This is a genomic window from Bradyrhizobium sp. CCBAU 11386 (assembly GCF_028128955.1).
In the GTDB taxonomy this organism is placed as follows: Bacteria; Pseudomonadota; Alphaproteobacteria; order Rhizobiales; family Xanthobacteraceae; genus Bradyrhizobium.
Genome location: NZ_LBKA01000217.1, coordinates 1 through 48,817 on the forward strand (window position 1 = coordinate 1; position 48,817 = coordinate 48,817).

At 63.0% G+C, this 48,817-nt stretch carries 67 protein-coding genes and 2 tRNA genes; 29 read left to right on the forward strand and 40 right to left on the reverse strand.

Annotated features, from left to right (window positions below; translation table 11 throughout):
• On the forward strand, nucleotides 1–570 hold a 570-nt coding region (locus XI09_RS17965; RefSeq protein WP_271568014.1), incomplete at its 5' end, for a hypothetical protein.
• Nucleotides 571–573: 3 nt separating this feature from the next.
• Here XI09_RS17965 and XI09_RS17970 read toward each other — a convergent pair.
• From XI09_RS17970 to XI09_RS17990, 5 genes are all read right to left on the reverse strand, one after another.
• The gene (locus XI09_RS17970) at nucleotides 574–858 is read right to left on the reverse strand and encodes a hypothetical protein (RefSeq protein WP_271568015.1); all 285 of its coding nucleotides are present in this window, start codon (nucleotides 856–858) and stop codon (nucleotides 574–576) included.
• Nucleotides 859–877: 19 nt separating this feature from the next.
• Nucleotides 878–1,024 (reverse strand): hypothetical protein, encoded by a 147-nt coding sequence (locus XI09_RS17975; RefSeq protein ID WP_271568016.1) that lies wholly within the window; start codon nucleotides 1,022–1,024, stop codon nucleotides 878–880.
• Between the two features lie 171 nt (nucleotides 1,025–1,195).
• On the reverse strand, nucleotides 1,196–1,672 hold the full coding sequence (locus XI09_RS17980) for a hypothetical protein (RefSeq protein WP_271568017.1): 477 nt from the start codon (nucleotides 1,670–1,672) through the stop codon (nucleotides 1,196–1,198).
• Between the two features lie 319 nt (nucleotides 1,673–1,991).
• Entirely contained in the window at nucleotides 1,992–2,240 is a 249-nt protein-coding gene (locus XI09_RS17985; protein ID WP_271568018.1) for a hypothetical protein, read from the reverse strand.
• 1 nt (nucleotide 2,241) lies between these two features.
• On the reverse strand, nucleotides 2,242–2,730 hold the full coding sequence (locus tag XI09_RS17990) for a ribbon-helix-helix domain-containing protein (protein WP_333939110.1): 489 nt from the start codon (nucleotides 2,728–2,730) through the stop codon (nucleotides 2,242–2,244).
• Between XI09_RS17990 and XI09_RS17995 the strand changes: the two genes are divergently transcribed.
• Together XI09_RS17995 and XI09_RS18000 are read left to right on the forward strand one after the other, a co-directional pair.
• The gene (locus XI09_RS17995) at nucleotides 2,707–3,237 is read left to right on the forward strand and encodes a hypothetical protein (protein ID WP_271568019.1); all 531 of its coding nucleotides are present in this window, start codon (nucleotides 2,707–2,709) and stop codon (nucleotides 3,235–3,237) included. The genes XI09_RS17990 and XI09_RS17995 overlap by 24 nt on opposite strands.
• Nucleotides 3,234–3,512, forward strand: a complete 279-nt coding sequence (locus tag XI09_RS18000; protein WP_271568020.1) for a hypothetical protein — start codon at nucleotides 3,234–3,236, stop codon at nucleotides 3,510–3,512. The genes XI09_RS17995 and XI09_RS18000 overlap by 4 nt, the downstream gene beginning before the upstream one ends.
• Before the next feature lie 179 nt (nucleotides 3,513–3,691).
• Here XI09_RS18000 and XI09_RS18005 read toward each other — a convergent pair whose 3' ends face one another.
• The 6 genes from XI09_RS18005 to XI09_RS18030 all read right to left on the reverse strand — a co-directional run bounded on the left by XI09_RS18005 (nucleotide 3,692) and on the right by XI09_RS18030 (nucleotide 7,549).
• Entirely contained in the window at nucleotides 3,692–3,901 is a 210-nt protein-coding gene (locus tag XI09_RS18005) for a hypothetical protein (RefSeq protein ID WP_271568021.1), read from the reverse strand.
• Nucleotides 3,902–4,304: 403 nt separating this feature from the next.
• Complete coding sequence (locus XI09_RS18010; protein ID WP_271568022.1) at nucleotides 4,305–5,051, reverse strand: hypothetical protein; 747 nt, start codon at nucleotides 5,049–5,051, stop codon at nucleotides 4,305–4,307.
• A gap of 99 nt (nucleotides 5,052–5,150) precedes the next feature.
• Nucleotides 5,151–5,227 (reverse strand) — tRNA-Pro (locus XI09_RS18015).
• 94 nt (nucleotides 5,228–5,321) lie between these two features.
• Complete coding sequence (locus XI09_RS18020; RefSeq protein WP_271568023.1) at nucleotides 5,322–5,807, reverse strand: DUF192 domain-containing protein; 486 nt, start codon at nucleotides 5,805–5,807, stop codon at nucleotides 5,322–5,324.
• A gap of 124 nt (nucleotides 5,808–5,931) precedes the next feature.
• Nucleotides 5,932–6,591: a cold-shock protein gene (locus tag XI09_RS18025; protein ID WP_027542689.1), complete on the reverse strand. Its 660-nt coding sequence runs from the start codon at nucleotides 6,589–6,591 to the stop codon at nucleotides 5,932–5,934.
• Between the two features lie 199 nt (nucleotides 6,592–6,790).
• Nucleotides 6,791–7,549 carry an SIR2 family NAD-dependent protein deacylase gene (locus tag XI09_RS18030; RefSeq protein ID WP_271568024.1) on the reverse strand — a complete coding sequence of 253 codons (759 nt, stop codon included), beginning with the start codon at nucleotides 7,547–7,549 and terminating at the stop codon, nucleotides 6,791–6,793.
• Nucleotides 7,550–7,850: 301 nt separating this feature from the next.
• On the opposite strand from XI09_RS18030, the gene XI09_RS18035 reads away from it, so the two are divergent.
• Nucleotides 7,851–8,015, forward strand: a complete 165-nt coding sequence (locus XI09_RS18035) for a hypothetical protein (RefSeq protein ID WP_164933808.1) — start codon at nucleotides 7,851–7,853, stop codon at nucleotides 8,013–8,015.
• Between the two features lie 68 nt (nucleotides 8,016–8,083).
• Here the strand turns inward: XI09_RS18035 and XI09_RS18040 are convergent, their stop codons facing one another.
• Entirely contained in the window at nucleotides 8,084–8,365 is a 282-nt protein-coding gene (locus XI09_RS18040; RefSeq protein WP_271568025.1) for a hypothetical protein, read from the reverse strand.
• A 293-nt stretch (nucleotides 8,366–8,658) separates the two neighbouring features.
• Here XI09_RS18040 and XI09_RS18045 point away from each other — a divergent pair, with 293 nt between their 5' ends.
• Entirely contained in the window at nucleotides 8,659–8,874 is a 216-nt protein-coding gene (locus tag XI09_RS18045) for a hypothetical protein (protein ID WP_271568026.1), read from the forward strand.
• Between the two features lie 102 nt (nucleotides 8,875–8,976).
• The gene (locus XI09_RS18050; protein ID WP_271568027.1) at nucleotides 8,977–9,102 is read left to right on the forward strand and encodes a hypothetical protein; all 126 of its coding nucleotides are present in this window, start codon (nucleotides 8,977–8,979) and stop codon (nucleotides 9,100–9,102) included.
• Here the strand turns inward: XI09_RS18050 and XI09_RS18055 are convergent.
• The gene (locus XI09_RS18055; RefSeq protein ID WP_271568028.1) at nucleotides 9,099–9,311 is read right to left on the reverse strand and encodes a hypothetical protein; all 213 of its coding nucleotides are present in this window, start codon (nucleotides 9,309–9,311) and stop codon (nucleotides 9,099–9,101) included. The genes XI09_RS18050 and XI09_RS18055 overlap by 4 nt on opposite strands.
• A 524-nt stretch (nucleotides 9,312–9,835) precedes the next feature.
• On the opposite strand from XI09_RS18055, the gene XI09_RS18060 reads away from it, so the two are divergent.
• Complete coding sequence (locus XI09_RS18060) at nucleotides 9,836–10,318, forward strand: hypothetical protein (RefSeq protein ID WP_271568071.1); 483 nt, start codon at nucleotides 9,836–9,838, stop codon at nucleotides 10,316–10,318.
• Nucleotides 10,319–10,843: 525 nt separating this feature from the next.
• Here XI09_RS18060 and XI09_RS18065 read toward each other — a convergent pair.
• A complete protein-coding gene (locus tag XI09_RS18065) occupies nucleotides 10,844–11,140 on the reverse strand; it encodes an HU family DNA-binding protein (RefSeq protein ID WP_027542683.1) in 297 nt (98 codons plus the stop codon).
• Nucleotides 11,141–11,414: 274 nt separating this feature from the next.
• Nucleotides 11,415–11,588: a hypothetical protein gene (locus XI09_RS18070; protein WP_271568029.1), complete on the reverse strand. Its 174-nt coding sequence runs from the start codon at nucleotides 11,586–11,588 to the stop codon at nucleotides 11,415–11,417.
• A gap of 80 nt (nucleotides 11,589–11,668) precedes the next feature.
• Here XI09_RS18070 and XI09_RS18075 point away from each other — a divergent pair, with 80 nt between their 5' ends.
• The 3 genes from XI09_RS18075 (at nucleotide 11,669) to XI09_RS18085 (ending at nucleotide 13,071) form a co-directional block, all read left to right on the forward strand.
• Complete coding sequence (locus tag XI09_RS18075) at nucleotides 11,669–11,854, forward strand: hypothetical protein (protein ID WP_027542681.1); 186 nt, start codon at nucleotides 11,669–11,671, stop codon at nucleotides 11,852–11,854.
• Between the two features lie 159 nt (nucleotides 11,855–12,013).
• Nucleotides 12,014–12,316 carry a hypothetical protein gene (locus XI09_RS18080; protein ID WP_271568030.1) on the forward strand — a complete coding sequence of 101 codons (303 nt, stop codon included), beginning with the start codon at nucleotides 12,014–12,016 and terminating at the stop codon, nucleotides 12,314–12,316.
• 260 nt (nucleotides 12,317–12,576) lie between these two features.
• The gene (locus tag XI09_RS18085) at nucleotides 12,577–13,071 is read left to right on the forward strand and encodes a hypothetical protein (RefSeq protein ID WP_271568031.1); all 495 of its coding nucleotides are present in this window, start codon (nucleotides 12,577–12,579) and stop codon (nucleotides 13,069–13,071) included.
• Between the two features lie 68 nt (nucleotides 13,072–13,139).
• On the opposite strand, the gene XI09_RS18090 is transcribed toward XI09_RS18085, so the two are convergent.
• From XI09_RS18090 to XI09_RS18110, 5 genes are all read right to left on the reverse strand, one after another.
• Nucleotides 13,140–13,409 carry a hypothetical protein gene (locus XI09_RS18090; RefSeq protein WP_271568032.1) on the reverse strand — a complete coding sequence of 90 codons (270 nt, stop codon included), beginning with the start codon at nucleotides 13,407–13,409 and terminating at the stop codon, nucleotides 13,140–13,142.
• Complete coding sequence (locus XI09_RS18095) at nucleotides 13,409–13,609, reverse strand: hypothetical protein (RefSeq protein ID WP_271568033.1); 201 nt, start codon at nucleotides 13,607–13,609, stop codon at nucleotides 13,409–13,411. Before XI09_RS18095 ends, XI09_RS18090 begins: the two co-directional genes overlap by 1 nt.
• A gap of 119 nt (nucleotides 13,610–13,728) precedes the next feature.
• The gene (locus XI09_RS18100; RefSeq protein WP_271568034.1) at nucleotides 13,729–14,703 is read right to left on the reverse strand and encodes a Bug family tripartite tricarboxylate transporter substrate binding protein; all 975 of its coding nucleotides are present in this window, start codon (nucleotides 14,701–14,703) and stop codon (nucleotides 13,729–13,731) included.
• Between the two features lie 194 nt (nucleotides 14,704–14,897).
• On the reverse strand, nucleotides 14,898–15,098 hold the full coding sequence (locus XI09_RS18105; protein WP_271568035.1) for a hypothetical protein: 201 nt from the start codon (nucleotides 15,096–15,098) through the stop codon (nucleotides 14,898–14,900).
• Nucleotides 15,099–15,190: 92 nt separating this feature from the next.
• Complete coding sequence (locus XI09_RS18110; protein WP_271568036.1) at nucleotides 15,191–15,691, reverse strand: transposase; 501 nt, start codon at nucleotides 15,689–15,691, stop codon at nucleotides 15,191–15,193.
• 364 nt (nucleotides 15,692–16,055) lie between these two features.
• Between XI09_RS18110 and XI09_RS18115 the strand changes: the two genes are divergently transcribed.
• Nucleotides 16,056–16,424: a hypothetical protein gene (locus XI09_RS18115; protein ID WP_271568037.1), complete on the forward strand. Its 369-nt coding sequence runs from the start codon at nucleotides 16,056–16,058 to the stop codon at nucleotides 16,422–16,424.
• A gap of 209 nt (nucleotides 16,425–16,633) precedes the next feature.
• Here XI09_RS18115 and XI09_RS18120 read toward each other — a convergent pair whose 3' ends face one another.
• Entirely contained in the window at nucleotides 16,634–17,629 is a 996-nt protein-coding gene (locus XI09_RS18120; RefSeq protein WP_271568038.1) for a DUF2971 domain-containing protein, read from the reverse strand.
• Between the two features lie 691 nt (nucleotides 17,630–18,320).
• On the opposite strand from XI09_RS18120, the gene XI09_RS18125 reads away from it, so the two are divergent.
• Nucleotides 18,321–18,773: a VOC family protein gene (locus tag XI09_RS18125; RefSeq protein ID WP_027542672.1), complete on the forward strand. Its 453-nt coding sequence runs from the start codon at nucleotides 18,321–18,323 to the stop codon at nucleotides 18,771–18,773.
• Between the two features lie 37 nt (nucleotides 18,774–18,810).
• Here the strand turns inward: XI09_RS18125 and XI09_RS18130 are convergent, their stop codons facing one another.
• A complete protein-coding gene (locus XI09_RS18130) occupies nucleotides 18,811–19,065 on the reverse strand; it encodes a hypothetical protein (protein WP_271568039.1) in 255 nt (84 codons plus the stop codon).
• On the opposite strand from XI09_RS18130, the gene XI09_RS18135 reads away from it, so the two are divergent.
• The gene (locus tag XI09_RS18135) at nucleotides 19,064–19,702 is read left to right on the forward strand and encodes a glutathione S-transferase family protein (protein ID WP_271568040.1); all 639 of its coding nucleotides are present in this window, start codon (nucleotides 19,064–19,066) and stop codon (nucleotides 19,700–19,702) included. The two genes, XI09_RS18130 and XI09_RS18135, sit on opposite strands and share 2 nt — an antisense overlap.
• Before the next feature lie 135 nt (nucleotides 19,703–19,837).
• On the opposite strand, the gene XI09_RS18140 is transcribed toward XI09_RS18135, so the two are convergent.
• From XI09_RS18140 to XI09_RS18150, 3 genes are read right to left on the reverse strand one after another with little or no spacing between them, the layout of a single operon-like run.
• Complete coding sequence (locus tag XI09_RS18140) at nucleotides 19,838–20,005, reverse strand: hypothetical protein (RefSeq protein WP_271568041.1); 168 nt, start codon at nucleotides 20,003–20,005, stop codon at nucleotides 19,838–19,840.
• 5 nt (nucleotides 20,006–20,010) lie between these two features.
• Nucleotides 20,011–20,256 (reverse strand): hypothetical protein, encoded by a 246-nt coding sequence (locus XI09_RS18145; RefSeq protein WP_271568042.1) that lies wholly within the window; start codon nucleotides 20,254–20,256, stop codon nucleotides 20,011–20,013.
• Between the two features lie 57 nt (nucleotides 20,257–20,313).
• Complete coding sequence (locus XI09_RS18150) at nucleotides 20,314–20,568, reverse strand: PilZ domain-containing protein (protein ID WP_271568043.1); 255 nt, start codon at nucleotides 20,566–20,568, stop codon at nucleotides 20,314–20,316.
• Between the two features lie 224 nt (nucleotides 20,569–20,792).
• Between XI09_RS18150 and XI09_RS18155 the strand changes: the two genes are divergently transcribed.
• From XI09_RS18155 to XI09_RS18195, 9 genes are all read left to right on the forward strand, one after another.
• A tRNA-Glu gene (locus XI09_RS18155) sits at nucleotides 20,793–20,867 on the forward strand.
• Between the two features lie 105 nt (nucleotides 20,868–20,972).
• Complete coding sequence (locus XI09_RS18160; RefSeq protein WP_271568044.1) at nucleotides 20,973–21,632, forward strand: hypothetical protein; 660 nt, start codon at nucleotides 20,973–20,975, stop codon at nucleotides 21,630–21,632.
• Nucleotides 21,633–21,837: 205 nt separating this feature from the next.
• Nucleotides 21,838–22,464 (forward strand): PilZ domain-containing protein, encoded by a 627-nt coding sequence (locus XI09_RS18165; protein ID WP_271568045.1) that lies wholly within the window; start codon nucleotides 21,838–21,840, stop codon nucleotides 22,462–22,464.
• 121 nt (nucleotides 22,465–22,585) lie between these two features.
• Nucleotides 22,586–23,599: an acyl-CoA desaturase gene (locus XI09_RS18170; RefSeq protein ID WP_271568046.1), complete on the forward strand. Its 1,014-nt coding sequence runs from the start codon at nucleotides 22,586–22,588 to the stop codon at nucleotides 23,597–23,599.
• A gap of 166 nt (nucleotides 23,600–23,765) precedes the next feature.
• Nucleotides 23,766–24,023 (forward strand): hypothetical protein, encoded by a 258-nt coding sequence (locus XI09_RS18175; RefSeq protein ID WP_442869605.1) that lies wholly within the window; start codon nucleotides 23,766–23,768, stop codon nucleotides 24,021–24,023.
• Nucleotides 24,024–24,162: 139 nt separating this feature from the next.
• A complete protein-coding gene (locus XI09_RS18180) occupies nucleotides 24,163–24,318 on the forward strand; it encodes a hypothetical protein (RefSeq protein WP_271568048.1) in 156 nt (51 codons plus the stop codon).
• A 320-nt stretch (nucleotides 24,319–24,638) separates the two neighbouring features.
• Entirely contained in the window at nucleotides 24,639–25,679 is a 1,041-nt protein-coding gene (locus XI09_RS18185; RefSeq protein ID WP_271568049.1) for a PrsW family glutamic-type intramembrane protease, read from the forward strand.
• 69 nt (nucleotides 25,680–25,748) lie between these two features.
• On the forward strand, nucleotides 25,749–26,327 hold the full coding sequence (locus XI09_RS18190) for an HdeD family acid-resistance protein (RefSeq protein WP_271568050.1): 579 nt from the start codon (nucleotides 25,749–25,751) through the stop codon (nucleotides 26,325–26,327).
• Between the two features lie 233 nt (nucleotides 26,328–26,560).
• Complete coding sequence (locus tag XI09_RS18195; protein WP_271568051.1) at nucleotides 26,561–27,646, forward strand: 3-deoxy-7-phosphoheptulonate synthase; 1,086 nt, start codon at nucleotides 26,561–26,563, stop codon at nucleotides 27,644–27,646.
• A gap of 55 nt (nucleotides 27,647–27,701) precedes the next feature.
• Here the strand turns inward: XI09_RS18195 and XI09_RS18200 are convergent, their stop codons facing one another.
• From XI09_RS18200 to epmA, 3 genes are read right to left on the reverse strand one after another with little or no spacing between them, the layout of a single operon-like run.
• Nucleotides 27,702–27,956, reverse strand: coding sequence for a hypothetical protein (locus tag XI09_RS18200; RefSeq protein ID WP_271568052.1), 255 nt, complete (start codon nucleotides 27,954–27,956; stop codon nucleotides 27,702–27,704).
• Between the two features lie 43 nt (nucleotides 27,957–27,999).
• Entirely contained in the window at nucleotides 28,000–29,094 is a 1,095-nt protein-coding gene (locus XI09_RS18205; protein ID WP_271568053.1) for a lysine-2,3-aminomutase-like protein, read from the reverse strand.
• Nucleotides 29,091–30,155 (reverse strand): EF-P lysine aminoacylase EpmA, encoded by a 1,065-nt coding sequence (gene epmA, locus XI09_RS18210; protein ID WP_271568054.1) that lies wholly within the window; start codon nucleotides 30,153–30,155, stop codon nucleotides 29,091–29,093. The genes XI09_RS18205 and epmA overlap by 4 nt, the downstream gene beginning before the upstream one ends.
• 162 nt (nucleotides 30,156–30,317) lie before the next feature.
• Here epmA and efp point away from each other — a divergent pair, with 162 nt between their 5' ends.
• The 3 genes from efp (at nucleotide 30,318) to XI09_RS18225 (ending at nucleotide 33,608) form a co-directional block, all read left to right on the forward strand.
• Entirely contained in the window at nucleotides 30,318–30,884 is a 567-nt protein-coding gene (efp, locus tag XI09_RS18215; RefSeq protein ID WP_271568055.1) for an elongation factor P, read from the forward strand.
• Between the two features lie 44 nt (nucleotides 30,885–30,928).
• A complete protein-coding gene (locus XI09_RS18220) occupies nucleotides 30,929–32,530 on the forward strand; it encodes a M23 family peptidase (protein ID WP_271568056.1) in 1,602 nt (533 codons plus the stop codon).
• Nucleotides 32,531–32,699: 169 nt separating this feature from the next.
• On the forward strand, nucleotides 32,700–33,608 hold the full coding sequence (locus tag XI09_RS18225) for an amino acid ABC transporter substrate-binding protein (protein ID WP_271568057.1): 909 nt from the start codon (nucleotides 32,700–32,702) through the stop codon (nucleotides 33,606–33,608).
• Between the two features lie 105 nt (nucleotides 33,609–33,713).
• Here XI09_RS18225 and XI09_RS18230 read toward each other — a convergent pair whose 3' ends face one another.
• Both XI09_RS18230 and XI09_RS18235 read right to left on the reverse strand, forming a co-directional pair.
• Nucleotides 33,714–34,217 carry a cupin domain-containing protein gene (locus XI09_RS18230; RefSeq protein ID WP_271568058.1) on the reverse strand — a complete coding sequence of 168 codons (504 nt, stop codon included), beginning with the start codon at nucleotides 34,215–34,217 and terminating at the stop codon, nucleotides 33,714–33,716.
• A 29-nt stretch (nucleotides 34,218–34,246) separates the two neighbouring features.
• Nucleotides 34,247–34,726, reverse strand: a complete 480-nt coding sequence (locus tag XI09_RS18235) for a carboxymuconolactone decarboxylase family protein (protein ID WP_271568059.1) — start codon at nucleotides 34,724–34,726, stop codon at nucleotides 34,247–34,249.
• Nucleotides 34,727–34,780: 54 nt separating this feature from the next.
• Between XI09_RS18235 and XI09_RS18240 the strand changes: the two genes are divergently transcribed.
• Nucleotides 34,781–35,311: a MarR family winged helix-turn-helix transcriptional regulator gene (locus XI09_RS18240; RefSeq protein WP_271568060.1), complete on the forward strand. Its 531-nt coding sequence runs from the start codon at nucleotides 34,781–34,783 to the stop codon at nucleotides 35,309–35,311.
• Nucleotides 35,312–35,329: 18 nt separating this feature from the next.
• Here XI09_RS18240 and XI09_RS18245 read toward each other — a convergent pair whose 3' ends face one another.
• Nucleotides 35,330–35,593, reverse strand: a complete 264-nt coding sequence (locus XI09_RS18245; protein WP_271568072.1) for a hypothetical protein — start codon at nucleotides 35,591–35,593, stop codon at nucleotides 35,330–35,332.
• Nucleotides 35,586–35,837, reverse strand: a complete 252-nt coding sequence (locus tag XI09_RS18250) for a hypothetical protein (RefSeq protein WP_271568061.1) — start codon at nucleotides 35,835–35,837, stop codon at nucleotides 35,586–35,588. Before XI09_RS18250 ends, XI09_RS18245 begins: the two co-directional genes overlap by 8 nt.
• Before the next feature lie 202 nt (nucleotides 35,838–36,039).
• Between XI09_RS18250 and XI09_RS18255 the strand changes: the two genes are divergently transcribed.
• Nucleotides 36,040–37,269 (forward strand): lytic murein transglycosylase, encoded by a 1,230-nt coding sequence (locus tag XI09_RS18255; protein WP_271568062.1) that lies wholly within the window; start codon nucleotides 36,040–36,042, stop codon nucleotides 37,267–37,269.
• A 133-nt stretch (nucleotides 37,270–37,402) separates the two neighbouring features.
• On the opposite strand, the gene XI09_RS18260 is transcribed toward XI09_RS18255, so the two are convergent.
• The 3 genes from XI09_RS18260 to recJ form a co-directional block, all read right to left on the reverse strand.
• Nucleotides 37,403–38,200: an aldolase gene (locus tag XI09_RS18260; protein WP_027542653.1), complete on the reverse strand. Its 798-nt coding sequence runs from the start codon at nucleotides 38,198–38,200 to the stop codon at nucleotides 37,403–37,405.
• Between the two features lie 108 nt (nucleotides 38,201–38,308).
• Nucleotides 38,309–39,118, reverse strand: coding sequence for an SDR family NAD(P)-dependent oxidoreductase (locus XI09_RS18265; RefSeq protein WP_271568063.1), 810 nt, complete (start codon nucleotides 39,116–39,118; stop codon nucleotides 38,309–38,311).
• Nucleotides 39,119–39,148: 30 nt separating this feature from the next.
• Nucleotides 39,149–40,990 carry a single-stranded-DNA-specific exonuclease RecJ gene (recJ, locus tag XI09_RS18270; protein ID WP_271568064.1) on the reverse strand — a complete coding sequence of 614 codons (1,842 nt, stop codon included), beginning with the start codon at nucleotides 40,988–40,990 and terminating at the stop codon, nucleotides 39,149–39,151.
• A 287-nt stretch (nucleotides 40,991–41,277) separates the two neighbouring features.
• Between recJ and XI09_RS18275 the strand changes: the two genes are divergently transcribed.
• A complete protein-coding gene (locus XI09_RS18275) occupies nucleotides 41,278–42,354 on the forward strand; it encodes a methyl-accepting chemotaxis protein (protein WP_271568065.1) in 1,077 nt (358 codons plus the stop codon).
• Between the two features lie 222 nt (nucleotides 42,355–42,576).
• On the opposite strand, the gene XI09_RS18280 is transcribed toward XI09_RS18275, so the two are convergent.
• The 5 genes from XI09_RS18280 to XI09_RS18300 all read right to left on the reverse strand — a co-directional run bounded on the left by XI09_RS18280 (nucleotide 42,577) and on the right by XI09_RS18300 (nucleotide 48,303).
• On the reverse strand, nucleotides 42,577–43,584 hold the full coding sequence (locus tag XI09_RS18280) for a L,D-transpeptidase family protein (protein WP_271568070.1): 1,008 nt from the start codon (nucleotides 43,582–43,584) through the stop codon (nucleotides 42,577–42,579).
• 375 nt (nucleotides 43,585–43,959) lie between these two features.
• On the reverse strand, nucleotides 43,960–45,051 hold the full coding sequence (locus XI09_RS18285) for an ABC transporter ATP-binding protein (RefSeq protein WP_271568066.1): 1,092 nt from the start codon (nucleotides 45,049–45,051) through the stop codon (nucleotides 43,960–43,962).
• Between the two features lie 76 nt (nucleotides 45,052–45,127).
• Entirely contained in the window at nucleotides 45,128–45,979 is an 852-nt protein-coding gene (locus XI09_RS18290; RefSeq protein ID WP_092185350.1) for a carbohydrate ABC transporter permease, read from the reverse strand.
• A 3-nt stretch (nucleotides 45,980–45,982) separates the two neighbouring features.
• Nucleotides 45,983–46,918, reverse strand: a complete 936-nt coding sequence (locus XI09_RS18295) for a carbohydrate ABC transporter permease (RefSeq protein ID WP_092185352.1) — start codon at nucleotides 46,916–46,918, stop codon at nucleotides 45,983–45,985.
• A 68-nt stretch (nucleotides 46,919–46,986) separates the two neighbouring features.
• A complete protein-coding gene (locus XI09_RS18300) occupies nucleotides 46,987–48,303 on the reverse strand; it encodes an ABC transporter substrate-binding protein (RefSeq protein ID WP_271568067.1) in 1,317 nt (438 codons plus the stop codon).
• A 144-nt stretch (nucleotides 48,304–48,447) separates the two neighbouring features.
• Here XI09_RS18300 and XI09_RS18305 point away from each other — a divergent pair, with 144 nt between their 5' ends.
• On the forward strand, nucleotides 48,448–48,606 hold the full coding sequence (locus XI09_RS18305) for a hypothetical protein (protein WP_271568068.1): 159 nt from the start codon (nucleotides 48,448–48,450) through the stop codon (nucleotides 48,604–48,606).
• The last annotated feature ends 211 nt before the right edge of the window (nucleotides 48,607–48,817 follow it).

Sequence of the window (48,817 nt, forward strand, 5' to 3'; positions counted from 1 at the left end):
CATCTCAAACCTCCGTCCAAGCCGGAGGCTTCTTCGCATAGCTATCCAGATCCCGAAGCAAGGGTTCCGGCTAAGCGCTTACTGACAAACCCTCCAGCCATCACCCGCAAGCCGAAGCCTATCTCTGCGAAAGTGCGGGAGGCCATCGACGCCCTGGTCGCTGGCACGGTCAAGACCGTGACCGACGCCGCGGAGCACGCCGGCCTAAGCCGGGAGCACCTATCCCGCGAGTTGTCCAAGCCTCATATCGCCGAGCACCTGCGCCAGAAGATCCAGCGTACGCTCGCAGTCGGTGCGGCTCGCGCCGGCGCAACCAAGCTCGCCTTGCTCGACAGCGCCAATGAAATGGTCCGCGACCGAGCATCGAGCTTTCTTCTGGGAGTGGCCGGATTTTCGCCTGACGCCGCAGCGGCGGGCAATCAGCGCGGCCCGCAGCAGTTGCCCGGCTTGCAAATTGTGATTGTTCAGCCGCCTGGCACCACCGTGCCGCCGCGCATCATCGAGCCGGAGCCAGCGCGGCAGATCGAGCACGGCAATTGCGCAAAGATTGTGCGAGACGCGCTCGGCTGACGGCTAACCAATGTAGCCCGCTTGCGCGGCGAATAACCAAACGGCCGCAACGAGCATCAGCGCTGTAAAGAGCTTGGGAGCCACCCAGCCGTGGTCGGGAAAGCCTCCCTGGCCTCGAGCCCTCAATCTTAATGCGATGATACCGATATTGCTGATCAGCGCCACCACTCCAAGCGCGAGCGCGAGGGTAGTAAGCCCAGCAGCAAAGCAGAAAACCGAAATTATCCCTAGAACCCAATCCATCCGAGATGAACAGCAGGTGGGAACCAAGGTTCCGAAGAGATGCATGTTTTTCCTGCTTGCCGTACTATCCGCACGGCGAGAATGCAGCCCAGTAGGCACAGACCGTCAGGACGGCGCCGATGAGCATCCCGAATAGGAATTGGTCGTTGCCGCCGATCTTCGGATCGAGCCCGGCCAGTTCAGTCAATCGCTGCTTAATGCGCGCCCGCACTTCAGTCCCCCATGCCGGGGGACGAGTCTAGCCGCGCAGGGAATCAAGCCGCAATTGCTGAACGCGCGTCTGCGCGACGTGTGGACTGATCAGCGTAAGTCGTTGATGGGACTCGGCTTGCGAATCTGGCGCGTACGCTGGCCCTGGCTACTGCAACAATTCGTGAATCGTTCAGCGATAGCTCAGGTCGCGAACAATCTCGCTCAGATAGCTGGTCTTGGCGCCAAGTATCCTTTGGAAGTTCATGCTAAATCGATGATCGCGAGCGATATTGAGATCGCTGCCTCCGGCAGTTGCGAACGTTTTTGCGATGTCATCTGAAAATCTCTCAGAAAGAAACTTCGCAACACCATTGTGCCAGCTTTCGATCCGGTCGGCCGGCATATCGCTGTAGTGCGCGCTTATCGTGTTAGCCTCGGTTAAGAACCGCTCAATCTCTGTCCTTGCTGCCCGCTGAAACAAATCGCTCGGCTGACTGGCAATACGCCTCTTCGCACTTTCAAGTTCAGACTTCAGGTTTGAAAGCCTTGTGCTGTAGACAAGTTTGCATGCTCCGAATGCCGCGCTGAAGCTGAGGACAACAAGCGTAGCGAATGTCCAGCGGGCTGCGGACAGTGCGGCCCAGTTCTCATTCAAGAATTCCACCATGCTCGTCACCGCGGGCGAATTTGTCGAATGGAATATTCGCTGAGTTCCACAATGCACGGGTCGTGCGTACCACAGCGAGGTGGATCACGCGGGAGCGCGCGAGCGAGCTCTACAACCGAATGCCATGTCATAAACTGTAGAGCGACCAACAACAGGAAAAGGATCAAGAGAAGATTGCCCCTGAGCCAGCGTAGAAGGTCACAAACTGCGTCTTGGGCCTCTGGCTTGAATGGCATGATGTTTCCTCCCCAGCATCCGAATAAGCCAATCGCAACCGGAGGGCGAGCGCAAGGGGAGCCCGGCCGGCCCAGCCCGCTGCTCAAAACCCGTTTCTGGCGCGTCGCTTCCGTTCTGTTCTCTCGGCCAGATTGAGGTATACGGCTGCGCCACCTATCGCCGCGAAGGCGGCGCCGAGGAGGTTCATGAAAAACCCAGTCGAGCCGATTGCGACGCAAAAGCCTATTGCCATGAGAACCGCGCTAACGGCCAGCAGCACATTGCTAGATCGACGTTCCATCGGAAAGCCACCCTTCAGCCCGAGCTCGACCAGCCCGCGGCGCCCCATCAATTCATTTTCGATTTGGCCGATCGCGTCGGACGCTCTGGAATTCCTCGGGCCCTTTGACAAGCCGCCGTTTACGGCTGGCTTGGTCGCTTGAGGTGGCTGCGGGATCGGTCAGCTTGTCGATCGTCTTGCCCGCGAGTTCCTTAGCACGGTCCGCCGAGCCCTTGGCGGTGGACGTAACCGTGATGGCGGGAGCGGCTTTGCCCAAGCCAAGCTCGACAAGCCGGCGGATGGCTTCGGAGCGCGTCGTCCCGTCGGTCAAGGCGCGCGCGTCAATCGCTGCAATCATAGCTTCTGGCAGTCGAATATGGACGCCAGGGTCTCGCCCGCCAGAAGGAGGCCGGCCTCGCTTTTTTGGTGCTACCTTAATTGACTTCTTCATAATTGCGGTGCTACCATAAAAACAGGCCAAGGGGAAGGTATCAGCTCCCACCTCGGCCCTAACCTCGATCACAGAAGGGTATTCAAGATGACCAAGGCTGACAGCGTGCATAGCACGCCACCCCTAAACACGTCTGCAAGCAACATCATTGATCTGGACGCCGCCCGAGCCATGGCGCCGCCGGCCGTTGCCCTGTCTCCGAGCAATGTTGCCGAGGTAACGGCGCTTCCTGTGTCCCCAAAATCCGAGGAAGACCTTGACCGCGAATCCCAGATCATGCGCGCGGCCGTGACCTATACCGCGCTCAACGGCTCATTGAATGGTGCCTGGGTCGCGGAGCACACCGGCAATTCCACCGTCGTAGATATTGTCAACAACGGGGTGTGGGAGCGGCGGAACTCCGTGCTGCGCAGGATCACACGCCTGATGCGCAAGGCTAAGACGATCCGAACTGTTGAGCTTTGGTCGCTCGTGAGTCTCGCCGAAGTCGTGATGGATCAGGAGCAGAACGGCAGCGGCGACTCTGGCCGCAATCTCGAAGATTTCGAGATCCAGTTCCTGCGATCCCTGTTCGAACTGATTGCGCGCCACTGCCAGCGCCAGGAGCGATCAGCATGAGCAACGTGATTGATCTGGTGCCCGACGGTGCGAGGGCCGAACGCGACCGTCTGGACGCCGGTGCCTACCATCAATTGGAAGGCGACCTGCGCGATTTGGTCAACATGGGTCGGATCGCGGCAGATCTCGCCCACGACGCAGACGGCGAGCCGCCAGTCTGTGAGAAGAGAAACCTAGCCCTGTTTGCCGTCTACCATCTGAGGGAGATGCTCCTTCGATTTGAGATGAAGTACGACGACGGCGACTGGCGCGTCGGAGGCACCGCCGGCGGCTGAGGCACAATCTGCCGTTTAGATAGGCTCGCGGGTTCGTCTGAGCTCACATACACTTCAATCTGCGGCCGGCACCCCCGATCGCAATCTACAGTCCAAATAAACTTCCCGCCGGCTCACAAGGCTGGCGGGTTTTTTCTTCGAACCTGGGAGATTTACGGGGGGGCGGCTCGCCGCGCCGCTCAAGAGTCAAACGGGTCGGGCGCAAGCTTTTCCGCCTCTTGTACGATCGATCGGCCAACGGTCAATGCAATGCTCCTTGGCATCGACAATCGGATCGGCCCAGATAGCGTTTTGATCTCGACCAGCATCACGTCCGGTCTGCCGTGCGGAATGATAATGCGCAGGCCCGAGACGCCGCGCCATTCGGGCGGGAGTTCTTCGTCGGTCATGATACCTCCCGGCGTGACCGTCGGTTTATATCATAGCGCCGGTTCACGCTGGCGGGCCTTTTCTTTCCTCGGGCCCCCTCCCGACTGCATGTTTCGGCGTTCACAAGCTTCGCAGGCCGCGCAACACGTGGTTCGACAGTTGCCGCGATCGTCGTGGTGATTGATTTCTGTCTTTCCATGCCCCCTTAGAGGTGGCCTCTCTCGTTCACATCAGGAGGTCAAATGAAACCTAATCAGGCGGGCCAAGAGGTGATCGACGCCATTGTCGCAAAATGTAAGGCCGAGCAGCAGCTGCGCGAGGCAGAGGCTCGACTAAGAAAGGCCCTTAGCAAGCCAAAATCCATCCCGCTTAAGAGGCGCATCTAGACTGAGGAATGGCGCGGGGCTTCGGTCCCGCGCTCTCTCACGAATTCCTTGCGGCTACCTCCGCGGCTTGCATCAAGGCAATCTTCCTCTTCAGCAAATCGCCGTATTCCCGATCTGGACTGAAGAAATTGCTCGCTCCGGAGAGTTCGTCCGTCTTGCGATCTAAGGCATCGCAGACTTGGATAAGCTCATCCACCAGCAATGGGAACGTTGCCCGGGGCAGCTTCGACGCAACCCAATCAGTGACAGGTATATCCTTCTTAGCTGCCCGTTTACGTTCGTACTCGAGCTGAGAAGGTTTCATCCTTGAGATCCCGGCCTCGGCCAGCATTTTGTAATCGGGCTCCTGCGGAATCCGAAAACGGCGATTGGTCGGGCGATTGTCGAAATCAAAATCGGCCGGGTAAGACGCATCCGGCACGAACACGATTCGGGTCTCCCGCTGCGGCTTAGGTGTGATATCGATTAGGGCCCCATCCTGCGAGATCCACACCGCGTGAAATTCAGCGGTGAGAAAGATTTTGGGCCACTCCCAAATGGTCCAGCCGAATCGAATTCCGCCGCCGTCGTTCTTTACTTTTTCGAGAACGCCGTCGGAGCACCATCCAAACAGCCCATACTGATCCTGCCTGACTGGCACAAACTGAGGTGCTCCACCGAGTGAAGAGGCGAACCTCTCGACCACTTCGGTAATTGCCTCAGGCGTCGTCTCGTCCGATTCTCCAACCGACCCCTTGAAGTGCTCCTGGGCGAGCTTCTTCTTATCCTCGAACGTGTCAGTCACCTATTCATTCCCGCGACAAATTGTCTTCCCATGGCCTTCCCAATCGGAAAAACTGGGAAGTCAGAGCTCTAAAATACCAAGCTAAGTGGTTGATTTTGTTGGTCGGGGCAGCTGGATTCGAACCAACGACCTGCAGTACCCAAAACTGCCGCGCTACCAGGCTGCGCTATACCCCGAATGTCCGGCGAGCCCTGTCGATACACGCTTCCCAAAGCGCCAGCAAGCTCCCTAAAGGCGCCAGCAAGGCTGGAAAGTCCCCGCCGGATGGCTCTATTTGCTGCCGAATAGCGGGTGGCCGACGCGGTCGCCGGGGCGGATGCCGTATTTCTGCGCCGTTCCCGCCACCACCTCGAGAACGGCCCGCGCAGGGCCCCGGGACGAGATGATCTTGGTCGACAGCGGCTCGGTATTCTCGGCAATGCGCAGGATGCGGCCGTCGGCGCGGATGAAGATCATGTCGAGCGAGACATAGGTGTTCTTCATCCACATCGACACTTCCTGCTCGGGATTGAAGTCGAACAGCATGCCTTTGCCGTCGGCCAGCTCCTTGCGGTACATCAGGCCGGTCTGCTTCTCCTGCTCGGTCGTGGCCACTTCAACCGAGAACACCTGCACACCGCTTTTGGTGACGATCTCGAGCGGCTGGAAGCTCGCGGCGCGGACGGATCCGGCCGCCACGGCAACGCTGACGACGACCAGGATGACGGCAAGCCAGCCGCGCGCAACGGACCAGACAGCCTTTCGATCAAACTTCATGGGATGGCACTCAGGGCGTGGGAACGGAACAGTCCTACGCGGCGACCGCCCGAAAAGCCAGAGGCGCGCCGGTCAACCGGCGCGCCTCTGCTCACGATTACGGGAATTGGCGATCCTGCCGCCGCTAGTGCGATTGCAGTCCAGGCGATCCGGTCTCGGGATGGATCTCGGCCGCCATCATGCCCTTGGAGCCGGGCCCGAAGCGAACCAGGACATATTGGCCGGGGCGCAATTCGGTCATGCCAAAGCGGCGCAGCGTCTCCATGTGCACAAAAATGTCGGGCGTGCCCTCGCCGCAGGTCAGGAAGCCGAAGCCGCGCAGCCGGTTGAACCATTTGACCTGGGCCCGCTCCAGCCCGCTGGTCGGGGTGACGGTGACGTGGGTGCGCGGCGGCAGCATCTGCGCCGGATGGATCGCGGTCGACTCGTCCATCGAGACCACGCGGAACGCCTGGTAACCCTTGGCGCGCTGGATGCATTCGACGACGATGCGCGCGCCCTCATAGGCGGTCTGGAAGCCGTCGCGCCTGAGCACGGTGACGTGCAGGAGCACATCCGGCCAGCCATTGTCGGGAACGATGAAGCCGTAACCCTTGGAGGCGTCGAACCATTTGATGACGCCGTGGACTTCAACGAGGTTGGCGCTGGCTTCGCCAAGGCCGGTGAACGGGCTGAGCCCGCTCTCGCGGCCGCTACCGTGCTCGCCCGGCGTCATGCGCCCCGGCGAAGTGCCCTGTCCGGGAACTCCAAGCTTTTTGGACTCAAATCCGTCCGACGACCCCATAACCCCGGACCCCACACATGCCATGCAACCCGCCACAGTGGCGGCGCTCGAATCACGCGTCTTAAGAGAATGTTCTCAATTCGACGCGACGCGAATCTTTCGACTCAAAAGATAACACTCCCGGTTGCGGCGCATAGACAAAAAAGAGATTCGCCGGAACCTATGAACAGCTTGCACAGCCGCGAATCAAACTAACGCCTCAATTGCCGACAAAGGGTCCGAGCGTTTCGCCGATGTCGTGGCGGATGACGAGGTCGGCGATGTCGTCCTGCTCGGTCGGCTCGCGATTGATGATCACCAAACGTGCACCCGCGTTCTTCGCCATCATCGGAAAGCCCGCCGCCGGCCACACCACGAGCGAGGAACCGATCGCGATGAAGAGGTCGCAGGCGCGCGACAGCGCGGTTGCGCGCTGCATCTCCTCGTCCGGCATCATCTGGCCGAACGAGATCGTGGCGGTCTTCACCGGCTCGCCGCACACGGTGCAGTCGGGGGCGCCGTCCTCAATGAAACGGCGCTTCACCCAGTCGAGCTGATAGGCCTGCCCGCATCCGATGCATCGCGCATAAGTAGTATTTCCGTGAAGTTCAATCACGTGCTCGCTGGCGAAGCCCGAGGCCTGGTGCAGATTGTCGATGTTCTGGGTGATGACCGCCGGGATCTTGCCGGCGCGGTAGAGCGAAGCGAGCGCGCGATGGCCGCGGCCGGGCCTTGCCGCCGCAAAGACCTCCTCCATCGCGAAGCGTCGGCGCCAGGATTCGTCGCGGGCTTCCCGGCTCGCGACGAATTCGCCGAACTCTATCGGACGATAGCGCGTCCAAATTCCGCCCGGCGAGCGGAAGTCGGGGATGCCGCATTCGGTCGAGATGCCGGCACCGGTGAACGGCACGATGGTCTTCGCCTCGGCGATCATGTCGCCGAGACGTTCAACGCCGCTGCGAAGATCCGATGCAATCAATCGCACGCCTCCCGCTTTGCTCTTGCGCTAGCTGCAGGACGCACAAGCGGCAAGATTGTTGACGCTGTTATCAACTGCGAACGCAATGCACTCGGCAATTTTTTCCGCCCTATCGCATATCACAATCCTGCAATGCCTCCTCCCCATTGACGCCCCAATCAGAAGCGCCAATGTGTTGAATGCGACTCAAGGCCCGGTGCGGCGGCAGCGCTTGAGCACACTCGTGAACACAGCCCAGTAAACACAACCCAGTAAACACAGCTCAAGTAACATCGTCCAAGTGTGAACAGAGGGGATGGACATGACCGAAGACGAACAACGCAAGATCCGTGAACGCGAAGAGATCGCCGCCCGTGTCGCCGCCTTCCGTGCCACCCAGGAGAAGTTCAAGCGCGAGCGCGAAGAGTATTTCGTGTCGACGCTTGAGAACGCACGCAAGGTCGAGCGACCCTCGCTCTGGCCGTAGCACGCGCCTGATCGCCACGCATGAAAAAAGCCCGGAGCATCGCTCCGGGCTTTTCATTGACCCCGCCGTTACCAGTGGCGGTAATAGTGGCGGCGATAATACGGTCCGTCGCCATAATAGGCGTACGGGCCAGGTCCGTAATAGTAGCCCGGGCTGTCATAATAGCCGTAGCCCGGACCGTAATAGCCATAGGGATGGGACGCGGCGATCGCGCCCGCGGTGATCGCGCCGGCGGCAAGCCCGAACGCGAGGCCCGGGCCGATGCCGCGACCGCGCGCCTCGGCAGGCGCCGCCACCGCGGTCACGCCGACGGCTGCAACGGTGGCCAGAACTGCCAGTGTCTTCTTCATGAGCTCCTCCTTCGCGTCTGGGGGTGACAACGCGGGTGCCGTTTGATGGTTGCGCGCGGTGCGGAACCGGAGCCGGGTCAAAAAAACTCGATGCGAGCCGGAACGAAATCGCCGCACATCGGTTGGACCTGCAAGTGCGAAGCCTCCGCTATCCGGTGAAGGCCCAGCACGAAAGCCCCGTCAGTATCCTCCGCGATGCTGGCGGGGTTTTTAGTTCCACGGGAGCAAATGGCAGCAGAGAAAAAAACAGCTGCCGGCGGGGCGGAGCGCCGAGGAGGAAAGGGATATCCGCTTTGCTGGCTCGGATCCGCCGGCTCGTTCCCAGGTCCGGCGATCAGCATTACGACGAGATCGTCCGCAATTTCGGTGTCGGCACGCTGCGCCCGCCGCCGACGCCGATGAGCGACGGCGAGCTGGCGCGGACCATTGCCGGGTTCCTTAGGGAACAGCCCTCCTCCAAGTCCGTCGCGACCCTCGGTCGGCGGCTCGACCCCTCCTCCCGACTTTAGGGCGGACTTCCTTTTGGCTTTCAGGCGTATCTCTTTTCCACGAGCCGGGAACAAGCGCCGCGCGCGCAAGTTGAGGTTGTCTTCACGCAAGTGAGGTCCGACATGCCCGTGTGGCTTGAAGTCTTGCTCAACCTGTCCGGCTATGCCGGCTTCGTCGCGCTCGCGAGCCGCGGCACCGCGTGCCCGCGCGCGGCCGCCGACGACCGGATCGGTGGTGACGAGCGCTAATTGGTGTGCGGCGCCTGGCCTGCCGTGCGCACCAGCCGGTCGGCCTTGACCGCGACGCGCGTGTCCTCGAGCTGCGGCCGCAGCGAAAAACTGATCACCACGAAAGCGAGGCAGAACAGCGTGCCGACGATGGCGACGCGCCTGTAGGTGTGCCGGTCGCCTTGATAAAAGGACGGCTCTGAAAAAGGTGTCTCTGAAAAAGGTGTCATGGCAAAATGGCTTCTTGGCAAAGTCGTTTCGTGTCCTTGCCAGACACCTACTCCAACCCGCGGCAAGCGCAACGCGATTGGGCTTTTAACCTAACCGAATAGGGTTATCGCTTCCCGCGCAAGCTTTCGTTAGGAGTTGGCGCAGCGCCTTTTGAACCTTGGCGAGCCGCTTCAGGCGTCGCGCGAACGCCAAGGCCGGCCCGCCATCCGCCGACCGGCTTTGTTCCAGCTTCGCCTGCATTTCGTTCTCGAAGAACGAATCGGAATCGAAGAAATCGGCGCGGAGCAACTCTTAACAAGCGGTGTGGAATAGTCCCGTCATGTCGTTTCAGTCGACATCGATCGCGGCGGCGGCACCGATGGCACCGATGGCGTGCCGCTGCGCGGCGCGGCCTTGCATATGACCTTGCGTGCCTGTCGGACCAGAACGCTGTTGCGATCCCGGCGAACATCTCGATCAGCCAGCACGCATCCATGTCGCGCTCCCGTCGCGAATGTCCTGCGCGGCAGACGAGAGCGTCACTGTGCGACGCCTCACGCTGTCTCGTTCTGACACGCGCGTTCGCATCGACGTCGAGGAGCGCAACTTGTTCTGCATCCGACTCCATTTCGTTCTCGAAGAACGAATCGGAGTCGAGAAAATCAGCGCGGAGCGATTCCTAACGATCGATGAAGCGGTGTGCCGTCGCGTCGTCGTCGGCAGAAATCTTCGCCGGCAGAAATCTTGGGCGCCGAAGGCGCCGAAATTTCGAGACCACCGCAAGCACGATGACGATCTCGTGCTCCATCGCGGCCGACGTCCGGCCGAAGGCTCATCAAGCCGCGCGCTTCTCTTTGCGCTTCTCGGAGAAGCATTCGAGGATCTGGATGCGGAGCTCTTCTGCCGCCGGGCCCTCGACCTTCCTGAGCTGATTCCAGAGCCTGATCACTTCGCGCTGTTTTTCGACGGTCATGAGTCACCTCCCAAAGGATTCCAAAAGACGATTCCAAAAGATGATGGCTCATAGGAACAAAATGAGAACAAAAAGTCCAGCCTCCTCGCGCGCGATTTCCATGCCCATCGTCTTGAACCTTTTGGGCGCTGCGCGGACCCATGAAGGCTGGGGATTTCAGCGCCCAGTCATACGGCAGTGCCGCCTGACGAACATACTCCGTCACCGCGGCGCTGTTGCTTTTTGGAGTTTCAACCCTAGGTTTGAGATACGGCTGACGGCCAGGCGCTGAAATCCCATCGCCGTCAGTTTGGAAAGCCCCGCGCGAAAGCGCGGGGTTTTTCTCTATCTCTTCTTCAGGGGCTGAACCTTTTGCGAGGTTCGCGCGTCTCATTCCTGAAGCTTCCCCCAGGCTTCACCCCCATCAGAAAACCCCGCTCCCCCCAGGCGGGGTTTTCGCTTTGGCGGACATCGCGCCGCCCAAGAAAAAACAACAAGCAAAAAACAACGAGACAAAACTAAAGAGACAAAAACCAAGAGCCCCGTTCCGACGCCATCGGAACGGGGCTCCAGGCACGCAGGCGGCGCGCGATGGCCGGATCAGACAGCGTCCTTGGCGACCTTCAGCGGCGAGGCCTTCACCGACTTGCTGGCGGGCTTGGCCGCGAACTGCATCGGCTCCTTGGTGAAGGGATTGACGCCCATGCGGGCTTCGGTCGCCGGCTTGTTCACGACCGACATCTTCACGAAACCGGGAATGACGAACTCGCCGGATTCGTTGAGCTCCTTGTAGCCGACCGTCGCCATGTACTCGATGACCGACTTCACGTCGTTCTTCGCAAGCTGCGTGCCCTCGGCAATCGCATCGATCAATTGAGTCTTGGTCATCTTCGCCATGTCAAACGTCCTTCTGAATGGGGTGCGCGCGCGCTTTGAGGGTACCGTGCCGGGCACGCGACAAAGCCGCGCAGCGCGCTTTGTGTTCATGCCAGCGGTCAGGAAGTCACCGGGCTTAGAACCCATCGGGGCCGAAAACGCAAGCCGCAGTTTGACGCGAGTTCCGTCTGTTTCGGCGGGATAACAGCGCCTGCATCGACACGCGCCGAATCGAATTCAGCAATGACCGTAGAGGGTTCTGCCGGTTCGCCGCGAGGCAGCAGTGATGCCCGCATCACCCGAAGTCACGAAAGCCCCACGCCAGGATTGCAAACATCAGGACAACAATGCCGGCCGAGCCAACGACAACAATGAGTGCGACCCTGGCACCGGAGAGGCCTGCCTGTCTTGCCCTGACGGCGGCATAAAACAGCAAGACGAACAGCAGCGGGCCGATGAACAGCAGCATTGCCTGCTCCCTGAGACGCGGAAAGATAGACGATCCTAAGGCGGGTTCTCTTTCGAGAGCATTTGCTGCATAGTGCGGCCATGGCCAAAACAAAAGTGACGTTTAGAGCGGTCCGGATCGCCGATGGCGACTGGAAGATACTGGCGGACTATCCCGACCACGAACAGCGCGAAATCACCGGATTCACCAGCAAGGCGGATGCCGACGACTGGATCAACGGCGATCGCAAGATCGCGTGGCTCCGTTCCCAGGGCTACGCCAAGTGACGTAGCTTTCGCGCGCAACAACGGCGCTCACGGGCGGTCGCAAGATACCTCATCAAGACACCCCACCGCGAAACCTGTGGCTCGGACCCTCGTTGTTGACACTTCAGTAACCCAACGCATCCAAGCTCTCTTGGTATCGTTGCGTTGGAGTATCCCACAGTGCTGGATTTTCACGAGCTGCGTGAACTCGCGGCCGATGTTCGCGTGTTTGTCGACGTCGCCGAAGACAAGGCCGAGGCGCTCAAAGCCGTCATCGCGGCCTATGACGTCGTGTTGGCAATCTTCCCGTCCGAAGAGGGCATGGGCCTCCATGTCATCAAGGGCAAGGAGATCCTGGACACGATCGCAAGATCGCGGACCCATGCGATCTACAGCCACACGGCGATTGCGGTCCCTGACCTGCAGCATGCACAAGCGCTCAAGTACCTGACGGTGCCTGTCGAGCAACGGATTGCAGCCTAGGACGGTGATCTCGTGTCCCGGACGCGCTGCAGCGTGCAACGCTGCTGCTCAGAGCCGGGACCCAGCAAGCCACACACTGCATAGCCGATAGATGGGCCCCGGCTCTGCAGCGCACCGCGGAAGACGCGCTGCGCTGCGTCCGGGGCAATAGTGCACAGCGTGACGCACTGTCGCCGCACAGCTCCCTTGGCGATGACACCAAGCCTGACTGGCAGGATGCTCCGGCTGTTGTATGGTCGGTCGCTTCTCGCGAGGGGCTGATGAAAATTGCCATTGTTATCGCCGGCTTGATCGTTGTTGCCGTTGCCGCCCTCGTGGCGATCCAGCCAGGTTTTTTGAAGCCTGCGTCGCTGGCCCTCGTGAAGAAGTCCGACATCCTCGGCTTTTCGCCCGGGATGACATTCGAGGAGACAAACAAGGTCGTCACGCAACGTCGCTACCGCTGCCGCCAGCTTCGCGAGTCCTACACCCTCGAATGCGCCGTCGACGGCGCCAAGCTCACGATTGACAGCGACGATGCTGACGCCAGGCATCCCATCTGGCGCGTCAATGCAGAGCTGAGCAGTCCGGGCCCGCAAGACGCCGCCGTCAAATCGATCTCCGACCAGTTCAACGCCCAGCCGACCAAAGACGTCCGCGAGGGATGGATATGGATCGTCGGCCGTGGGCTGAAGCTGAGCTATGACGGCAGCGCGTTGAAGCTGGTGAACGAGGCCGAGGAGACCCGACGCGGCAAGGAAGGATCAAAGCGCTAGGGAGCGTGACGCCGAAATTCCGGGTACGCCCTGGTCGCGAAGTGACATCCAAAGGGTAACCGCGCTTCTCAAGCCTTCGGCTGAGTTAGCAACTTGAGAACGCTGAGAATGGCGAAAGCACCCAGACCGTAGGTGAGTGCATTCACGACCCAGAAAATAGCAATCCCTGCAAAGGCTGAGCCTCCGACCGCTCCCCAGAACAAATACGCTGCGGTGACGCCAGGCCACTCCAGCGAAAGAAAAGCGTAGTCGGTCAGCGGCTCCATGGCGAGGAGCACAGAGGAGATGAGCGCCCCGATTGCCAATGCGATGATGAGATTTGCCTTCACGGAGGGCATCAAAACCCCAGCAGCCCGGCGAAAACTGGAATTAGGAAATAGGCAGCGAGCCCGAGAAGGCCGCCCACGATAAAGCGTGCAGCGCGGCCGTGAATCTTCGTATCGAGCCACGCACAAATAGCCACCGCAGCCTGTCTCAGCCAGCTACCGACGAGGCTTTTGACGAGATCAACCAGGAGTTCTGCAAGGATCGCGGCCATGGGGTTTAGTCGCCCCGCCTCCGGCGGGGTTCAACTGCCGGTCCGCGGTTGGCGCGGCAGCGTCAATAAGTGCACTGTCACCGAAAGCCTAGACTTGCCCGATCACGCGTGCGCCGCTGTCATTCGGCCTTGATGTTGGCATCCTTGATGATTTGCTGATACTTCGCCGTCTCGTCCTTGATGTAGCCGGCGAAATAATCCGGCGTGGAGCCGAGCGGTTCGAATCCGAGCAGCGCGAAGCGTTCCCTCACCTCCGGCCGCTGCACGATCCTGGCGACCTCAGCTTGAATGGTCGCGACCAGGTCAGCGGGCAAGCCCTTGGGGCCCCACAGGCCGTACCAGGAGCCGAACTCGAAGCCTTTCATGCCGGACTCGGCCACGGTCGGAATCTCCGGAGCGATGTCGACGCGCTTGGTGCTGGTGATGGCCAGCGCCTTGATGCTCCCGGCTTTCGCCAGCGGCAGCGAGGACAGGATCGGATCGGCGATCAACTGCACCTGGCCGCTCATCAGGTCCGTCAGTGCCGGGCTTGCGCCCTTGTAGGGCACCACCAGGGTGTCGACACCGGCATCGCGCTTGAGCAGTTCGATCGCCATGTGCCCGGCCGAGCCGAAGCCCGATGTCGCGAAGGTGTATTTGTTCGGATCCTTGCGAACCAGGTCGAAGAATTCCTTGAGAGTTTTGGCGGGCGTCTGCGCCGTGGTGCTGACGATCAGCGGTCCGCTGGCCGCCAGCGAAATCGGCGTGAAGTCGGTGACCACGTCGTAGGGAACGGCCTTGTGCAGGAACGGCGTCACCACATGGATCGACGCGGTCAGCATCAGCGTGTAGCCATCCGGTGCGGCCTTGGCGACATAGTTCGCGCCGACGATGCCGCCAGCACCACCGGCGCGGTTCTCGACGATGAAGCTCTGCCCGAACTGTTCGCTCAGCTTTTGCGCAAGAAGCCGCGCGACGCCGTCGACGGATCCCCCGGCCGGATAAGGCACCACGATGGTCACCACGCGGCTCGGATAGGTCTCGGCGTCGACCGGCGCCGCGGCAAGCCCGAACAGGGCCGTGCCCAGCAGGGCTAGGACATGACGTCGTGTCATCGAGGATCCTCTCAAACATTGCGTTGGAAGATGCCCCAGGTCGCTTCCCCGTCGACTATGTTTTGGCCGGTGACGAACCCGGCATGGAGCGGCGTATGGAGATGCCGAACCCCGCCCTGTGCAACAGCCTGAGTCCAATCAGCGAAGCCGTCAACACATGCGATGAAAGAATTGTCAGCGACGGTACGCGGACATCAAAAGCCAGACAGCGCAGTGACGATCACGATTGAGGCTATAGCCGTCAGACCGAGAAGCAGCCCTATGACGACCTTCGCTGATCGGCTCGGAATCTTAGCATCAAGCCAAGTCGCCAACTTCTGAAACAGCGCGAAGCCCCAGTCCGAAATGAAGGACCTCACAATTGGCGCCAGCAGATCGTGGACGACTTTTTCCATGCCGTTTAGTCGTCACCAAGCTGGCAGGGGTTCAAATGCCGCCAACCTCACCATTTCGCAATTAAGGTGACAGTGCACTGAAACAGCTGAGCTCATCCGTCCTCTGCCGCTGATGGCTTGGGCCCGCGCTTGGCTGGCTTGAGCAAGCGCCCGGTCTGGCGCTCAATGCGGGCCAGAAAGCGGTCGTCGCCGAGCGGGCGGCCGATGCTCTCCGCTGAACGCAGCGCTCCGAACAGATCCGCCTCCGGCTCGGTTGCCAGCAAATCGGCAAAGTCGGGGAAGCGATCGCGGATCGGCGCCAGGGTGGTGAGACCGTCGTCCCGCCCGCGCACAGCGCGCGTGCTCGACCACCGCCAATCCTGTGCCCGCTTCACGAGACGCGCGCGCACGGGGTTGAGAGACACGTAGCGCAGCGCCGCCGCAAGATGACGCTCGTCCATGGCGACGGCGCCAAACCGGCCCTGCCAGAAATGGCCGGTGCGCTTGCGTCGCGCCTGAATGGTTCCGGCATAGCTTCGATGCACGCGGGCCAGCGCGCGGCGCAGACCGTCAGGATCGGACGGCACCAGGACGAGATGGACGTGGTTCGGCATCCTCGACCCCCGCCGCTTTGCAATTCGCAGCGAGCAGGTCGCGATAGAGCGCATAGTCGCCGTCCTCGAAGAACGTGCGCGCCCGGCCATTGCCGCGCTGGGTGACATGGTGCGGATGATCGGGGATGACGACACGAGCAAGACGGGCCATGCCGCATTATGACCGCGAAGCCGTGCGCCCGTCAATTTAGTGCACTGTCACCGTAACTCCCCCCGCCCTTGGCGGACAGCGTCGATTGAGTGCACTGTCAACGTAACTCGCACCTGATTGGCCGGCGGCTGGTTAGGCGCTTGCCTCGAAGAAACGGGTCGACATAACCTCCGGAACTCGGGCCGGAGCCGCGACCAACCCAGTGAGGAATTCATGCGGAAAGGCATAACTGCGCTTTTAGTCCTCTTGGCCTCCCCAGTGTGCGCTCAGACATTGGAGCAGCAGGAAAGGCTCAATCAATTCGACAAAGCCCTCAGTGCACTCGAAGACCTTAAGTCGCTAAGCACAAAAATGACCAACACTAAGAAGACGCAGTGCCTCACCGCCGTTGCTAATCAGAGGTTTTGCGAATGCCTAGCCACTAATCTTCCGGTAGTCGTTGACTTCGTGCAGTACGTCGCACTGGTCAATCAGACCAAGGAAGATTTGGAGTACGATAAGCAGTCAAAAGAGGACAAAGCCATTATCGACAACACTCGCAAGGCCCGCGATATGTGTATGCTAGTGCGCCGAAACGACTAACGAGAGTCCGACATCGGCGCAGGATGCGTCCGCAGACTGTCCCGCAGGATTTTTTTCGTAAGGTAATTACGACGACAGTACATCAAAATCATTCGCCATCGCCAACCTGCTAACCGTGCGGCTTCGGTTCACGCTTGGCGGACAGCGTCGATTGAGTGCACCGTAACTCGACGGGCCTTGGCTCCTCTCATGGAGCGCTTAGTTTGGGCTCAAAGTGCCGGCCGCAAAGGAATTGTTGACGAGAATACGCGGTCGCGGAACGCAGATTTACCGTTGCGCTCGAGCATTCTGATGAACGAAGCTTTTGCCAACGGTGATGAAACGCTGGGCCCAAGCAAGACAAGCTCAAGGATATCTACCAGTGTACCCGTAGTCAGAGGCGGCCCTGACTTTGTCGACTCTGGATCATACGTTGTCCCGAATTTGTACTTCAGTTTGGGTTCAACGCCCCGTGGTCCAACAAAGTAGTCTAGGCATGGCTTTAAGTAGCCGAGGGGATCGCGCTCCGGAACATACACGGCCCGCCATTCCCTTTCTTCGTCAAACCCGTTGTGCTTCGTAACAAGCGCAAGTGACTTCACGAATCCAAAGGCCTCAAGTGCTGCGAGGTAAAGATGATCGTTTGGCAAGTTGGCCGCTTGCGTGATCTTTGCCCAGCTATCTAGTCCCGAGCGGAGTGCTTGCTCGCGTTCGACCCCACTTTTGTAGGAGACTTTCGCCAGCAGAAGTGGGCTGTGCGACAAGTAATGAAGCTTCTGGGTGTTGATCACCAACGCTGCGCCGTTGCCCTTACTTCCATATTCACGCCACATAGAGAGGCGGCCATCGGTATTTCCAACCGGATGTTCTGAAAGGCAGAATATATAAGTGTCCAGCGCGGCCTCTGTCGTCAGATGAGCAAAGTAGTGATTATAGGCGTTTATAAGTAGCGTTGCTCGGTCGGTTGTTCCTCCAACTCTTTCCGCAAATTCTGGGAACACCTGATTGCCAATCAAGAGCCCGAGGCGCAGCTCTTCAAGATCGTTCATGTAGAGTGGATTGGCAAACCAGATCTCATCGTTCCTTAGTATCTGTTCGACGACCTGCACTGAAGTATAGTGTGTCAAGAGTATAGGATCGTCCGGGCTCGTTTTCCATTCGATCATCTCGTAGAGGGAGCCGTAACGTTGAATGATCTGAGCGATCTCGTCTGGTGTAGGGAGCATTGGCCAATCCCAGAATGAGTGTTTTTGAAGAACGATCCTTCTACAGTAGGCGCCCGCTCCATGAAATGGCGAGATCATACCCCTGAGTTGCGGTGACCGTGCACTCAACTGTCACCGCAATTACCGTTTCTCACTTCAGGGGTGCAGTCCAGCACTGTCACCGTAATTTCAGCGGCCCAAAATGGAAAAAGGGTCTGCCTTAATGGAGGCAGACCCTTTCCAGACTTAGAGTCCGAGAAGCCGGCTAAGCAAAAGCATCCCGAGAGATAGCTTCAGCTTAAAACGAACAGTCGAACCATCCGCCTTGCCGGCTTCGAAAGCGAAACTAGCAAACATGCTGTTTCCTCCTTCGTTGTGCGTGAGACCCATATAGCAGAGAGCATCACGCTTAGGCCGACACCGGGGAAATTTTGGTTTGGTTTTACTCAGAACCAGTGGCTCACCCGGTGCCTCTCTGAGCTCTTGAAGCCTTTGCTGGCTAAACTCGCGGGCGCGGAAATAGCTTGCAGATAGTGGCTACTTTAAGGTGCATGAAATTGATCCGAGCTTGGCCGCTTTACCTCACCAGCCGTTTCGCCTTCACGCACGTTTGCCCCCGCCCCCTGCCCCTCCTTCCCGTTTCCTGCTATCTCCTACCCCTGCCGTCCCGGCCCAAAGCAAAACCCTCCATCCGTTCAAGGGAGCAACAACCATGCGATACCTCCACACCATGCTGCGCGTGCGCAATCTCGATGTCGCGCTGAAGTTTTACCAGGATGCGCTGGGGCTGAAGGAGGTGCGGCGGATCGAGAACGACAAGGGGCGCTTCACGCTCGTCTTCCTGTGCTCGGCGGACGATCTCGAGGCGCTGAAGAAGCAGCCCTCGAGCCGCGGCGCACCACTGGTCGAGCTCACCTACAATTGGGACGAAGAGAAGTACGGCGAGGACCGCTTCTTCGGCCATCTCGCCTATGAGGTCGACGACATCTACGCCACTTGCGAGAAGCTGATGAAGGCCGGCGTCACCATCAACCGGCCGCCGCGCGACGGCAACATGGCCTTCGTCCGCTCGCCCGATCTGCACTCGATCGAGTTGCTGCAGAAGGGCGAGCCGAAAGCGCCGCAGGAGCCGTGGTCGTCGATGCCGAACACCGGCCACTGGTAGGGCCTTTTCCATAGGAACAAGCCCTCTCCGCGCACGTTCACTCCTCGACAAGATGATTGGAGGAGGACGCAATGGGACGCGGATTGTTGTTGTGGATGCTGGGCGTGCCGATCCCGGTGATCCTTCTGCTGTGGCTGTTCTTCGGCCACTGACGACCTGGTTCAACCTGCAATGAAAGCTCTGCCCATGGCGGAGCTTTTTGCATGAGGGGCGCGCCGCAAACGCCGTCGTCCGGCACAGAAAATTCCGCTATCACCCGCACAACCGAAGAACGCCGCGGGAGAAGCTTCATGCCTGACACCAAGCTGACGATCTGGGGCCGCGCCAATTCGGTCAACGTGCAGAAGGTGCTGTGGTGCCTCACCGAGCTCGGCCTTCCCTACGAGCGCATCGATGCCGGCATGCAATACGGCAAGACCCGCGAGGCCGAGTATCTCGCGATGAACCCGAATGCACGGATCCCGACGCTGGTGGAGGGCGACTTCGTGCTGTGGGAATCGAACTCCATCATGCGCTATCTCTGCCTCGCGCATGGACGCGGCACGCCGATCTATCCGGAATCGCCGAAGCAGCGCGCTTCCGTTGACCGCTGGCTCGACTGGACACTGTCGGCGGTGCAGCCGGTCGACCGCCCGGTGTTCTGGGGCATCGTGCGCACGGCGCCCGCCGAGCGCGACATGATCCAGGTGCAGCGCGATGCGGATGCGGCCGCCGAGGTCTGGGCGATCGCCGATCGCCTGCTCTCGACGCGCCGCTACATGGAAGGCGACCAGTTCACGCTCGCCGATATCGCTGTTGGATCCTATGCGCGGCGCTGGCTCGGCGTCGAGGGCATCACCCGGCCGGCGCAGCCGAACCTGACGCGCTGGCTCGCCGAGCTCGGCAAACGCCCCGGATTCGCACAGTTTGTCGCACCGCCGATGTCGTGAGCCGCTGGCGCGGCTTAAGCTACGATGAGCGCGCGATGAATCGCCGTTCTGGCGCACGCGGCCGGCGGCATCGCCGCACGTGACGGCTACTGTGCATGGGGTTGTTTTCGCGGTTTTTTGTTTTGACGGCCGCGCCTAGAGCCAGCCGCGCTCGACCAGCAGCACGCAGATGATCAGCGCCAGCGTCACGACCGCGGTGGCGAGCCGCGCGATCCAGCTCAGGCCGCGGCCGACCCACAACAGCAGCGCGCAATACATCAGCACGGGGACGACGATATCGAGGCGCAACAGATCCGGCGGCATGCGGCTCAACGCCGGACCGCGGCGTCGCCGCGGATCGAGCCGCCGACCTTCACGCAGGTCCCGGTCGCCTCGACCATGATGAAGCCAAGTCCATACGAGGCGCAGGAATTCGCCTTCGCCGTCCCGCCCGTGCCCTTCAGCGGCAAGGTCTTGCCCGCCTGCGGCCGCTCGGCGGCCGGAAGGCGCAAGGCCTCCGCTGCGGCCGCGGACGTGGCCAGCAACGAGATCAGGATGAGGAGCGGCGTACGCATCCCGGCGTTCTAGCCCGGCGAGGTGCCGCGCGCCATGCGGGCAGCGCTGGGGCGATGTCAGATGAACTTGATCCCGGCCGACTTGCCGCGGCGCCAGACCACCTGGCAGTTCCGCCCGGTGCGGGCATCGCGCGCGAAGGCCAGCCGGATCACCCCCGGAAGCTGGCTTGCGTCCTCGTCCAGGGTGATCTTGGCGCCCGAGCTCGAGATGTCCTGGACCTGGCAATGCCGCGCCGCGAACCCGCCGTCGAGCGTGATCCAGGCGTGCCGCGACAGCAGCTTGCGGTCTGCGCGCTTCTTGGGCGGTGGCATTGGCGTGAAATCTCCCGCTCCAGCGTTACCTCAGAGGGCCCTAAGAAACCGTTGAAATCGGCTCCGAATCATCCCTCGCCGGCGCTGTCCACGGTTCCAAAAGACCGTTCCCGAACGGCTTGCCCACGGGCCGAAAGGCCACTATACGTTCGCCCGCTGCAAGCCGCCGGGCACGACTCGAGCGGCGGCGGCCGTGCCGTCAAAAGCGGCGGGGCTTAGCGTTTGCTCCCTTCGTCTATCGGTTAGGACGCCACCCTTTCACGGTGGAGAGAGCGGTTCGATTCCGCTAGGGAGCGCCATCCGCGCGACGGCGCGCGGATGATGCGGCGACATTCACCGCCATACCCGTGAACCTCCCCGGCCCTCACCTCCGACCAACATCCGATCGGAACCGGTGCAGGCCCATGGAACAGCCCAAATCCCCCTCGGACGGCCAATCCGGCGTCGCCTCGCCGGCACTGCCGCCCTGGATGCACCGCACGACGCCCTCCGCACCGGACCGGCGCGCCAGGATGCTGGAGCACATGGCGCGGGCCAGGTCGCTGCCGCAGCGCCAGGCCGCGACCGCGCCGGAGCCCTCGCGCGTGCGCGGCAAGGACGTTCTCGGCGACGCCTACGGCTACACGGTTCTGTTCGGACTGATGGCCCTCCTCTTCATGTCGCGCGTTCCGCTCTACCTCGGCGCCTTTCTCTTCTTCGCCGACGGTGAGCGCATCGAACGCGCGCTCGCAGCGATCGGCATCCGGCTCGAGCCCGGTGCGGTCGGACCCGACATCATCAAGAACTTCGCATACCTGTTCGGATGGCTCGCGCTTCTCATATCCCTCAAAGACACCGTGCCTGCCTGGCTGGTGCCGTGGATACCGCCGGCCGAGTCATGGTCGTTCCTTGCCGGCATCGCCCTCGCGCTCGCCGTCGTCGAAGCGTTCGCAACGCGCGCGCTGCTGCGCGCATTACCGTGGCTCGGATTCGAGATCGGTGCGGAGAGTCCGGCCTGGACGACGATCAGGTTCTTCGTTGCCGTGGCCTTGCTGGCTTGCCTCGTTCTGCTCGGATCTCTCTGAACGCCACGGCCGAGCCGTCGCTCTCAATGACGATGTTGTGAATTCGCGCGCCCCATAATCGGGACCTTATGCCGCTTGCCCCGCGGCAAGACCGCCCGCGCGTTTACCGGAAATTTACCCCTGCTCATGAGCGGCGGTATCATTTGCTTAGACTTTGACCGCTACCGTTGAATTACGGAAATACTCCGCAACCCGATTGGCGCTGATGTCCGTCGCAGAATTCCTCAGGCAGCGTGCAGTGGAAGTCACCGTGAGCGGCAGCTACTCGCTGCCGCGCTGGTACGATTGTGAGGGCAAGCTCCGCACCTTCGCCTGCCGGACCAAGCGCGTCTCGCCGTTCCGCATGATCGTGGACGTGCCGGTCGTCGGCAAGATCGGCGAGCGCGTGACCTCCTATTTCCAGGATTTCGGCGAATTCCAGTGCACGATCAGCGCGACGCTGAAGTCGGGCTTCCTGATGGAACTCGACATGACGCGGGCGCGGCGCGCCTGGATGTCGGAGAAGCTGACCTGGCTGGAGAAAAAGCAGAAGGATGCCAGCGTCCAGGAGCTGCGCAATGACGCCCGCTTCGTTCCGCAGGTCTCGCACACGTTCCTGACGCTCGCCGACGGCAGCATCCATCCCTGCTTCATCATCGACGTCTCCACGGCCGGCGTCGCGATATCCTGCGAGTATGATCCACCGATCGGCACCCCCCTTGCGGTCGGCGCCTGCGTCGGGCGCGTCATCCGCAAGTTCGACAACGGCTTTGCGGTCAAATTCGCCGAGAAGCAGCAGAGGGACGACCTCGTCCGCCTGATCGTGCGCTCGCCCCTGCAACAGTCGGCCTGAGCCGGCCCGGCCCCATCTTAACTCTTTCTTAACTAAATACTGGAGGTGACGACCCCTGCGCGATAGGGTGTGACCCAGTCCGTCCGCAATCATTGCGGGCCTAGCCTATTGGAAGTCCCGAATGACTATCGCTGACGCTGAGTTCGTCCAGGCAGAGACCACTCAGAGGGCGCCCACCGCCGCCAAGCCGCAGCTTCCCCCCGGTGTCGTGACCGAGGGACCGCTCGTCAAAGCCAAGCTGCGCGAAAGCTATCTCCTCCTCGGCATCCTCTATGTCGGCGCGGTCGCGGGCATCATCTGGGCCGTCACGCAGGGCATCGGCAAGGTGGAGCTGTTTGCGTTTGCCTGGATGTTCGCACTGACGACGTTCGGCATCGGCGCCGGCATGCACCGCCTGTTCGTTCATCGCAGCTTCCGCACCGGCCCGATCATGCGCGTCTTCTTCTGCGCCATTGCCCAGATGGCGGTACAGGGCTCGATCGCCAAATGGGTCGCCAACCACCGCCGCCACCATCTCTACGCCGACGACGTCGGCGACCCCCACAGCCCCCAATTCGACGGCTTCGGCAATCGCTATGTCAGCGCGTTCAAGGGCTTCCTGCACGCCCAGGGCAGCTGGGTGTTCGACCAGGCGACCACCGACAACGAATACTATGCCAAGGACATCCTGGCCGATCCGATCGCGATGTTCTTCGTGCGAACGCGCTGGGTCTGGTACGGGATGTCGGCCGTGTTCATCCCCGGCGTCATCGGCTACGTTTTCGGCGGCCTGCACGCCATGATCGGCTGCGTGCTGTTCTCCGGCCTGCTCCGCGCCTATCTCCTGATCCTCGTCAGCCAGCTCACCGGCTCGGTCTGTCACGCCTACGGCTATCGCCGCTTCGAGGTCGACGACGCCTCGACCAACGAGTTCGTGACCACGATCCTCACCTTCGGCGAGGGTCTGCACAACAACCATCACCGCTTCCCGCGGGACGCCTATCTCTCGCACGCCTGGTGGGAGATCGATCTCAACGGCCTGATCATCTTGGGCATGGAGAAGATCGGCCTCGTCCACGACGTCTTCCATGCCTCGCACCGCCAGTTGGAGCTGGCGTCCGAAGCGGAAGCGCAGGCAGCCACGACGACGCGCTGACCCGGCAGGCGGCGGCCGTCCTCCGGCCGTCTTGCCTCCGCATCGCTGCCCTATCGCGGCCCCATTGCGGGATCAGCTTTTGAGGGTCTGTGCCTCGCGCCGGACCTCATTTGCAGACTTGCGATCGGGGGACCGAATGGCAGTCGACAAGACCACAGTCGAAAAGATCAGAGTCGATAAGATCAGAGTCGATAAGATCACCTGGGACAGGGTCGGCCGGGTCACCGAGCCCGGACGCTACATCTACACGTTCGGCTGGCTCACCATCACCGCCGGCGATCTCGAGATCTGGAAACGATACCCGCAGGCCGCGTTCACGCTGCTCGCGCAGCACGCCGAGCCGGACGAGTCCATCGGCGAGGAATTCCACCTCGGCGCCTTCGACATCGCCCCCGAGGCGCCGCCGTCGTTCACGACGCACTGAAGGCTGGAAGCGGCCCCGACCGCCTTGCGGCAACGCGCCGATTCGAGCCTCCGCAAGCAGCGCCAGGTGGAAGGCGCGGTTGCACCGGGCGGGAGGCCGCTGCGGGAACGCATGGCATGCACGTTGCTTGGCAATCGCCATGATCCATGTCGCCGCCGTCGATCAAGCCTTCCTGCTGCTGCTGATCGTGTTCTGCCTGGGCTCGTGCCTCGTGCGCGCCTTCCGGAAGCTGGAGCAGGTGCGGGCGCGCCGTGCCGCCACATCGCCCGGACGGCGCGCAAGGAAGCGTGACTAGGCCGATCGACCCGGCCGCGCGGGCGGACGTCACGCCGCCTGCCGGAGCCGCCGTCGGGAGACGTGCATCGTGAATCGAAGAAACCTGTGCATTTCCTTGATTTGGCTTACCAATCGCAGCCCGCTCCTGGACGTGCGATTGCAGCCATCCATGACCAGCACGCCCGACAGGCACTTGATGGTACTTGCATTCGATCCCAGCAGTGGTGCGGATGAACGGGAGCTGTCACGCGCGTTAAGCGAGGCGACAGCAAGCGCATGACACATGGTCGCAGCGGTGAATGTAGATAAGCGGATCAAGGGAACCTATTTTCGGCGCCGATGTATCTGATTGAAGCGTTGCCCACCGTCATCGGAACTGCTGCCATCGCCCCGGCGCTGCTGATGCTGTGGCTTGTCATTGCCGCCGAAGAGCGCCCGGGACCACCGGCCCAGGTCTGGACCGCGTTCCTGCTCGGCGCGGCCAGCGTCTCGCTGCTCGGCCTCGCCCGCGCGCCCTTCGCCAAGATGGTCGCAGCCCCCGACAATCCCTGGGCGGCGCTGGCCATGCATTCGATCTTCGGCGTCGCGCTGCCCGAGGAAGCCGTCAAGGTGGTCGCCATCGTGCTGGTCTCCTCGACCAAGCGGCGGACTTTTGCCAATCCGATGGACACCGTGGTCTATGGCGCCGCGGTCGGCCTCGGCTTCGCCGCCTACGAGAACCTCGCCTATCTCGTCCAGCATGCCGAGATGTGGCGCTCGCTGGCCGCCTTGCGCAGCGTGCTGACCGTGCCGTTCCACGGTGCGCTCGGCATCATCGCCGGCGCTTACCTGACGATCGCGCGTGCCGGCACGGCGCTGGGCGCGAACCGGCACCATCGCGACTGGGCCCGTCTCTCCAGCCGCCTGCTGATCTTCGCCGGTCCGCTCGCGCTGCATTCGGGCTTCGACTTCCCACTCCTGACCCTCCAGCGCATGCCGGATCTGGACCCGACGCTCCGGATGTGGCTGGGCGCCGCGAGCCTCCTGATCGGCTTCAGCTCGATCGCCTTCGCCATGCGCCTGGTGCGGCGCGTCGCGCGCCACCACGCGCCCCGCACGGACGTTGCGCGGGAGCGGCTCAGCCAGTTGCGCCGGATGTGGGCGCTGCTGCTCGCCGGCGGCGGCGTCGGCTTTCTCGGCCTCGCCTTCGTGCTGACCTCGATCCATCACTGGCTGATCAATCCCGAGCGCAATCTGACGCTGGCCCTGATCCCGATCGGCTTCGTCTCGATCCTGCTCGGCCTCGCGCTTCTGATTGTCACAACGGCGATCTACATTCTCGGCCGCAACCGCATCCGCAGCAGCGGCGAAGGTTTTTCGTCGGCGCACGGCGGCGGCTGAACCGCGGGATGGCAAGCACGCTGCGCGCATACTAGATTGAGCACGCGTCTTTCGACCTGGAGCCTGCCGATGACATCGCCTGAGGATCTTTCACGGCTGCAATCCGCGATGAGCCGGACGGTGAAGGCGCATTGGAAGGCCTTCCTGTTCGAAGGCATCCTGCTCGCCGTCCTCGGCGTCGCCGCACTGATCCTGCCGCCGCTCGCAAGCCTTGCCATCGCGATCTTCCTCGGCTGGATGTTCCTGATCAGCGGCATTGGCGGGCTGATCGTGACCTACTGGGCGCGCAGTACGCCGGGCTTCTGGTGGTCGCTGATCTCGGCCGCGCTGGCCGTGCTTGCCGGCATGCTGCTGCTGGCGCGGCCGATGCAGGCCGTGCTGACGTTGACCATCGTGCTCGGCGCCTATTTCCTCGCCGAGGGCGTCGCCACCATCATGTACGCACTCGAGCACCGCCGCGAGCTGAGCGGCCGCTGGTCGTGGCTCCTGATCTCGGGCCTGGTCGACATCGCGATCTCGTTCATGGTGATCACGGGGCTGCCGAGCTCCGCGGAATGGGCGATCGGCGTGCTCGTCGGTATCAACCTGCTGTTCGGCGGCGCCACCCTGATCGGCATGGCGCTGACGGCACGCAACAGCAACACCTGAGACGCCTCGTCGCGCCTGTCCCGTTTTGGGGGGGTGACAACCCGCCAATGGCACGCTATATGGCCTCCCATGATCACCCTCGTCACCAGCTATTTTTGGTACTTTAGCTACGACAGCTCGCTGGCGGCGGGAGGATCGCGCTCAATCTGACACATTGCAGCAAACGTCCGAACAGCCGCCAGACCTGGCGGCTTTTTTATTGGCCGGCAGGTTCAAACAAACAGGAGCCCGCCGTGCTGAGCACGACCGACGATCTTCGTATCCGCGAACTGAAAGAGCTGAGCACGCCGGATGAGGTGATGCGGGAGGTCCCGCGCACGCTCACCGCAACGCGTGTGGTGATGGCGGCGCGCAACGCCATCCACGCCATCCTCACCGGCCAGGACGACCGTCTGCTGGTCGTGGTCGGCCCCTGCTCGGTACATGATCCCAAGGCGGCGCTCGACTATGCCGAGCGCCTCGCCGCCCTGCGCGAAGACCTCGCCGACCAGCTCGAGATCGTGATGCGGGTCTATTTCGAGAAGCCGCGCACCACGGTCGGCTGGAAGGGCCTGATCAACGACCCCGATCTCGACGGCAGCTTCGACATCAACAAGGGCCTGCGGCTGGCGCGCAACGTGCTGTCGGCGGTGAACAATCTCGGCCTTCCGGCCGGCGCCGAATTCCTGGACATGACGACGCCGCAATACATCGCCGACCTCGTGTCCTGGGCCGCGATCGGCGCACGCACGACCGAGAGCCAGATCCATCGCGAGCTGGCCTCCGGGCTGTCCTGCCCGGTCGGCTTCAAGAACGGCACCGACGGCAACGTGCGGATCGCGGCGGACGCGGTGAAGTCGGCCTCGCATCCGCATCATTTCATGGCGGTGACCAAGCTCGGCCGCTCGGCGATCGCCTCGACCGCGGGCAACGAGGACTGCCACATCATCCTGCGCGGCGGCAGCACGCCGAACTACGGCGCGGCAAGCGTCGCGGCGGCCTGCAACGAACTGGCTAAATCCGGCGTCGCGCCGCTCGTGATGGTGGATGCGAGCCACGCCAATTCGAGCAAGAAGCCGGAAAACCAGCCGCTGGTCATGGCCGACATTGCCGGCCAGATCTCCGGCGGCGAGAACCGCATCATGGGCGTGATGATCGAGAGCAATCTCGTCGCCGGCCGCCAGGATGTGGTTCCGGGCAAGCCGCCCACCTACGGCCAGAGCATCACCGACGGCTGCATCGACTGGGCGACCACGGCAACGGTGCTCGAACAGCTTGCGGATGCGGTCGAAATCCGGCGCAACGCCGCGCGCGCGGGGCTGCACGAGCGATCGGCGTAAGGTCAGGCAAACGCGGGCGGGGCGAGCTGTCGCGCCCTGCCCGCATCGACGCGGCCTAGCAGCCGCGGCAGATGCTCTTGATCTTCTTGTCGAGCGCCTGATTTTCCTTGCTGAGGGGATCGTTCGGGTCGCTTAAATTCTTCTCGTTCGGCACGTCGCTGGCGCGCGGCTGCCGATGACCGACGGGTGCAGGCGGCAAAGAGCCCGCCGACTGTCCCGACGTGGTGGTCGATCCCTTGCTGCCGGTCTGCGCGACTGCCGCGCCGCCGAGCAAGACCACGAGCGATGCGGCAACGATGATCTGCTTCATTTCCGTTCCTCCATCCTCAAACCGGCGTCCGCTCCATCACCGCTCACGTCTCGGGCGGATAGAGATGAACGTCACCGCAATAGTCCACGATACGATAGCGCGTTTCCGGCGCCGCTTCACGTGCATCGGGTGCGGTATTTTGCGCCGCCAACACATAGTTCGGTCCCACCGGCGACTTGCCGGCGCCGCCGGGAATATCGATGACATAGTCAGGCTGACACAGTCCCGACACGCGTCCGCGCAGCTGCCGCATCAGCTCCTGCCCATGCGCCAGCGTGGTGCGCAGATGCGCCGTGCCCGGCGCGAGATCGCCGTGATGCAGATAGTACGGCTTGATCCGGCATTCGACGAAAGCTCGCATCAAATCCGACAAAGCCGTGACGTTGTCATTGACGCCGCGCAAAAGCACCGACTGGCTGACCATGGGGATGCCGGCATCGACGAGCCGCGCGCAGGCGGCGCGCGCGGCCTCCGTCAGCTCGCGTGCATGGTTGGCATGCAGCGCAACCCAGGTGGTCGCGCCCGTAACCTTCAGCGCTGCGACCATCTCGTCGCTGACGCGCGCGGGGTCGGCGACGGGTACGCGGGTGTGAAGGCGGATGATCTTGACGTGATCGATGCCGGCGAGATCGGCCATGATCTCGCTCATGCGACGCGGCGACAGCATCAGGGGATCGCCGCCGGTCAGGATCACCTCCCAGATCTCGTCGTGCGCGCGGATGTAGTCGATCGCCGCGCGATAGGCGCTGTCCGAGAGCGCGTTATCCTTGCCGGGACCGACCATCTCGCGGCGGAAGCAGAAGCGGCAATAGACCGCGCAGACGTGAACGAGCTTGAACAGCACGCGATCGGGATAGCGGTGCACGATGCCGGGCACCGGCGAATGGGGGTGATCCCCGATCGGATCGGCGCTCTCGCCCGGCTGCATCTCGAGCTCCGCGGCGGTCGGCACGAACTGGCGGGCGATGGGATCGTCGGGATCGGATGTGTCGATCAGCTCGACCAGCGCCGGCGTGATCGCGACCGCATAGCGCGCGGCAACGCGCTCCAGTGCGGGCAGCGCCGCGGCAGGCGCGAGGTGCTCGGCCACGAGCTCGGCCGGCTCACGCAAGGTGCGTGCAAGATTGGTCTTCGTCATGTCTCAACTAGCGTTTCAGTTGCAGGGGGTGTCCACACCACCTGATCAATCCGCGTTGCGCCGCTGGCCAGCATCACCAGCCGGTCGAAGCCGAGCGCGACGCCACTCGCCTCCGGCATTGCGGCGACCGCGGCCAGAAAGTCCTCGTCCAGCGGATAGGCCTCGCCGTAGCGACGCTGCTTCTCCGCCATCGATTCCGTGAAGCGCCGGCGTTGCTCTTCGGCGTCGATCAGTTCGCCAAAACCGTTGGCGAGTTCGACGCCGCAGGCATAGACCTCGAACCGTTCGGCGACCCTGGGATCGCCGGCCTTCACGCGTGCCAGTGCCGCCTCTGGAGATGGGTATTCGAACAGAATGGTCAAACGCCCCTGCCCCAGATGCGGCTCGACATGCTCGACCAGAACCTTGCTGAAGATGTCGGACCAGGTGTCGTCCCCGGCCAGGCGGACCTTGCTGGAGGCCATTTGGGCGAGCGCGGCACGGTTACCCTCGTCGCCCGAGATTGTCGACAGCAGGTCGATGCCGGCGAACCGTTCGAAGGCGCCTGCGACCGTCAGGAGCTCCGGCTCGGCGAAGGGATCGGCGGTCCGGCCGCGGAAGGAGAAGGTCCCGATCCCGGTCGCCTGCGCCGCGCGGGCGATGACCACGACGGTGTCGGCCATGATGGCGTCATAGGGCGCACCGGCCCGGTACCATTCCAGCATGGTGAATTCGGGCAGATGCAGGTCGCCGCGCTCGCGGTCACGGAACACCCGGGCGAACTCGAAGATTCGGGGCTCGCCGGCCGCCAGCAGCTTCTTGCAGGCAAATTCCGGGGAGGTCCGCAAATAGCGGCTGGCCCGGCTGCCATCGGGCCGCACGATCTCGGTCCGGGGGGCGTGCAGATGGGTCTCGTTGCCCGGGGAGACCTGAAGAACGGAGGTTTCGACCTCCATGAAGCCCTGCTCGGCGAAAAAGCCCCGTAAAGCCCCGGTCACGGCTCCCCTCGCCAGGAGGAACGGCCGCCGGTCGAGGTGCCGCTCAGGCGACCAGAACGGCGAAATCGGTTTGTCCCCAGCCATTAACCGACCACCCCAACCATCAGCAAAGTGCTGGCATCCAACGGCAAAATCAGTATGTTGCGGCCCGAAACGGGCGCCGAGGTCTGATTTGAGGCCCCAAGTCCCCCATCAATTTGACCACCTCCTGGCCGGAGCCGGGCCAAGCAAGCAGGAAATACAGCTTTGAGAGTCATCGCCAGTTCTATTCGCAAGGGCAACGTGATCGAGCAAGACGGCAAGCTCTATGTCGTCGTGAGCGCCGAGAACATCCATCCCGGCAAGGGCACCCCGGTCAGCCAGATCGAAATGCGCCGAATCTCGGACGGGGTAAAGATCTCCGAGCGCTACAAGACCACCGACCAGGTCGAAAAGGCCACGATCGAAGAGCGCAACTACACCTTCCTGTACGAAGATGGCGACGGCTACCACTTCATGAACCCGGAGACCTACGACCAGGTCCAGGTCTCCAAGGACGTCGTCGGTGACGCGGCCGCGTATCTCCAGGAGAGCATGACGGTCAAGCTGTCCCTGCACGGTACCAACCCGGTATCGATCGCCCTGCCCCAGCGCGTGACGCTGGAAGTGGTGGAGACCGAGCCCGTGACCAAGGGCCAGACCGCCTCGTCCTCCTACAAGCCCGCGGTGCTCTCCAACGGCGTGCGCACCACCGTGCCGCCGCACATCTCGGTCGGCACCCGTATCGTCGTGATGACCGAAGACGGCTCCTACTCCGAGCGCGCCAAGGACTAAGTCAGGGATCGAGGATCGGAACAGGTACCGCCGGGGGCGAGACAGTGGGTAGGAAGAGGTTCCGCTTCGTCTCGCTTGTTCTGGCGTCGCTTTCGCTCCTCGTTGCCGCTCCGCTGGCCGCGGATGAATTCCGCAGCCCCTCACTCACGGCTCTGCGCGTCGATTGGCGCGCAGCGCTCGACCAGCTCCGTACCGAGATCAACAGCCACCCCCGGACCGCCGGCGATTTCATTTTCGTGCCTCGCCGTTCCGTGCCGCGCTACGATCCGCGCGCGATGCCGGCGCTGGTGCAGCTCAATGCGGTCTCCTCCCAATTTTTCACCGGCATTGCCCGCAGCTCCGTGCCCGTGCTGCTGCCGTTCGACGCCGGCGCCTATCTCGAGGCGCAGCGCAACGGCGCGCCGCCGAGCCTGTCGCTGTCGCGCTATCAGGCTGATTTCAATCCCGTCGACATGTTCGACGCCGGCCCCGCCGGATACAGCGCGAGCTTCGCGCTCGAGCCCGGCGCCGGTGACGGCATGCCGACGCGTGTCTTCGCAAGACCGGTCGAGGTGCAGATCACGGGCTCTGCGCTGCTCTATGACGTCGCCGACCCCGCCGGCGGCAAGGGCGAGCCGGTCAAGCCGCTTGCAGCCCTCTATCCGGACCTGCGCAGGTTCATCCGCGAAGGCTATGTGCGCTACGCCTTCACCCGGTTCGGTGTCGCCTATGTCGTCTCCGTCCAGTGCCTGGACAGCGTCGCAAAGCCGCGGCGGCTCGCCTGCAAGGAGGCCTATCCGGTTGCCGAACGCTTCCTGAAGGCGCTGCGCGTCGCTGGCGGCCAGCGCATGCGGCCGCTGATGGACATTGCCTCCGACATCATCGATCGTCCCTCGGGGCGTTCGGCCGATTTCAGCTACCGGCCGAGCGGCGACATCATCCCGAACAGCGGCTACCGCAACAAGAACGGCCATCCGGACGTGATGGCCTATGCGCAGATCCGCTTCCCGCTGGAGAAGGCGCCCGCTTTCGTGCGCTCGCAATCCTACGGCAAGCGCGACAAGAACGACGGTCCGACTGCCTATCCCTGGCGCGACAATTTCTGCGAGTCCCGCAGCTTCGAAGTCGGCCAATGCGGCGGCGGTTACGGCCACCAGGGCGAAGACATCCGCGCCGCCGAGTGCCCGCCGCCCGGCGAGGGCCGCGCCCCCTGCGATCCCAAGCAGCGCGCCGTCGTCGCCGTGCGCGACGCCATCGTGATCCGCGCTTCCAAGGACCAGGCCGCGACGCTCGAGATCAACAGCCGCACCGAGCACATGCGCTTCCGCTACATGCACATGAACCCGCAGACGATGAACGCCGACGGTTTGCTCAACGGCCGCATCGTGACCGAAGGCGAGAAGATCGGCCTGGTCTCGAACTATCTCGATCATCCCGCCGGCACGTCGATGCACCTGCATTTCGACGTCCAGGTGTTCACCCGCGACGGCTGGATCTGGGTCAGCCCCTACGTCACGCTTGTCTCCGCCTATGAACGCCTCATCCGCGCCCGCGGCCGCGAGGTCGGCCCGGAGATCGCGGGCACTCCGCAGCCCGTGGCACATGCGCTGCCCGAGGATGTCATCAAGCCGGACCCGCGCGAGGGCTCGAGCAGCGAGGATAATTGAGGCAGCTCGCGCCTCACCGCGCGGCGCGCCTCGACGACGATCCCATCACGCCCCCTTGCGGCGCGCGAGGCTTGGGCAGATCGGCGTCCGGACCTCCCCGAACGGCCTGGCCTTCACTGGCCCCAGAATTGCTTGGCTTCCGGCAAGCAAACTGGAGAAAGAGAAGCACATGCGTTGTCTCACCACGGCGGTCATTGTGGCCGTCGCATTCGCCGTACCGGCTCATGCGCAGGAATTGACCGGTACGCTGAAGAAGATCAAGGACACCGGCGCGATCACGCTCGGGGTGCGCGACAGTGCAGTGCCCTTCAGCTATATCGACGAGAAGCAGAAGACCGTCGGCTACGCCATCGACATCTGCATGAAGATCGTCGAGGAGATCAAGGCCGAGCTGAAGCTGGACAAGCTCGCGGTCAACGAGAACCTGGTGACGTCGTCCAGCCGCATTCCGCTGATGGCGAACGGCACCATCGACCTCGAATGCGGCTCGACCACCAACAACGCCGACCGCCAGAAGCAGGTGTGGTTCACCAACACGCATTTCCTCACGGCGAGCCGCTTCGTGTCGAAGAAGGCTTCGAAGCTCGATCAGATCGACGACCTCAAAGGCAAGGCCGTCGTCTCGGTCTCGGGCTCGACCAACATCAACCAGCTCAACAAGGCCAACGCCGCACGCTCGCTCGGGATCAACGTCATGAATGCAAAGGACGTCCCCGAGGCGTTCCTGATGGTGGAGACCGACCGCGCCCAGGCCTTCGTCATGGACGACATCCAGCTCGCGGCCATGATCGCCTCCGCGAAGGATCCGTCGCTCTATGCGATCAGCACCGGCGCATTTTCCGATCCGGAGCCCTACGGCATCATGCTGCGCAAGGACGACGCACCGTTCAAGGCCGTGGTCGATCGTGCCACAGCAAAACTCTACAAGAGCCCGGAGATCGAGAAGATCTACAACAAATGGTTCATGGAGCCGGTGCCGCCGCGCGGCCTGAACTTCCACGTGCCGATGCCGGTGTCGATGAAGAAGTCGTTCGAGCACCCGTCCGACAATCCCGATCCGGCCTCATACGGGGGCTGACGAGATCGCAGAGCACCCCAATCGCGTAGCCCGGATGAGCGAAGCGACATCCGGGATTCTCACGACGACTGTCCCCGGGTGTCGCTTCGCTCACCCGGGCTACGATCACTCCAGAAACGTCGTCAGCTGCGCGCCCTCGTCCGCCACGAACACCGCGATCAATTCCGCCGGCTCCGTGGCGCTGGCATTCGCCGACACCAGATGCGTCGCACCGGGCGGTTCGAAGAAGGACTGGCCGACGCCAAACGTCTCGACCGGGCCGCCGCCGAGCTGGGAGCGGATCTCGCCCTTGGTGATGTAGGCCGTCACCGAGCCCGCGTGGCGATGCGGCCGCGTAAATCCGCCGGGGCCGTAGAAGACGCGCACGATGGTCACGCGCTTGCCCGGCACGTTCGGCAATGCGTAGGAGCCGATCGGCTCGACCTTGTCGAGCGGCGAGCTCTCGGCAGCCGTGGCGCAGAGCGGCGCCAGCGCACCTGACACGGTCTCCATCGTCAGCGGCAGCGCCTTGCCGATCGCGAGTGCGCAGGCGAGCCCGCCGACAACGGCCAGCGCCATTGAACGCGACGGCACCGGGCGTTGCGTGGTGGCCAAACCCATTGCTGTCATGACAACCTCCCCTTGTTCCCTTAAGGCAATCAGGATGCGGCGGCATTCGTTGCGACCGGCCGCTTCGCCGGCGTCCAGCGATAGGCCGCGCCAAACCGGTTCCAGACGTTGATCGAGGCGATCGCTGAGGTCAGATAGGTCAGCTCGGTCTCGGAGAATTCGCGCTGCACCTCGGCATAGACCTCATCGCCGAAGCCGTTCGGCAGCAGCGTCAGTGCTTCGGTCCAGGCCAATGCCGCACGCTCGCGCGCCGAGTAGATCGGTGCCTCGCGCCAGACCGCGACCAGATGGAGTTTGTCCACGGGCACGCCGAGCCGCTCCGAGAGCAGAATGTGATGCTGGACGCAGAAGGCGCAGCCGTTGATCTGCGAGGCGCGCAACTTGACCAGTTCGAGAAGCTGCTTGTCGAGGCCGGCCTTGGCCGCAACCTGGCCCAGCGCCAGCACCAGCTCATACGCATCGGGCGCAATCCTCTTGAAGTCCTCATATTCGCTGCGGGCGTGTGACATTGCCGTGCACCTCGTGTTATTGTAAGAGTACTTATACTTTATAAGAGCTCTTATATGGCGCGCAAGGCCGCTGACTTCACAAGATCGAAAGGCCCGCGGAAGGCCGCCGCCGCTTCCGACGGCAGTGCCGTTCGCGTGCCTGCCCCAGGGGAAGGCAAACGTGGCGAGGAAGGCTATCTTGGCTACCTGCTGCGCCAGGCCCATGCCGCGGTTCGCCTGACGATGGAACGGACACTCGCCGATCTCGGCGTGACCTCGCCGCAATTTGCCGTACTGACGATGCTCAACGCCTATCCGGGCCTGTCGGGCGCCGACGTCGCCCGCCTCACCTTCCTCACGCCGCAGACGGTCGGCGTCATCATCCGCAACCTCGAACGCGACGGCGCGATTGCGATGACGCCCCATCCCGTCCATGGCCGCATCCAGCAATGGACGCTGACGCCGCGCGGCGCGACGCTGTTGAAGGCGTGCCGGGAGCGGGTGATTGCGCTGGAGAAGCGCCTCGCACGGAATCTGGATAGCAAGGCGGAAACCTCGGTCCGGCGCTGGCTCGCCGGAATCGCGGCCGACTTGCAGGACGACTAGACCGCGCCGGGGCCAACCCTAGTCGCCGCAGCCTCCATCGCCGCCATCGGCATCCGAGAAGTCGCTGACGGCGCCGTCGCCCTGAATGCCGCGACCAAAGTTTTCCGCGATGATCATCAGGATCACGACGAACAGTCCTGCGCCGAACGGCCAGGGATTGGCACGGATGATGTCGAACAGCTCCCGCATGCGGGCATTTTTGCAGGACAAGAGCGAACCGACCGTAAAGCGGCTGACCGAAAATGGGAGATTTGCCGCCTCGCGCGGAGGTGGCTCAGCCATCCTTCAACGCTTTCTTAACCTCGCCGTCGGGCCAGCTCTCGCCTGCGGCGATCACCCGGACGCGGCTCTGGTCCGTGGCATTCACCAGCACATGCGAGCTCACCCGACCGATGCTGCGCTCCAGACGCAGATCGGTTTCGGGCTTCCAGCTCAGCGTGGTCGCGAGATCGCCGGGGAAAATCTGCCATTGCGATCCGTCATCGAGTTCGACGACGTGGCTTTCCGCATGCGCGCGTATCTTCATTACACCCCGAATTCTCGATGAGCAGACAACGCGCGGAACTGAGCGGCGGCCAGCAGATATTTCCGCATGTTGTCCTCCTCGATTGCGTGCAGGGGGAATGCGGGGTGCGAGGCTTTGTTCCGGGGAACGCCGGGGCAATAGGCTGTTCCTCCTGTTCCAGGAACCGACTCACAGGAGCCTTGTTTCCCGCTACAATGTGTCCATGAAACAAGCTGATTCCTCGGCCACGCCCACCCGCCGCACCTTGCTGAAATCTGCGCTCGGCGCGGCAGCCCTCGTCGCGTCACCCACCTGCGCCCTCGCCGCGCCGCCAGGCTTCGACGAATGGCGCGAGTCTTTTCGCGCACGTGCAATGGCCAAGGGCATCTCGGCCGCGACCTGGCAGCGCGCGATGGCGCGGGTCGAGCCTGACATGAGCGTGTTCAAGCAGATGCGCAACCAGCCCGAATTCCACGAGCAGGTCTGGCAATACATCAACCGCCGCGTCTCCGACTGGCGCATCATCAACGGCAAGATCGCGCTGAAGAACAACGAGGCCCTGCTCGCGCGCATCGAGCGCGACTTCGGCGTCGAGCGCGGCACGCTGCTGGCGCTGTGGGGCGTCGAGTCCGCCTATGGCGATCCGCTGGTGCAGCAGAACCATATGACGCCGGTGTTTCCCTCGCTCGCCGCGCTCGCCTGGAACGAGCCGCGCCGCAAGGCCTATTGGGAGACCGAGTTGATCAACGCGCTGCGCATCGTCGACAAGGGCTGGAGCACGCCGGAGGAGATGAAGGGCTCCTGGGCCGGCGCGATGGGGCATTCGCAATGGATGCCGGAAGTCTGGCTCAATGTCGGCATCGACTATGACGGCGACGGCAAGGTCTCGCCATTCGGCAAGCCCGACGACGCGCTGGGCTCGACGGCAAAGTACCTCGTCAATCGCGGCAAGTGGCACCGCGGCGAGCATTGGGGCTACGAGGTGCGTGCATCCGGCGACATGAGCGGCAGCCGCACCTATGCGGCATGGCAGGCGGCCGGCGTCACCCGCGCCGACGGCCAGCCGTTTCCGCAAGCCTCCGCGAGCGCACAGATGTGGACGCCGGTCGTGGGGGGGCCGACCTTTTTGCTCGGGCCGAATTTCTACTCGGTGAAGAGCTACAACCCCTCGATGAACTATGCGCTGGCGATCTGCCATCTCGGCGACCGCTGCCTGGGCGCGCCGCCCTTCATCCAGCCCTTCCCCGGCTCCGAACGCGCGCTGACGCTTGCCGAGGTGCAGGAGATGCAGACGCGGCTGACCAAGGCCGGGTTCGACACCGGCGGCACCGACGGCCGCGTCGGCAACGATACGATGAAGGCGATCAAGGATTTCCAGCAACGCGCGGGGATCACACCGGCGGACGGCTATGGCGGGTTGAAGGTGCTGGCGAGGCTGCGGCGGGGGTCGTAGCGCCCGCTCTCTCACTTTGTCATTCCGGGGCGCGCCACGTGGCGCGAGCCCGGAATCCATTGGTCCGCCTGGCTTGCTGCGCGATGGATTCCGGGCTCGCGCTTCGCGCGCCCCGGAATGACGGCGGTTGGGGTCAGTGCCGGTACTGCGGCTCCTCTGCATCCAGCTGCCTGCGAACCGCAGCCAAGTGCAATCGCGCGGATTCGGAATCACCCTCGCGCATCTGCTTGTAGGTCTCGGCCGCAATCGCAGGATCGACGGCGAGCACCTTGCGCCCCGTCGACATCGCCAGCACCTGCACCTCGGCGGCGCGTTCGAGATAATAGAGATCGTCCCAGGCTTCCGCGATGGTCGGCGCCAGCACCATCACGCCATGATGCTTCATGAAGACGATGTCGGCATCGCCGACGGCGGACGCGATCCGCGCGCCTTCGCGGTTGTCGAGCGCAAGGCCGTTGTAGTCGCGGTCCACCGCGGTGCGGCCGTAGAATTTCAGCGCGGTCTGCCCGGCCCAGATCAGCGGATCGCCCTCGGTCATCGACAGCGCCGTGGCATAGGGCATGTGGGTGTGGAACGCGACCTTGGCGCGCGGCAGGCGCTTGTGCATCTCGGCGTGGATGTAGAACGCCGTCGCCTCGGGCACGCCCTCGCCGTCGAGCACGTTGCCGTGGAAGTCGCAGATCAGCAGCTTTGACGCGGTCAGCTCGCGGAAGGCATAGCCGTAGGGGTTGACCAGGAACAGATCATCATGGCCCGGCACGACGGCCGAGAAATGGTTGCAAATGCCCTCCTCAAAGCCGTTGCGCGCGGCCATGCGGAAGCAGGCGGCGAGGTCCTCGCGCGCGGTGCGGATCGCGTCGGTGGCAAGGTCCGGCCGGTTCGAGCGGAATGGCGCTGGCGTGGATGACGAAGAGTGAAGGCTGTGCGCCATGGCGAAGGAAACCCCTGTCGGTCGAAAGCTCCTCGCCTTCTACAGGGCTGGCGCCTGCGCGTCAGCCCCTGCCGGCGCCACCCTGCCCTTCGCAACCCGCGCGGCGGCCTATTGCCGCCGCGGCACGCCGCCGGCGTTCATGCCGCCGTCGATCACGAGCTCGCTGCCGGTGACGTAGCGCGAGGCATCTGACGCCAGATACAGCACGCCAGAGGCAATCTCCGCAGCCTGCCCGGCGCGGCCGAGCGGCGTGACGACCCGGGCCCGCTCCTCCGGATCGATCGGCGCGTTGCCCTGGTTGCCGGTCGCCCCCGTCGGGATCTTGCCCCAGATCGGGGTGTCGATGATGCCGGGATGAACGGAGTTGACGCGAATGCCGTCGCCCACAGCCGCGCACTCCATCGCGATCGATTTCGCAAACAGCCGCACGCCGCCCTTGGTGGCCGAATAGGCCGACAGCCCTGGCGAGCCGCGCAGGCCCGCCAGCGAGGACATCATGACGATCGAGCCGCCGCCGGTCTTGCGCATCAAGGGCAGGCAATGCTTGACCGAGAGAAACACGCCGTCGAGATTGATCGCGTTCTGCTTGCGCCAGTCACCGAGCGTCATGTCGACGATCGAGGGCACGGCAATGCCGATGCCGGCGTTGGCGACGAGCACGTCGAGCCGGCCGTAGCGCTTCGCGATCTCGGCGACGATCTCGATCCAACGCTCCTCGCTGGTGACGTCCTGCTCCAGGAAGATCGCCTTGCCGCCGGCCTTGGTGATGCGCCTGGCGAGCTCGGGGCCGCGCAGCTCGTCGATGTCGGTTGCAATGACGGTCGCGCCCTCGCGCGCGAACAGCTCGACGATCGCCTCGCCGATGCCGGAGGCGCCGCCCGTCACCAGCGCGACCTTGCCCTCAACCTGCCCTGCCATGTTCACTCCCTTTCTTGTTTTTTGAGGCCGCTACTTAATCACGGACGGCCCCTGGTCCGGTAGCGCGACGTCGATGACGCGGAACTGCACGCGCTCGGCGCCCTGGTAACGGTCGACCGACAACGATCCCGCGACATGCAGTTGCTGACCGCGATTGGCGACCAGCGCATTGCCGAGTTTTTGTCCGACCGAACGGAACGCGATGCCGTTGACGATGGCGCCGTCGCCCGACTTGAAGCGTAGACGCAGATGCGCCTGGCCGACCTCATCGGCATAGACGAGCTGGTGCGCCGGCAGCGCCAGCACGGCTTCCGGATTGCCGCTGCCAAAGGGCCCTGCGCGGTTGAGCGTGGTCGCAAGCTCCGTCGTCACCGCGCGCGCGGAGACCGCGCCGTCGATATAGAGCTCGTTGACGTGGCGTGCCTCGGCGACGTCGCGCGCCAGCGCATTTTCGAGATAGGCGCGGAATTCGGCGAGCTTCTCCTTGCGCAGCGTCACGCCCGCGGCCATCGCGTGGCCGCCGCCTTTCAGCAAGATGCCGTCGGTGACCGCCTGCCGCACCGCCTTGCCGATGTCGACGCTGGCGATCGAGCGGCCCGAGCCGGTGCCGATGCCGCCGGGTTCGAGTGCGATGGCAAAGGCGGGTCGCGAAAACTTCTCCTTCAGGCGGGAGGCGACGAGGCCGACCACGCCGGGGTGCCAGCCTTCGGACGCCGTGACGATGACGCCGAGCTTGTCCTCCAGACCGATCGAGGCGAGCGCCTCGGCCTCGGCCTGTGCTTCGGCGGTCTGCTCGATGACGCGGCGTTCGGTATTGAGGCGATCGAGCTCGGCGGCGATCCGCGCGGCTTCGACGCTGTCGCCTTCGAGCAAGAGCCGCACGCCGAGATCGGCGCGGCCGATGCGGCCGCCGGCATTGACGCGCGGGCCCAGCATGAAGCCGAGATGCCAGGCCTCCGGCGGGCCATTGAGCCGCGCCACATCCATCAGCGCGGTATGGCCGACATGGTCGCGCCGCCGCATCGCGATCAGCCCCTTGGCGACGAAGGCGCGGTTGAGTCCGATCAGCGGCGCCACATCGGCGACCGTGCCGAGCGCGACGTGATGCAGCATGCCCAAGAGATCAGGCTCGGGCATCTCGGATGTCCAGAAGCCGCGCTGGCGCAGCTCGCGGTTGACCGCGACCAGCGTCACCAGCACCAGCCCAACGGCGGCGAGATGGCCGAGGCCGGAGAGATCGTCGAGCCGGTTCGGATTGACCAGTGCGTCGACCTCAGGGAGCTCCGTGCCGGCCTGATGATGATCGATCACGACGACGGACATGCCGAGGCGCTTGGCCTCGGCCAGCGGCTCGATGCTCGTGGTGCCGCAATCGACGGTGACGAGCAGCGTGGCGCCCTTCGCGGCCAGCGCCCGCACGGCTTCGGTATTGGGCCCGTAACCCTCGAAAATCCGATCGGGAATGTGGATCAGCGGATCGAGCCCGCAATGGCGCAGGTGCCAGGCCAGCAGCGCCGCCGAGGTCGCGCCGTCGACGTCGTAGTCGCCGAAGATCGCGATCTTCTCGCCCTTCTGCGCCGCATCCGCGATCCGCTTGGAGGCGGCCTCCATTTCCGTCACCGTGAAGGGGTCCGGCAGCAGCTTTCGGATGGTCGGGTCGAGGAAGTCGGGCACAGTGTCGATATCGACCCCGCGCCCCGCCAGCACCCGCGCCAGCAGTTCCGGCAATTGGTGGCGCTGTACGATGGCCAGCGCCCTGGCCGCCCCGCGGGCGTCCAGCCGGTCGCGCCAGAGCTTGTCGGTGAGCGAGCGCGTCACCCCCAGGAACGCCTGGGGCGCTTCGACGGGCAAGGCGGTGGCGGGCGGCGTCATGACGAGCGGCTGTCCGTTGGGAACTCGAGGTTCGGGCGATCACGCTGGGCGCCCGGTCACTGGCTTAAGGGGATTGGCCGGGAAACCCCGGCAATTTGCAACGGCTGGGGGGCACAAAGCGGTGGATGGCCGGCCGACAGGCCGGAGTGACTATCATTTAGGCATTCCGCCGAACAGCAAATTAAGCAGGCGTTAGGCGGAATCCTCGAAAAAGAATCGTATTCGATCTGTAAGCGATTGTTCCGGGTTCATTGCAGATCAGGCCTCATTGCCAAGGGAACTCCCCGATGTCTGCTGCGCTGGGTCTGAAAGCCAAGCCGACCACGTCCGAACCCGCTGACGACGATTCCGACATTTCCGCGCTGATCAACCGCCTCACCGCGGAGGTCAACCAGATCGCGGTCGACAAGACCAAGGCGATCCAGCAGATCACCAACCAGATGAAGATGCTGGCGCTGAATGCGCTGATCGAGAGCTCGCGCGCCGGTGCGCAAGGCGCGGGCTTCGCGGTGGTGGCACAGGAGGTGCGCGGCGTCGGCCAGCAGGTCGAGACCATCGCGCGCGAACTCGAAACCCAATTGACGAAACGTACCGGCGATCTCGTCGCCTCGATCGACCGCATGAGCCAGCGCTCGCGCGGCGAGCGCATGGTCGACCTGTCGCTCAATGCCGTCGAGCTGATCGACCGCAACCTCTATGAACGCACCTGCGACGTGCGCTGGTGGGCGACCGATTCCGCCGTGGTCGATTGCGCCGCCTCGCCTGCTCCGGCCGCGGTCACCTATGCCTCGCAGCGCCTCGGCGTCATCCTCGGCGCCTACACCGTCTATCTCGACCTCTGGCTCTGCGACCTCGACGGCAACGTCATCGCCAACGGCCGCGCCGACCGCTTTCGCGTCGTCGGCCAGAACGTCGCCCACACCAAATGGTTTCGTGAGGCGCGGACCTTGCGCTCCGGCGACGACTATGTCGCCGGCGACGTCGAGAACCAGCCGCTGCTCGGCAACGCGCAGGTCGCGACCTATTGCGCCAGCGTCCGCGCCGGCGGCCAGGCCAACGGCGCGCCGATCGGCGTGCTCGCCATCCATTTCGACTGGGAGCCGCAGGCCCGCGCCATCGTCCAGGGCGTGCGCGTCGGCGACAGCGACAAGGCCCGCGTGCTGCTGGTCGACTCCAATTTCCGCGTCATCGCGGCCTCCGACGGCCAGGGCATCTTGAGCGAGCGCATCTCGCTGTCACTGAACGGCCAGCGCTCCGGCTTCTATCACGACCGCTCGGGCACGATGATCGCGTTCCATGCGACACCCGGCTACGAGACCTATCGGGGCCTCGGCTGGTACGGCGTGATCGTCTGCGGGGCCTGAGGCGAGAGCCGGTCGCCCTGCAAAATCGGACAGGGTCCGCCCGCCCGATCAAAAACCGCGAAAACAACCCCATGCACAGTAGCCGGAGGGTTGTTTTCGTTGGTGTTTTGCGCGCGTCAGAGTGCTTTGACACGTCGGGCAAAACAGTGGCATTATGCGACTATTCCGAAATCCGAAAACGCACGCGTTGCCCTGGGTCGGTGACCGCCGCGTGAGCGCCCCTCACTTGGCGCCCTCCACAAAGGCGACCGGCGTACCTTTCGCGACGCTACCAGCGACACGTTCGGCGTCCCAATTGGTGAGACGCACGCAGCCGTGAGATTCCGCCTTGGAGATCTTGTCCGGCGAAGGCGTGCCGTGAATGCCGTAGCCTTCGGCGGACAGGTTGATCCACACCGTTCCAACCGGATTGTTCGGACCGGGCTTGATGGTAAAGGGCTTGCGCGAATGGACGCCCTTGAAGTGATAAGCGGGATTGTAGCGATAGAGCGGATTCTTGTTGACTTCGGTAACCTTGAGCGTGCCCGAGGGCGACGGCTTGTCTTCGCTTCCCACAGTCGCCGGATAGAAACCGATTAGCGCATTCGTCGTGTCGAACAGCTTTACGGTTTGCCTGACCTTGTCGACTTCGACCCTGTCTGCCTTTGCAGGCGCACCCTCGCTTGCGCTCGCAGTGTCGACGACGGCGATGGTCTCGCCGGCCCGGTCGAAACGGCGCCCGGGATTGAGCGCCGCCAGGAGCTGCTCGCTCATGTGAAATTTCTCGGCCAGGGCTTCGCGCGGACTGGTGAAGCCGAGCTTCGGGATGTCCTTCATGTCCTCCATCTTCGGCGGCAGCTTCTTCAGGAAAGGACCCGACACGTCCTGCTCCGTGATGGTATAGCTCAGCGTGACCGGCCGCTCGTCCGCCCGCAGCGCCTTCCAGACCTCCTCCGTCGGAGCCTCCGAACCCGGCAACTGCCGGGCTTCCGCATAGGCGCGCAGCGCCTTCTTCGCGTTCTCGCCGAACCTGCCGTCGATCTCGCCGGGCGAGAAATGCGCCCTGTCCAGGAGCACTTGCAACCGCACGCCCGCCGGGTCCGGCTTCTCGTTCGAGAGAGTTTTCTTCGATGGCTCGGCGGAATTGATGGCGTCCGCGCTGATCTCGGCCGCGAAGGCGGGTGCTGCCGCCAGAACAAGGATCAGAACGATGCAGAATACCCGGGCGCGGTCGACCGACCGGGCGCTCATCATCGTCCTTCGCAACCTGCGATCGCCCATGTGCCAGCTCCGGGATGGAGACATTCACCGAATTGGCAACTCGGCGCGACCGCGGAAGTTTCTAGGGCGTGTACCCATTAACCACGCCGCACTTCATGTCTGCCATCCTCCCGACAGCGGCGGGGAAGCGGACATAGCCTGACTTCGCTTGTGGGCCAATAACGGACTCCGGTACCGCAGCAAATGGCATCATCAATCACCTCGTCAGCACGCAGCAAGAAGGACTCGGGAATAGTTAGGCCAAGTGCCTTCGCGCTCTCCGGGCGTCATCGAAGCTGGTGACAGGGAGGTCGCCGGTTCTGAGCGAATTCCCCTCACCAGTGGAAAATTGGCCAACTGCCGGCGTTAGATGGCCGCCTCGGTCTGCGCGTCGAAGACGTGAAGCCTGGAAGGCCGCATGGCAACGCGCAGCTTGTCGCCCACACTCACCCTCGCGGTCGGCTCGACGCTCGCCACCATGATACTCTCGCCGACCTTCATATCGAGCAGGATTTCCGAGCCGAGTTGCTCGACCACCTCAATCACGGCATCGAAGCACGGGTGGTCGAGATCGACGCTACCTGCCACGGTGAGGTCCTCAGGCCGCACGCCGAGAATGACCTCGCGTCCGATATGGCCGCGCAGCCGCTGCGCGATCTCGTCCGGTAGCTTGACGCGCAGGCCGGAGTTCTCGGCGATCAGCGATCCGTTCGCTTCGGTCACCGTAACGGCGGCGAAATTCATGGCCGGGGAGCCGATGAAGCCGGCGACGAACTTGTTGGCAGGCTGATTATACAGCTCGAGCGGCTCCCCCACCTGCTGCACCACGCCGTCTTTCATGACGACGACCCGGTCACCCAGCGTCATGGCTTCGACCTGATCGTGAGTAACGTAAATGGCGGTGGTGCCGAGACGCAGATGCAGCTTCTTCAGCTCAACGCGCATCTGCACCCGCAGCTTGGCATCGAGGTTCGACAGCGGCTCGTCGAACAGGAACACGCGGGGGTGGCGCACGATGGCACGGCCTAACGCCACGCGCTGGCGCTGGCCGCCTGAGAGCTGGCGTGGCCTGCGCTTTAGCAATTCGCCGATGCCGAGGATGTCGGCCGCCTCGTGCACGCGCTTGTCAATCTCGGGCTTTTCGAATTTGCGCATCTTCAGGCCGAACGCCATGTTGTCGTACACGCTCATATGCGGGTACAGCGCGTAGTTCTGGAACACCATGGCGATGTCGCGGTCCATGGGCGCCAATCCATTGACCACGTTGCCGTCGATGGAAATGTCGCCGGAACTGATTGCTTCCAGCCCGGCGATCATCCTGAGCGTCGTCGTCTTGCCACAGCCGGAGGGCCCGACGAACACCACGAACTCCTTGTCGCGGATTTGCAGATTGACGTCTTTGACAGCGTGCACGTTGTCAAAGAACTTGTTGATCCCCTTGAGGACGACCTGGCCCATTCGCTTCCACCTGCCTCGCAACGGCCTATGCGCAGTCTGCATTCGCGCCTTCGAATCCCCTTGATCGCTGGTGCTGTCAGCCCTTCACCGACCCGGTCAATCCCGCGACGTAGTGCTCGACGAAAAACGAATAGGCGATCGCAACCGGTATCGATCCAAGCAGGGCCCCAGCCATCAGCGGTCCCCAGTAGAAAACATCGCCACGGATCAGCTCTGATGTGACGCCGACCGGCACGGTCTTCTGCTCAGGCGAGGACAGGAAGACAAGCGCATAGATGAACTCGTTCCACGACAGCGTGAAAGCGAAGATGCCGGCCGAGAGGATGCCCGGGATCGCCACCGGGATGACGATGTAGAGCATAGCCTGCCAGCGCGAGGCGCCGTCAATGCGCGCGCATTCCTCGAGCTCCCTGGGCACGGCCTTGAAGTAGCCCATCATCAGCCAGGTGCAGAACGGAATAAGAAAGGTTGGATAGGTCAGGATCAGCGACCAGGGCGTGTCACCCAGCCGATAGTTGCGGATGATCTCGGCCAGCGGAATGAACAGCAGCGTTTGGGGTACCAGATAGGTAATGAAGATGCCGGTGCCCAGACTGCCGGCAAATGGAAAGTTCAGCCGCGACAGAGCATAGCCGGCGAACACGCCGCACACGAGCGAGATAGCGGTTGAGGCGAGCGCGATGAACGTCGTGTTCCACAGCCACGATGCGAATAGCGTCTCCTCGAACAGGTACCTGACATGGTCCCAGGTCGGTTTCCAGGTCCAGAACGGATTGTAGTTGACCGAATTCCAGGGCCGGTAAAGCTCGCCGTCCGGCCGCACCGAAGTGATCACCATCCAGTAGAACGGGAACAGCAGGAAAAGCAGGAACAGCGCCATGGGGACGTAGAAGAACACCCACTTTCGCCACCTTGCGCCTTCGATCATGGCTCAGCGGACCTCCACCCGGCGAATGTAGAGAAGTTGGATGATGACGACCAGAAACAGGACCGGAAACATTGCGAGCGAGATGGCGGCGCCCTCACTCAAGAGGCCGGTGCCGATACCGATCTGATAGGCGTAGGTGGCGAACAAATGCGTTGCGTTGGCCGGTCCGCCGCCCGTCATCACATAGACGATCTGGAAGTCGGCGAACGTCTGAATCACTGAGAACAGCACCACGACCATGGTCACGGGCAGCAGCAGCGGCCAGGTGATGTGCCAGAACCGCTGCCACGGCTTGGCGCCGTCGATGGCGGCGGCCTCGTTGAGTTCGGGACTGATGGTCTGCAGGCCGGCGAGCAGGCTGATGGCGAAGAACGGCACCCCACGCCAGATGTTGACGATGATAATCGAGATCATGGCGAGGTCCGGATCGCCCAGCCAATTGATCCGACCGGTGATCAAGCCGAAATGGTAGAGGAGCCAATTGAGAACGCTGAACGTCGGGTCGAACATCCACTTCCAGGCGAAAGTCGAGAGCACGGTCGGGATAATGAAAGGCAGCAGGATGAAAGCACGGGTAAAAGCCTTGCCGCGGAAATTACGGTTGAGCAGCATGGCCAGCCACAGCCCGAGCGCCAGCTTGAAGACGGTGGTCACGCCCGTATAGAGGAAGGTGTTGTAAACGGCGGTGCGGAAAATCCCGTCATTGAAGATCTTGTAGAAGTTGGCGAGGCCAACGAAGTCGCCGGGCATACCGACGCGCGAGTTGGTGACCGACAGCAATATCCCTCGAATGAAGGGATAGGCAATGAACATGCCGAGCAGCACGATGGTCGGCACCAGCAGCACGAACGCCAGCCAGCGCTCGTCTTCGAGCAAACGTTGTCGCCTGGGAGGGGGCGCCTCGCGGAGCGTGGTGGTGGAAACCGCGCTTATCGCCATGTTCGATCCTCGTCGGCCGGAAGATTCCCTTGCTCCCCACGAAAAATGGGGAGGGGGACGGCTTAACCTCAGACGTAGACCTTCTTGAGCTCAGCCTCTGCCCACTTCACGGCATCCTCGGCGGGCATGCCTTGGACGGCCTTTGCGTACATATCAATGATGATGTACTTGGTTACGACCTCGGCTGCCTTGCGCGTAGAGGGCCCCTGGTAGCCAGCGAAGCGCCCTGTGCGCGCCGCTTGCTTGTAGGGCAGCATGATCGGGTCGTCGCCCCACAGCTTGTGCTTTTCCCAATCCGTGGTCGGGCCGACCGAGAAGCCCTTCTGGGAGACGAACCACTTGTTGTAGACGTCCTTGGAGTGAATCCAGCCAAGGAATTTCTTCGCCGCATCCTGGTTCCTCGAATAACCCATCAGGAGATTCGAGAACGGGACGTGATAGCTGAATTGCCCGCCGGGCCCCTTGGGCAGCGCGGCGTGCAGGATGTCGTCCTTCAGTTGTCCGCCTGCCTCCGTCTTGTAGGTATCCGGCTTGCGCAGGGCCTCGATGTAGATCGAGGCGCCATTGAGCGTGGCGCTGCACGTCCCGGACAGAAAAGCGCGGTTGTTGTTGGAATCGTCCCAGGCGAGCCCGCCTTCATCGTGGGCGTCCTTCCAGAAGGCCACCATGAACTTCACCGACTCGACCGTTGCCGGGCTGTTCAGCACAACCGTCTTGCCGTCCGCTTCGACCTCTTTGCCGCCCCAGGACCACAGGTAGGGGTAAGTGAAGGCGGGCGCATCGCCGAAGGTGTGACCGAGCGTTTGGCCGATCGGCCGTCCCTTTGCCTTCAGCTTCTTGCCGGCCTCGCGATACTCTTCCCACGTCTGGGGAAATTTTCCATCCGTGTAGCCAATCTCGGCAAACCAGGACTTTCGGTATGCGATCTGCAGGCCGACGATGCACCACGGCACTGCGATCCATTTCTTGCCGTCATTGGCGACCGCGCGGGATGTTTCGTAGAAGCCGCCCTGGCTCTTGCCGAGTGCCTCAGCGAGGTCGCTGACGTCCATGACGCTCTCGCCGTAAAGTTGCCCCCAATTGTTGAGGACGCAGACGACGTCGGGGCCTGACCCCGACTGGATCGCCGAGGTGATGCGGGCCTGGATATCGTTGGCGTTGATGGTCTCGATATTGAGCTTTATGCCGAGCGCTTTCTCGCCCTCCTTGGCGATTTCGTTGCGCAGAAGCTGATCTGACGCCGGAACGAAGTCGGTCCAGCGCAGCCAGTGCACCGTGGCGGCTTGCGCATAGGCGGGCGCCCTGCCGGTCGCCAGGATGCCGGCCATGCCGCCCGCAAGCGCGGCACCGCCCTTGAGGACGTTACGTCGGGTTAATGTCGTCATGCATCCCTCCCTCGGTGTGTCTGAGCTAATGCCCTTCGGCCGGTCTTGCGCCGGCTTGGGGCCCCTTTCAGCCTATCGCGCCTCCGTGGTTCAACGCATGCACACGTTGTCGCCTGCGCAATACGTCGGCTCGATGATCATTTGTTGGTGTTCCACCTGCAGCGCCGTGGTGGCGAGTTCGCCGCGAAACAGAGTGAATTCTTCGCAGCGCAGCGGCGCGATTACATCGTTCCCAACGGCGATACGACCGGCGGCCTGGATCGTGTCGGCGCTGCAGCCAGCGCATGGACCCCACCGTCATAACGGTCCCTCCCGCGCAGCGACAGTATTGCCGTGGCCAAGCGGGGTTTTCCCCGTCTTATATGACGTTCGGTACCGGAAGCTGGCGCAGCGTCATTGTCGCCCCTCGCAGCAGGAAATCAAGTGCTAGCTTTGACGCGCCGGCCATGGTCTCACTTCGTGAACTGGCCCGCTACAGTGATGTCGCGGCATGCTCCCGACTTCCGGTTGGGGT

Excerpts from the sequence above, each read along its gene's own strand:
- XI09_RS18115 (WP_271568037.1), top strand. The coding sequence starts at position 16,056 with ATGCGGAAAGGCATAACTGCGCTTTTAGTCCTCTTGGCCTCCCCAGTG.
- XI09_RS18165 (WP_271568045.1), top strand. The coding sequence starts at position 21,838 with ATGTCCGTCGCAGAATTCCTCAGGCAGCGTGCAGTGGAAGTCACCGTG.
- XI09_RS18250 (WP_271568061.1), bottom strand. The coding sequence starts at position 35,837 with ATGAAGATACGCGCGCATGCGGAAAGCCACGTCGTCGAACTCGATGAC.
- XI09_RS18280 (WP_271568070.1), bottom strand. The coding sequence starts at position 43,584 with ATGAGCGCCCGGTCGGTCGACCGCGCCCGGGTATTCTGCATCGTTCTG.
- epmA (WP_271568054.1), bottom strand. The coding sequence starts at position 30,155 with ATGGCTGGGGACAAACCGATTTCGCCGTTCTGGTCGCCTGAGCGGCAC.
- XI09_RS17970 (WP_271568015.1), bottom strand. The coding sequence starts at position 858 with ATGCATCTCTTCGGAACCTTGGTTCCCACCTGCTGTTCATCTCGGATG.
- XI09_RS18040 (WP_271568025.1), bottom strand. The coding sequence starts at position 8,365 with ATGAAGAAGACACTGGCAGTTCTGGCCACCGTTGCAGCCGTCGGCGTG.
- XI09_RS18085 (WP_271568031.1), top strand. The coding sequence starts at position 12,577 with ATGAAAATTGCCATTGTTATCGCCGGCTTGATCGTTGTTGCCGTTGCC.
- XI09_RS17980 (WP_271568017.1), bottom strand. The coding sequence starts at position 1,672 with ATGGTGGAATTCTTGAATGAGAACTGGGCCGCACTGTCCGCAGCCCGC.
- XI09_RS18235 (WP_271568059.1), bottom strand. The coding sequence starts at position 34,726 with ATGTCACACGCCCGCAGCGAATATGAGGACTTCAAGAGGATTGCGCCC.
- XI09_RS18240 (WP_271568060.1), top strand. The coding sequence starts at position 34,781 with ATGGCGCGCAAGGCCGCTGACTTCACAAGATCGAAAGGCCCGCGGAAG.
- XI09_RS18200 (WP_271568052.1), bottom strand. The coding sequence starts at position 27,956 with ATGAAGCAGATCATCGTTGCCGCATCGCTCGTGGTCTTGCTCGGCGGC.
- XI09_RS18245 (WP_271568072.1), bottom strand. The coding sequence starts at position 35,593 with ATGGCTGAGCCACCTCCGCGCGAGGCGGCAAATCTCCCATTTTCGGTC.
- XI09_RS18295 (WP_092185352.1), bottom strand. The coding sequence starts at position 46,918 with ATGGCGATAAGCGCGGTTTCCACCACCACGCTCCGCGAGGCGCCCCCT.
- XI09_RS18225 (WP_271568057.1), top strand. The coding sequence starts at position 32,700 with ATGCGTTGTCTCACCACGGCGGTCATTGTGGCCGTCGCATTCGCCGTA.
- XI09_RS18075 (WP_027542681.1), top strand. The coding sequence starts at position 11,669 with ATGGCCAAAACAAAAGTGACGTTTAGAGCGGTCCGGATCGCCGATGGC.
- XI09_RS18190 (WP_271568050.1), top strand. The coding sequence starts at position 25,749 with ATGACATCGCCTGAGGATCTTTCACGGCTGCAATCCGCGATGAGCCGG.
- XI09_RS18020 (WP_271568023.1), bottom strand. The coding sequence starts at position 5,807 with ATGAAGTTTGATCGAAAGGCTGTCTGGTCCGTTGCGCGCGGCTGGCTT.
- XI09_RS18265 (WP_271568063.1), bottom strand. The coding sequence starts at position 39,118 with ATGGCAGGGCAGGTTGAGGGCAAGGTCGCGCTGGTGACGGGCGGCGCC.
- XI09_RS18275 (WP_271568065.1), top strand. The coding sequence starts at position 41,278 with ATGTCTGCTGCGCTGGGTCTGAAAGCCAAGCCGACCACGTCCGAACCC.
- XI09_RS18300 (WP_271568067.1), bottom strand. The coding sequence starts at position 48,303 with ATGACGACATTAACCCGACGTAACGTCCTCAAGGGCGGTGCCGCGCTT.
- XI09_RS18105 (WP_271568035.1), bottom strand. The coding sequence starts at position 15,098 with ATGGAAAAAGTCGTCCACGATCTGCTGGCGCCAATTGTGAGGTCCTTC.
- XI09_RS18110 (WP_271568036.1), bottom strand. The coding sequence starts at position 15,691 with ATGCCGAACCACGTCCATCTCGTCCTGGTGCCGTCCGATCCTGACGGT.
- XI09_RS18125 (WP_027542672.1), top strand. The coding sequence starts at position 18,321 with ATGCGATACCTCCACACCATGCTGCGCGTGCGCAATCTCGATGTCGCG.
- XI09_RS18180 (WP_271568048.1), top strand. The coding sequence starts at position 24,163 with ATGATCCATGTCGCCGCCGTCGATCAAGCCTTCCTGCTGCTGCTGATC.
- XI09_RS18035 (WP_164933808.1), top strand. The coding sequence starts at position 7,851 with ATGACCGAAGACGAACAACGCAAGATCCGTGAACGCGAAGAGATCGCC.
- XI09_RS18230 (WP_271568058.1), bottom strand. The coding sequence starts at position 34,217 with ATGACAGCAATGGGTTTGGCCACCACGCAACGCCCGGTGCCGTCGCGT.
- XI09_RS18285 (WP_271568066.1), bottom strand. The coding sequence starts at position 45,051 with ATGGGCCAGGTCGTCCTCAAGGGGATCAACAAGTTCTTTGACAACGTG.
- XI09_RS18065 (WP_027542683.1), bottom strand. The coding sequence starts at position 11,140 with ATGGCGAAGATGACCAAGACTCAATTGATCGATGCGATTGCCGAGGGC.
- XI09_RS18185 (WP_271568049.1), top strand. The coding sequence starts at position 24,639 with ATGTATCTGATTGAAGCGTTGCCCACCGTCATCGGAACTGCTGCCATC.
- XI09_RS18135 (WP_271568040.1), top strand. The coding sequence starts at position 19,064 with ATGCCTGACACCAAGCTGACGATCTGGGGCCGCGCCAATTCGGTCAAC.
- XI09_RS18005 (WP_271568021.1), bottom strand. The coding sequence starts at position 3,901 with ATGACCGACGAAGAACTCCCGCCCGAATGGCGCGGCGTCTCGGGCCTG.
- XI09_RS18145 (WP_271568042.1), bottom strand. The coding sequence starts at position 20,256 with ATGCGTACGCCGCTCCTCATCCTGATCTCGTTGCTGGCCACGTCCGCG.
- XI09_RS18100 (WP_271568034.1), bottom strand. The coding sequence starts at position 14,703 with ATGACACGACGTCATGTCCTAGCCCTGCTGGGCACGGCCCTGTTCGGG.
- XI09_RS17995 (WP_271568019.1), top strand. The coding sequence starts at position 2,707 with ATGACCAAGGCTGACAGCGTGCATAGCACGCCACCCCTAAACACGTCT.
- XI09_RS18205 (WP_271568053.1), bottom strand. The coding sequence starts at position 29,094 with ATGACGAAGACCAATCTTGCACGCACCTTGCGTGAGCCGGCCGAGCTC.
- XI09_RS18140 (WP_271568041.1), bottom strand. The coding sequence starts at position 20,005 with ATGCCGCCGGATCTGTTGCGCCTCGATATCGTCGTCCCCGTGCTGATG.
- XI09_RS18255 (WP_271568062.1), top strand. The coding sequence starts at position 36,040 with ATGAAACAAGCTGATTCCTCGGCCACGCCCACCCGCCGCACCTTGCTG.
- XI09_RS18050 (WP_271568027.1), top strand. The coding sequence starts at position 8,977 with ATGCCCGTGTGGCTTGAAGTCTTGCTCAACCTGTCCGGCTATGCCGGC.
- XI09_RS18130 (WP_271568039.1), bottom strand. The coding sequence starts at position 19,065 with ATGAAGCTTCTCCCGCGGCGTTCTTCGGTTGTGCGGGTGATAGCGGAA.
- XI09_RS18170 (WP_271568046.1), top strand. The coding sequence starts at position 22,586 with ATGACTATCGCTGACGCTGAGTTCGTCCAGGCAGAGACCACTCAGAGG.
- XI09_RS18070 (WP_271568029.1), bottom strand. The coding sequence starts at position 11,588 with ATGCTGCTGTTCATCGGCCCGCTGCTGTTCGTCTTGCTGTTTTATGCC.
- XI09_RS18160 (WP_271568044.1), top strand. The coding sequence starts at position 20,973 with ATGGAACAGCCCAAATCCCCCTCGGACGGCCAATCCGGCGTCGCCTCG.
- recJ (WP_271568064.1), bottom strand. The coding sequence starts at position 40,990 with ATGACGCCGCCCGCCACCGCCTTGCCCGTCGAAGCGCCCCAGGCGTTC.
- XI09_RS18000 (WP_271568020.1), top strand. The coding sequence starts at position 3,234 with ATGAGCAACGTGATTGATCTGGTGCCCGACGGTGCGAGGGCCGAACGC.
- XI09_RS18055 (WP_271568028.1), bottom strand. The coding sequence starts at position 9,311 with ATGACACCTTTTTCAGAGACACCTTTTTCAGAGCCGTCCTTTTATCAA.
- XI09_RS18150 (WP_271568043.1), bottom strand. The coding sequence starts at position 20,568 with ATGCCACCGCCCAAGAAGCGCGCAGACCGCAAGCTGCTGTCGCGGCAC.
- XI09_RS18095 (WP_271568033.1), bottom strand. The coding sequence starts at position 13,609 with ATGGCCGCGATCCTTGCAGAACTCCTGGTTGATCTCGTCAAAAGCCTC.
- XI09_RS17990 (WP_333939110.1), bottom strand. The coding sequence starts at position 2,730 with ATGCACGCTGTCAGCCTTGGTCATCTTGAATACCCTTCTGTGATCGAG.
- XI09_RS18025 (WP_027542689.1), bottom strand. The coding sequence starts at position 6,591 with ATGGGGTCGTCGGACGGATTTGAGTCCAAAAAGCTTGGAGTTCCCGGA.
- XI09_RS18290 (WP_092185350.1), bottom strand. The coding sequence starts at position 45,979 with ATGATCGAAGGCGCAAGGTGGCGAAAGTGGGTGTTCTTCTACGTCCCC.
- XI09_RS18090 (WP_271568032.1), bottom strand. The coding sequence starts at position 13,409 with ATGCCCTCCGTGAAGGCAAATCTCATCATCGCATTGGCAATCGGGGCG.
- XI09_RS18120 (WP_271568038.1), bottom strand. The coding sequence starts at position 17,629 with ATGCTCCCTACACCAGACGAGATCGCTCAGATCATTCAACGTTACGGC.
- XI09_RS18260 (WP_027542653.1), bottom strand. The coding sequence starts at position 38,200 with ATGGCGCACAGCCTTCACTCTTCGTCATCCACGCCAGCGCCATTCCGC.